This window comes from Mucilaginibacter sp. L196 (assembly GCF_009765905.1).
Lineage (GTDB): Bacteria > Bacteroidota > Bacteroidia > Sphingobacteriales > Sphingobacteriaceae > Mucilaginibacter.
On sequence record NZ_LMUO01000015.1, the window covers coordinates 549,238 to 606,908 of the forward strand.

Sequence of the window (57,671 nt, forward strand, 5' to 3'; positions counted from 1 at the left end):
ATCATCCCTCTATATTATATGAATTTATTTTTTGCTGTTCATTTGTCGTTGTTGCCAAAAATAGATCATGAGCGATTAATGTCACTCATGGGTACGCCAAATCCTACGGCTAAGGATATATTAGTGATAACAGGATTATTATTAAAGACTAAAATAGGTAAAAATGAAAAAGGGGGCAAATGCCCCCTTTTAATATAATTTTCGGAATTACTCACGTCAGTTTCTACAAACCGGGTCGTCGCCTGCCATTGTGCTTTCACCATTTTGATATGATCTCAGCTTCACAATATTTCCTGTTCCTCACAGGATAATGTTTCATTCCCCGATGTCAAAGACCGTTGAATCCCGCAAATAATTCTTGCTGGATTGACAATACGAAGGTTCGGAAGAATCATATTTTTAGTGGGTTTTAATGAGGTTTGAAACCTTAAATAAATATATAAACACCTGAGTGTTAAGTGATATAAATAACATAGAATAGAGTTTTAACAGTAAAGGTTTCAGAGCCTGATTTTTAATAAGTGAATTGAATAAGTACCGGCTTCCAGGATGAATGATATAGGTACTCATATTAAGCGTTGTGAACGGCAGAATTCAGGAAAATTGTTAGGGATCATACGGATTACAGCGCTTTGCTAAGCGTATCGGAAATCTGAATAGGAATGGCAGTACAGAAATGATGAAACTGATTGATTGACAACGGCATCGGTCTTTAAAACTGGTAATTTATCTTACTTCAAATCCAGTTTCACATTTTCCCTCCGACATCACAAAAAAGCTTTCGAAATGAGGCTTGCCTGGTAACCGCGCTAATTTCTTTAACAGGATCTGGCTGTATTCATCTATATCGCGGATGATCACCCGCATTAAAAAATCATAGGCTCCCGACATATGGTAACATTCTTGTACTTCTTCCAGCTTTATAGCTTCAGTCATAAAGTTAGTGAGGCACTCTTCCGTATGCTCGATCAGTTTAGCCTGTACATAACCGATCAAGCCATAACCAACCTTTTTAGCATCCAGAATGGCCGTGAATCGTTTGATATAACCATCCTCGTACATATGTTGAATTCGTAACTGAACGGGGGTTTCGGACAAGCCGATTTCCGCGCCTATTTTTTTACAGGATATGCGGCAATCCTTTTGAAGCATGTTTAAAATGCCGATATCAAATTTGTCCAGTTTCTTTTTCATGCCAAATCGTTTATATATTCATTTCCCGGAGTTAAAACCATCATTTTTTCAGCTTCGAGTACCATGGCATTGGAGCCAATAAAAATAGGGGTACGCTGATGTAATTCAGTTACCTCTAGGCCAAGAATAGGTGTTGTACCATTGGTGGCCCGCCCCCCGGCTTGTTCAGCAATAAAAGATAAAGGGTTGCATTCGTAAACCAAACGCAACTTGCCTTTTGGTGCAGCTGCCGTACTGGGATAAATAAATATACCCCCTTTAATAAGGTTGCGATGAAAATCAGCCACCATAGAACCGATATACCGCGAGGTATAAGGTCGATTAGTTAACTTATCTTCCACCTGGCAGTGTTTGATATACTTTTTTACCCCAATAGGGAAGTGGACATAATTACCCTCGTTTATAGAATAGATCACGCCGTTCTCGGGCATTTTCATATTCGGATGCGAAAGGCAAAACTCACCGATGGACGGATCAAGCGTAAACCCGTTCACACCGCAACCGGTTGTATAAACCAGCATGGTTGATGAGCCATAAATTACATAACCTGCAGCTACCTGTTCTGTGCCCTTTTGTAAAACATCACTTAACGATGCTTTGCCATTGGTTGATTTTCTGCGATAAATTGAAAATATGGTACCCACCGGTACATTCACATCAATATTGGAAGATCCATCCAGTGGATCAATAGCCACAATATATTTGGCGCTTTTTGATACCGGTGAATCGATATGAATAACATCCTCATTTTCTTCAGAAGCTACAATACAACATTCGCCGCCACTGCGTAAAGCGGAAATGAATTGGTCATTGGCATACACATCAAGCTTTTGTTGATTTTCTCCCTGTATGTTGGTATTGCCTGCACTGCCTAAAATGTCCATAAGCCCGGCCTTATTCACCTCCCGGTTAACAATTTTTGTAGCTATACCAATGTCCCGCAAAAGCCTTGATAACTCACCTTTTGCATAAGGAAATTCAGCTTGTTTTTCAATGATAAATTGACCCAGGGTAATAAAATTATTCATAGGCTTAGTGTAAAAAATACAGTTTGTATTTGTGTAATAATTGGTGGTCGAAGGTAAATACAAACAGATGAATAAAGCAAATACATCTTTATTTTCGGTGTTTTTTAACATTATAAACAAACTTAGATAGTGTACTGAAATCGATAAAAAACCTATATAGCACCTTTCAAAACTCTTAAAATAGGTGTATTGACTAAAAACTTATATAATATTAGGTAATACGCCTAAATAATGATTGCTCTATAGGTAATACGCCTTGAATACTGAAACTTTGAAATCTCATAACCAATTATTCAACTAATGTCAGCAACTCTCAAACATAACTTTGGTGCGGGCCCTTGTATCCTGCCTCAACCTGTTTTACAACGCGCTGCCGAAGCCGTTAAACGATGGGATTCGGTAGGTTTATCAATTCTGGAGATTTCTCACCGCTCTGTCGAATTTGAAAGTGTGATCCAAGGGACTGAAATCCTGATCCGTGAACTACTAAGTGTACCAGATGATTATAGTATACTGTTTTTACAGGGCGGTGCCAGCATGCAATTTTGTATGGTGCCAATGAATTTTTTGCAGGGTAAAAAAAATGAAGCCGCTTACCTTGATGCCGGTTACTTCGGTATGAAGGCTATCAAAGAAGCGGAGCTTTTCGGTAAGGTTAACGTCGTTGGCTCCAGTAAGGACATAGCTTATGGGCGTCTCCCTGAGGATTATGTTATTCCGGAACGGGCCGCGTATTTTCACTATACCAGCAATAATACTATTGAAGGAACACAAATGTGGGCTGAATTAAAATCCCCTGTTCCGGTGATTTGTGATATGTCATCGGACATTTTCAGCCGCGAGATTGATATCAGACAATTTGATCTGATATATGCAGGTGCGCAAAAAAACACCGGCCCGGCTGGTCTAACCATCGTGATTGCAAAAAATAAGTTTCTGGATAGCGTGAAACACGCCATTCCGTCTATGCTTGACTACCGTATCTATAGGGATAACGGGTCAATGTACAATACACCGCCAGTATTCGCTATCTATACAGCGATGCTTAACCTGCAATGGTTGAAAGGCAAAGGTGGAGTGAAATTCATCGCGAAGGAAAACCTGGCTAAAGCACAATTATTATATGACGAAATAGATCGCAACCCACTGTTTAAGGGTGCGGCTGCAAAGGAACATCGGTCACTAATGAATGTGACGTTCCGCATGGAAAACCCGGCATACGAGGCGGATTTCTTAGACTATGCGGCGAAATCAGGCATGGTTGGTATTAAAGGGTACCGCACAGTGGGCGGTTTTCGTGCATCACTCTATAATGCACTGCCTTTTGAAAGTGTGAAAGCTTTAGTACAATGTATGCAGGCCTATACGGAAACAATTCTACCGCATGGGTCATTTCAAACAACCTACTAAATCTGGAAATGGCGACTATTAAACCTTTCCAGGCTATACATCCCAATCCATTCTATGCGGATCAGCTGGTCTTTACGAAGCCGCAAGCCGAATCGGTATCTGGCAGTTCCACGCAATCCGAGGGTTTACCAGCACTGAAAATCCTGCTTGAAACAGGCGCGCGCCAAAGACCTGAAACACTACAAGGCCAGGCATTAGCATACCTTGACATCAATCATACACTTACACAATTACTGGAAAGTGAGCGGTTATGGCTTGATGTAATCCCCGGTATTTATGTTTATCAAGTGGCGCACCCATTCTATAAACAGGTTGGGATATGGGCACTGACCGACTTGGATGAGCCCATTAAAACTCATGAGCTGACCTTTGATGACAGCGTACGTCGCATTAAGAATTATCGGGAAAATACCGGACTCGAAGGTAGTCCAATCTTGTTGACCTATTCACCGGATCGCGTGATCGATAATATTATCGCAGAAATCAAAAAGGGTTTTCCGGATATTCGTTACGAAAGCGCTGCCGGTATACATGAACTTTGGAAAGTAGAAAATCCTAAAATATTGGAGCAATTGATTTCTGCATTTGCAGGAGTAGAAGCGGTTTACCTTGCAGATGGACACCACCGGAAACATTCAGCGCAATTGCTTTTGCAGGAGCAGTCAAAAAGTAAAAAGCTGCTTTTTGATACTATTTCCGCATTATATATGTCGACAGCAGAACTAAAAATTCGAGAATATAACCGGGTGGTAGTACCTGATAATCCTGTAAATATATCCTGGTTCTTCAATCGGTTACTACCGCATTTCTATATACAGGAATCACTTAATAATAAACCAATACAGCCGTCTGAAGAACGAAATATGGGAATGTATATAAAAGGAAGCTGGTATCATTTAAAAGCGAAGCCCAACACCTACACCTATTGTGCAAAGAGAGATGTATTGGATGTTTCCATTTTACAGGAGTATATCTTATCGCCATTATTTCAAATAACCGATCCTGCGAATGATCAGCGTTTAAAGCACACTGGTGGCGAAAAGGCTATGGCGGAAATGGAGGCACTGTTTCTTGCCAACCCTAATGCTATAGGTTTTACACTTTGCCCGATGACTGTTACCCAATTGTGCACAGCTGCTGATGCCGGCTTCAATTTGCCGCCAAAATCGACCTGGATAGATCCTAAAATACCTTATGGCTTATTACTCTACAAACATCAATAACAACAATGAAGAAACAAATTATCCTTGTAATCGGCGCTGCAGGACAAATTGGCACTGAACTTACTGCAACCCTTAGGCAGGAATATGGTCGCGAAAATGTTATTGCTGCCGACAAAAAGATTCAATCCGATTTTGGCGGGATCGAACTGGACGTACTCGACACCATGAAATTAAGACAGGTGATCCTGGACCTTGAAGTGACACAGATCTATTTGTTAGCCGCGATGTTATCTGCAACAGGTGAACAACATCCAGGAACTGCATGGAAACTGAATGTACAAAGCCTGCTATCTATATTAGAAATTGCTAAAGAGTTTGAGCTGGATAGGGTTTTCTGGCCTAGTAGCATTGCGGTATTCGGGCCCGGTTCGCCAAAATATAATTGCCCGCAGCAAACACGGATAGAACCCAATACAGTTTATGGTATTAGCAAACGCGCCGGCGAACATTGGTGCCAGTATTATTTTGAAAAGTTCGGAGTAGATGTTAGAAGCCTACGCTTCCCTGGCCTAATTTCCTACAGTACTCCTCCAGGTGGCGGGACTACGGATTATGCCATCGAAATTTTTCACCATGCGCTGGAAAATCAATCATATAACTGCTTCCTTACCGAAGATAATTGTCTGCCTATGATGTACATGCCCGACGCGATTCGTGCCATCATGGAACTTATGAATGCACCAAAGGAAAAAATTGGCATCAGAACTTCCTACAATATCGCCGGGATGAGCTTTGCCCCCTGCGATATTGCAGCGGCGATAAGGGTGCATATTCCAGAATTTAAAGTTATTTATGAACCGGACTTTCGAAATAGTATAGCAAATAGTTGGCCCGCTAGCATCAAGGACGATCAGGCGCGAAAAGACTGGAATTGGAAGCCGGAATATGGTTTGAAAGCAATGACTAAGGATATGTTGCAGCAATTAAGCAATAATAAAAGGATTTCAATATCAAAAGAAGTAATACCATATCCTGATTTCCATATCAATACATATAATCAGCTTTAATAGCATATGCGGAGTTTACAAATAACACAATCTATTACCAACCGGGAAACGCAGGTACTGGAAAGTTACTTTAAAGAAGTTGGCAAACTTGAACTCATTACCGCGGAGGAGGAAGTATTACTTGCCCAAAAAATTAAACAGGGTGACCAAGATGCTTTGGAAAGGCTTACCAAAACTAACCTCCGTTTCGTGGTGTCAGTAGCCAAGAAATACCAGCACTTGGGCTTACCTTTGAGTGATTTGATCAGTGAAGGAAATTTAGGATTGGTTAAAGCAGCTAAACGTTTTGATGAAACCAGAGGCTTTAAGTTTGTTTCCTTTGCAGTGTGGTGGATTAGGCAAAGTATTTTATTGGCCATTGCAGAACATACCCGCATGGTACGGCTGCCGTTGAACCAAATTAATTTACTGACCAAAATGAATAGGTTTTCAGGTGATCTTGAAAATCTACTTGAGCGGCAGCCTACGGATAAGGAACTAGCCGAAATGATGGGTATTCCAATGGAAAAGATAGGGGACGCACGCTATCATTCTGCACGCACCAGTAGTTATGATGCTCCTTACAATATAGATGACGAATATACGCTGATCAATAAATTAGCAGATCCAGACTCAACTATTGATCACATCTTGATAGAGCAGTCTGAATACCAAAATATTAGCGGTTTGCTTGATGCTTTATCATCGCGTGAACGGAAGGTTATCGAGTTGAGTTTTGGGCTTAGCAGTGATTGGCCGTTACCAATTGCTGACATTGCAAACCAAATGGGATTAACCAGCGAAAGGATAAGACAAATCAAAGTAGACGCAATAACAAAATTAAAGGCCAGGGCGGCCAAAATGGAATTGCGGTATTCATATTAAGAACAATCACTTTTGTTATTCACATTTTTAAGATGAATGAAAAAATTAAAGTCGCGGTGTTGAATGACTACCAGCAGGTAGCGCTTTCCATAGCAGATTGGTCAGTTTTAAATGAGAAGGCACTGGTCACGGTTTTTCATGACCATCAAAATAATGAAGCGGAAATTATTGAACGGTTTTTTCCATTCAGTATAATTTGCGTCATGCGGGAACGAACGCCACTTAGTCGGAATATTCTTGAAAAATTAACTAACTTAAAACTAATCGTTTCCACAGGCAAGCGTAATGCTTCCATTGATATCGAAGCAGCAGAAGAGCTTGGTATCAAAATTATACCGACAGGCTATATTGAAAGCGGGGCACCGGAATTGACCTGGGCGCTTATTATGGCAATCGCCCGGAAAATACCTATGGAAAATAAGAATTTGCGTTCCGGCGGTTGGCAAACTACAGTTGGGACGGACCTGAAAGGAAAAACAATTGGTATCATTGGCCTGGGCAGGATTGGAACAACGATAGCTAAATATGCAAGGGCCTTTGATATGAAGGTTATTGCCTGGAGTCAGAACTTAACGGAGGAAAGAGCAGAAGAAGCAGGAGTTAAATTAGTTCAAAAAGAAATCTTATTCAAAGAGGCGGACTTTATTACCGTTCACTTGGTTTTAAGTGAACGTTCAAAAGGTATTGTCACTGCAAATGAACTGCGGTTAATGAAACCTTCCGCCTTTTTTATTAATACATCCCGTGGGCCATTAGTAGAGGAGAAAGCATTATTAGAAATATTACAGCAAAAAAAAATAGCGGGCGCCGCTTTGGATGTATTTGATATAGAACCATTGCCCGTTGACAACCCTTTCAGGAAAATGGATAATGTATTGGCTACTCCCCATATCGGTTATGTGACGGAGGAAACGTATAGCGTATTTTACAAGGACACTGTAAAGGCAATAGGGGAATGGTTAAAATAGACTCATTGAATAGGGAGTATTCGCTTTTTTATGAAAATGGATAGGCTAGATTCTTGACATAAATTTAATGGATTTAGCGTTCCTGAAAATAGAATAATAATTATTGAACAGCTGTTATGGAAGTTCGATTTTATAGCTGAAGCGACATTAATGTTTTCTGATATAGTTATTAAAAAATATTGCGTAAAATTGGGCAAAATATTTAAATTTAAACAATGTAACTTCTTTGTGATAGCTTATAAGGAACGTACGGATATCCAATTAACTGATTTATTAAGATCAGGGGATCATGTTGCGTTTACTGAAATTTACAACCGCTATTGGAATAAGCTTACCGCGATTGCCTATAATCATACCAAAGATAAATCGGCCGCAAAAGAAATTGTACAGGAACTTTTTGTTGGACTTTGGAACAGGAAGGATATTTTGGATATAAAGACGTTAAATGGTTACTTAGCAACAGCTGTAAAGTTTGCCGTTTATAAAAAGATTGAGAGGGAAAGGAGGCGGAGGGAAATTGAAAATCAAGAATTCTCAAAAAGCGATTTTATGGAAATTGATCAGGAAATCGAAACGAGATTCCTACAGGAGTACATTAATGGTCAAGTGGAACAATTACCTGAAAAGTGCCGCATGGTTTTTAATTACAGCCGGGTTAAAGGCATGAGCAATCCAGAGATCGCAGAAGAAATGAATATTTCTGTAAGAACCGTAGAAGGGCATTTGAACAAAGGATTAAAAGCCATTAGAAATGGCCTCAAGGACTCTGGTATGCTAACTTTGATAGTCAGCAGTTCATTGTATGAATTGCTCAAATAGTATTCCAAAGTCGGTTCTGTTTTTCTTTTATCAATACCATTTTTTTGAGGGCTCACATCTACAGCATTAAGGTCACATGTTTCGAATCGTGCTGCTGAGGCATTGACCATAAAATATTTTTGTTTTGGTTTTTAAACAGGTCTTGTTTTAGGTATACACTTCGAATACAGAATCATTGCAGCCAGTAAAATAGATATTGCTATTACATACAACATTGGATATTCTGGAGTCATTGACCACTTCATTCCCGAATATCAGAAATGTCATTCCGAAATACTTTGATTATGCTAATTCTCTTATGTGCAGCATCAATTTCGTGATATATCACGCACAACTGGATGAACTTGGAGTGCGAAATTACATGTCCAAGCCTCCCGGAATCCACTTTTAGCTGAACTTCCCTCAATATAAAACGACATATTAAAAATATATTTGAAATAAAACATCGATATACAGCCATTCTCAAATACTTAAAACAATTCATTAGCTTTAATTTTTTTTCGTTAACTTTATGAGAATGATTTCCCCGTCATGAATGTTTATCAGCAATATACCGATAAAGAATTGACCGCCTTTCTCAAGTCCGGTGATCAGTTGGCTTATACTGAAATTTATGACCGTTACATATTTGTGTTACTTAGCCACATTTATAATAAGACCCGTAATCGTGAAGAAGCCAAAGACATCATTCATGAAGTATTTACCAAGCTTTGGGCCAACCGGGAACAATTGCAAATTACCATTAGCCTTGCTGGGTATCTTTATACTTCCGCTCGTAATATCGTGCTCAATCATGTCACACATAAAGAAGTAGAAAGCAAGTACTTTGCCTCTGTTTTAAAATTTGCAGATCAGCCACAAACTATTACCGACCACCGAATTCGCGAAAATCAATTAATTGCTATTATTGAAAAGGAGATAGCGCAATTACCGGTAAAAATGCGTGAAGTATTTGAGCTTAGCCGTAAGCAGCATCTCAGTCACAAAGAAATAGCCGAGCGACTGGATATTTCGGAGCAAACTGTCAGCAAGCATGTTACGAATGCTTTAAAAATTCTGCGCATTAAACTCGGTATTTTTGCTTACCTGTTATGGATCATCTATCCTAAGTAAAAAAAATCATTTTTATTTACCTGTTCCAATTGAGCTTATTGTCTTACTAATATTAAGGAAACAATTTCTTAATCTATATGCAGGAACAAGAACTAAAAGAGTTATTAAAAAGAATACGGAACGGAACGGCTACTGACGAAGAAAAAGCGTTGCTTGATAACTGGTACCTTCAATACAGGGGAGAAGAAAGTACAGATTATTTATTGGATGAACGTATAAAAGATGCCAATGCGATCTGGGCTGAATTACAACCAGTAGTAAGCATTTCTCAACAAAAGAAACTTTGGCCTCGTATCGCCGCCGCCGCCGCTATTCTTGCATTCCTTTCTTTTGGCCTCTATCAATATCTCCACAAAAATAAAATACCTAAAACCGAATACGCAAATGATATTGCACCGGGTACTGGCAAGCCTTACCTTACCTTAGCCAACGGACAAAAAATAGTTTTAGGCAATAGCAACGCCATTGTCGCTAAACAAGGTGGTGTAACGATACAACAGGACACAACAGGCAAGGTTAGCTATACGGCCAACAATTCAAGAATCGCTGATGCGCCGTACAATACCTTAACCAATCCACGCGGCGGTAAACTGGTGAGCCTGGTACTCCCGGATGGTACATTAGCGAAACTGGAAGCCGCATCTTCTATTACCTATCAAACTGTATTTACAGGCAGAACCCGAAATGTTACGATTACTGGAAAAGTATATTTTGCAGTCAATTATAATAAACACCATCCTTTCTATGCCACAACCAAAGGGCAGGTGACCGAGGATCTTGGCACTCATTTCATTGTTGAGGCTTTTGATGATGAACCAACGATAAAAACAACGCTGATAGAGGGTAGTGTGTCGGTGAGCAAAGACGGCCACAAAGTTTTATTAAAACCAGGCCAGCAAACTTTAGCTGCGACCACCTTAAAGGCACAGCAAGCTGATCTTGACCATGAAACGGCCTGGATCAACGGCGACCTTGACTTTAACAACCAGGATCTGCACAGCATCATGCGGGAATTAGCCCGTGTTTATAATATTGATGTCAGTTATAAAGGAGAGGTCGAAAATATGGTGCTCAACGGTATAATTTCCAGATCGCACAATATATCTGCGGTACTTGAAATGTTTGAAGCCACAAATAATGTTCACTTCGAAATTAACGAAAGGAGGGTTATGGTGATAGCAGGACAGCGATAAAAATAAAAAGGTATCCATAAAGAAGCCGGAAGTGCTCTAACACCGCCGGCCGATGCCTGGGTCCCTTAGATAAAAAACTAATAGCAAACTAATGATTTAACTACTTAACCCAAACATTAACAAATGTATGAATTTTTACCCATTAACTAAGCGGGCGCTTCAATCCCGTAGGCGGCCGCTGCATCAGCTTTTCAGGATCATGAAATTAACCGCGCTCATAATAACTATAGCCATTTTGCACGTCAGCGCAAATGTTGTGGCCCAAAAAGTTACCTTGAATGAGCGGCAGGTTTCTCTTGATAAGGTTTTTAAAGACATCCGTACACAAACCGGGTATGATTTTTTGATCGGTAACGGACTGATAGAAAAAGCCGGGCTTGTGACAATCGATGTAAAAAATGCCGATTTAAAAGATGTTTTGAACATCATCCTACAGGCACCTCTGACCTATGAGATGGTGAACAAAACGGTAGTGGTGAAAAATCAAGAAGCATCTTTCTTTGACAATCTCAAAGACAAGGCTGCCAAACTCCTTACCCTCCCCGCTAACATTACCGGCAGGGTTATCGACAGCCTTGGCCAACCATTAGTTGGTGCTTCAGTAAGCTTGAAGGAAACGAAGTACAACACTTTAACTGATAGTAAAGGAGATTTTACCTTTTCATCAGTGCCACAAGGCAAATACACGGTGATAGTTAACTACATAGGCTACGCCAGGTTCGAGAAGAACATAGAAGTTGAAGGTCGCGATTTGAGGATAGTATTGGTTGCTCATACATCAATATCTTCGCTTGACCAGGTACAGATTATCGGTTACGGTACGGAATCTAAGCGTTTTAGTGTTGGCTCTGTGGCTACTGTTACCGCCGAAGATATAGGAAAGCAGCCGGTAACCAATCCCTTATTATCATTGGAAGGGCAAGCTCCCGGGTTGGCTGTTACTGCTATGAATGGTGTCCCAGGTTCAACAGTATTAGTGCAAGTAAGAGGACAAAACACATTGGGTACTACTTCACTTGGGCAAAAGCCTTATGACCAGCCTTTATTTATTGTAGATGGTGTGCCTTTTGCCACGGGCAATGCAAACATTAGTCAATTATCCAATCTTGCCCTTGCACAAACCTATAGCGGCGGGATCAACCAGGAAACGGGCCTTAGCCCTTTTAACGGCATCAACCCCAACGATATAGAAAGTATCACTATCCTCAAGGATGCAGATGCGACCTCTATTTATGGTTCAGAGGGTGCTAATGGTGTTATTTTGATAACCACAAAGAAAGGAAAACCCGGGAAAACAACTTTTGACCTCAATCTCAATACACAGTTCAATTCGGCTGCCCAGCCAGTACAATTGTTGAACACGCAACAATATCTACAATTGAGAAAGGATGCTTTTGCTGTAGACGGGATCACACCTTCCAGCAATCCTAATGATCCGGGTTATGCCCCTGATCTAACAATTTTCGATCAAAATAAATACACGAATTGGGAGAAAATCATTGCAGGAAATACGACCAATAATACGGATGTGCATGCCAGCGTATCCGGCGGAACTGCTAATAATACTTTCCTTGTTTCTACAGGGTATACGCGTTCCGACTATAATTATCCGGGTGATTTTGCAGACCAGAGATATACCTTACATAGCGCGTTACACAGTACCTCAGCAGATAAACGCTTCTCCATTGACCTGGTTACTGACTATGGATACGATCAAAATAATTCTGCAGGCTTTGGAGGTAGCCAGGATGTGGTGTTACCCCCCAATTTGCCCGATTTAATAGATCCAGCCGGCAATTTGATTTGGAACTACAAGGGAGTGCCTTTAAATGTCCAGAATTTTTACAGCTCTTTAAAACAACCTGCCTATTTGCAGAACTTTAATTTCAACAGTTCCTTAAATCTTTCCTATCAAATATTGCAGGGCTTAACAATTGGTGCTAACCTGGGTTATAGCCGTAATACCACAAGTGAGAATTCCGAAGATCCCGCATCCTCACAAGACCCGTCGTATGCGCAGGCTAATGCGTCCTTTGCCAATAACGCCGCTCAAACTATTAATATTGAACCGCAGATAAATTATAACAAATCTATTGGAAAAGGAACGCTAAGCGCTTTGCTCGGTGGTACCTATAAAAAGAATACGACCGATGCCAGTCAAACCCTGGCATATGGTTATTCAAATGATGCTTTCCTCGGATCAATTGATGGCGCTACGAGTACATATCCTTACGATGCTGCAAACATCGTTAAATACAGTGCCGCCTTTGCGCGCCTTAAATATATTTATGATCAAAAATATATTATTGAATTTACAGGCAGAAGGGATGGTTCCAGTAATTTTGGCCCCGGCCGCCAGTTCGGCAATTTTGGTTCTGTAGGAGCGGGCTGGATATTTTCTGAAGAAAAAATATTCAAAGAAGCCCTTCCTTTCTTTAGTTACGGCAAGCTGTCCGGAAGTTATGGAACAACAGGAGGGGATGCTTCCCAGGCTTACTCCTATCAGGCATTATATCAAAATTTGTCTTATGTTCCTGCTTACCAGAATATTAAGCAAAGCTATCCTTATAACCTTTACAATCCTGATTTTAGCTGGGCAACAAAAAAATCATTGAATCTGGCATTAGACTTGGGTTTTTTTAATAATCGATTGCTGTTAAATGCTACCTATTACAGGGACCGGGAAGGCGACCAATTGGTAAGTTATCCGCTGCCCGCACAAGCAGGTTTCCCGAGTGTATTTGGAAATCTGAATGCCACTATTCAAAACCAGGGTTGGGAATTTACAGCAAGTTCAACCAACATAAAAACCAAGGATTTCACCTGGACAACTAATTTTAATTTAACATTCAACCGAAATAAATTACTTTCTTTCCCTAACCTGGCATCATCTCCTTATGCCACGCAGTACATCATAGGCCAGCCTACTTCTATTGTATTTGGTTACAGGTATAAGGATGTAAACCCTACCACCGGACTGTTTGAGTTTTACGATAAAAATGGGAATGTTACTTCTAATCCCACCTATGGAACAGCTGCGACTGGTGGCGATGAAGTTCCAATTGCCAATAGGGAAGTTAACTACATGGGTGGATTTGGGAATAATTTCACCTATAAACATTTCAACCTTTATATTTTCTGCCAGTTTTCCAGCGGAGATGCTCCTAATTATCTTTCCGAAGTTTATGGTGTTAATTATCCAGGCGCAATGCAAAATCAACCTGAAGCAATACTGAATAATTATTGGAAAGCCCCGGGCGATCATGCCACGCTTCAACGATTGGCGAGCAGTTACAATAGTTCAGTTACCTCTGCAGGGGATTTCGCGCAATCAAGCGGAGCCTACGGCAATGATACTTACCTGCGTGTTAAAACAGCCGCTTTATCTTATGCCTTGCCGGATGCTTTTCTCAAAAAAGTTCATGTTAAAGGTGGCAGCATTTATGTGAATGCCCAAAATCTGTTGACTATCACAAATTATAAGGTAGGCGACCCGGAACAGCCTGGTAGTTACACTTCTTTTCCTTTGCAGCGGATTGTAGCATTTGGTTTAAATCTCAAATTCTAAACAATTATTATCATGAAAATATTCTCTTTTAATAAAAATAAAATACTGGTAGGTTTGTTGTTGCTTGCCCTTAGTGCGCTTGTTTCCTGTAAAAAACTAATTGAAATACCTCCCAATCCACCAACGCAAATTACGAGGGCCCAGCAATTTGCAGATAGTGCGTCAACACTCTCTGCCGTTGTTGGGGTATATACTTATAATCAAGGACAAGGTTTTGCTTACAGCGATGCCAACCTTACCATATCTACAGGGCTTTCTGCTGATGAGATATCTAGTACCGAAAGTTATGGCGATGAATCGGAATTCTACAGTTATACCCTAACTCCCCAAAATAGCGAGATAACTTTTTTATGGCAATACCCCTATCAAAGCCTGTACCAGGTAAATGATGTACTGGATGGTATAACCAATAACAAAAACTTATCAGCTTCATTCATCAAACAAATTACAGGAGAAATGAAGGTTACCCGGGCATTATATTATTTTAACCTGGTCAATTTATTTGGTGGAGTGCCTTTGGTTACTTCAACCGATTATGCTGTAAATGCTCAGCTACCCAAGGCTTCTGTTGACGCTGTTTATACCCAGATTTTAGCAGATCTCAGCGATGCCGTTAAAAAATTACCGGCAAGTTATCCGGTAGAATCATCCGGGCATGTAAGGCCCAATTTATATACGGCGCTGGCATTATTGTCTAAAGTTCATTTATACCAAGGACAGTGGCAGGCTGCCTATAACGAAGCTGATTCAATTATTAAATCAGGTATGTATAGCGTGACGAACACCCCTTTAAATGGCGTATTTCTTGATGGAAGTAATGAAGCCATTTGGCAATTGCCTGCTATAAGTTCGGATAACCAAACAGCAGAAGCAAGAATTTTTGTACCTAATAGCGGATCAACACCTAACTTTTTAGTAACACCTTTTTTGTTAAGTCAATTTGAAGCGGGAGACCAACGCCTTCAAAACTGGATAGGTACAGCTGTTATAAATAACCAGAATCTTTATTACCCTTTCAAATATAAGAATGTACTGGCAAGTGCAACCCCTGTGGAAGATTATATGGTTTTTAGGTTAGGTGAAATGTACCTGATCCGTGCTGAAGCTGCTGCGGAACTTAATAATTTGAGTGGAGCTTTGGCGGATGTTAATATCATACGTGCCAGGGCCGGCTTAGCAGCCAGCACCGCTGATGTAACATCGCCAACTGCTGTATTAGCCGCTGTTATGCATGAAAGGCAAACAGAACTGTGCTTTGAATGGGGCAATCGTTGGTTCGATTTAAAAAGGACAAAGGCAGCGGGTACTGTACTAACTGCTGAAAAAACCGGTTGGCAGAGTTATGATGCCTTATATCCATTACCACAAGCGCAGATACAATTAAACAGCCATCTTATACAAAACCCGGACTATCATTAAGCAATAAATTTCAGATTGCAAACACTTCAAATCACTATCCGGGGTATGATTTATGCCTCGGATAGCGGTTTCTATTTCAAAAAATCTAAATATGGAAAATTCAATTTTGAGTATAAAAAATTTATCGCACCGATACAGTAGTAACTGGGCCATCCGCGACATTGACCTGGAAATAAACAGGACCGGGATCTTAGGCCTACTGGGTTCCAATGGGGCAGGTAAATCCACCACTATGAACATCATGTGTGGGGTTTTAAACCAGACGGAGGGCAGTGTACTGATCAATGGGATAGATATTCGTGAAAACCCCGAGTTGGCTAAAAGACAAATCGGCTTCCTCCCCCAGAATCCACCATTATACCTGGACCTAACGGTAGATGAATATCTGATTTATACGGCGGAATTACGGAAAATAGAGACTAAGGCTATTAAACCAGCTTTGGAAGAGGCCAAAGACCGTTGCGGCATATCCCACTTCAGCAATCGCCTGATCAAGAATTTGTCAGGCGGTTACCGCCAGCGGGTAGGGATCGCGCAATCTATTATCCATAAACCAAAGCTAGTGGTAATGGATGAACCAACCAATGGCTTAGACCCCAACCAGATTACCGAGGTAAGAACGCTGATCAAAGAAATTGCTGTAGAACACGCGGTTATTTTTTCCTCCCATGTTTTATCAGAAGTGCAAATGCTTTGCAAAGAGATCAAAATGATAGCCGATGGAAGAATTGTTTTTTCCGATACCATGGATGCCTTTAATAATTATGTAGAGCCACATAGCGTACTAATGCAAATGGAAAATCCGCCGGGAGCAGCGGAGCTATTGAAGATTGCCGGCGTGGATAAAGTAGACTTCGTAACAGAAAGGCAAGCTCGCGTTTACTTTACAGGTGACCGGGAAATTACGGAACGACTTATAGGAGCAAGCGTGCATAATGGCTGGCGCTTAAGTGAGATCAGCCTTGACAAAACCGCTCTTGATGAGATCTTCAAACAACTATCCACAAAATCAACGCAATCCTAATTATCTCCATAATGAAATTAATTTTTAAAATAGCAAAAGCAGAGCTTCGCAACTTATTTTACTCGCCCATAGCCTGGTTTTTAACCATAGCCTTTATAGTAGAATGCGCGTTTAGTTATACCAAATTAATAAACCAATATGCCAGTCAACAGGAAATGGGGGGTATGGGTTTGCAATACATGAGGCAATTAACCTATAGTGTCTTCACAAGCCAATTTGGATTATTTGGTGGTATCATGCAGAATTTGTATCTGTACATCCCTTTGTTAACCATGGGTCTCATCAGCCGTGAAATCAATGGTGGCACCATCAGCCTGCTCTATTCCTCCCCGGTAAAAATACGGGAAATTGTTTTTGGTAAATATCTGGCTATGATGGTTTACAGTTTCATCCTGTTATTTGTGATCGGCATTTTTATGATGGCCGGTATTTTTGACATCAAATCAGCCGATTACGGGATGCTTTTGGCGGCAGCTCTTGGTTTTTACCTGCTACTGTGCGCTTATTCGGCCATCGGGCTTTTTATGTCAAGTTTAACCAGTTACCAGATAGTAGCCGCGGTAAGCACCTTTGTAATGATTGGGATCCTGAGTTATATCGGTACATTATGGCAGGGAATAAATTTCGTGCGGGACCTAACTTATTTTTTATCCCTTTCAGGCCGTACCCATCATATGCTGGGAGGGTTGATCACTACTAAAGATGTGATCTATTTTATCGTTATTGTATACATCTTCCTTGGATTAACCATCTACAAATTACAATCCGGGCGCGAAACAAAGCCATGGTACGTTAGTGCAGGGCGTTACATTGCTATTGTTGTTTTCGCGCTGATTATTGGTTATATCAGTTCACGCCCAAGCCTGATTGGCTACTGGGACACTACGACAAATCAAGACAATACGCTTACTCCTAATGCGCAGCAGATCATTAAGGAACTGGGCAAGGATAAGTTAGAGATCACCGTCTACAATAATTTTTTGGATAATTATTCTTGGTTTGGATTGCCAGAACAGCGTAACGAATATTTGGAGAGGTGGGAACCTTATTTACGGTTTAAAACGGATATTGATTTCCATTATGTAAGTTATTATGACACGCCTTTAGCCTTAGGTTACGACCTGTTCGGTTCTTACAAAGGCAAAACAATGAAGCAGATTGCAGAACAAAGAGCTAAAGGATCGGATTTGAAGCTTTCTGCGTTTGAAACACCCGAACAGATCCATAAAGAGATTGACCTAAAGCCGGAAATGAACAGGTTTGTGATGAAACTAACCTATAAAGGGAGGTCTACCTTTCTTCGGGTTTTTAATGACCAGATGACCTGGCCTAGTGAAACCGAAGTCTCGGCAGCCTTTAAAAGGTTGTTACAAGCGAACATGCCAGTAATTGGGTTTGTAACCGGCGACGGGGAACGCAAAACCAGTAAAAAAGGCGACAGGGAATATAAAACAGTAACTACTGACAAAACTTCCCGATACGCACTTATTAACCAGGGTTTTAACGTAGATACACTTTCGCTATCCACTCAGGAGATCCCGGATAATATTAAAGCTTTAGTAATTGCAGACCCACAGAGCGAGTTGAGCGCGGTAGCTATTCAAAAGATACAAGCCTATATTGCTAAAGGAGGTAACTTATTGATTGCTGGAGAGTCTGGCAGGCAGCAAATGCTAAACCCGTTACTGAAAACGTTAGGGGTACAGCTGATGAATGGCATGCTTGAACAAGAAAGTGAAGATTACGCGCCTACATTGGTGCTACCACATTTAACAAAAGCTGCCATCGGTTTTTCTAAATCATTGGACAGACCTTCGGTGGATACTTTGCCGGTTTCGATGAACGGCGTGGCAGGATTATCCTATCACGATACCAGCGGATTTCATGCTCAACCATTGCTTGTAACCAAAGCAGGTGCTGTTACTAATACCATGAAGCGTAACCCTGACCTGGATATTGTAAATAATAAAGAGGATGCTAACGCTGGGCAAGCCGGGGGAATAACAGTTTCGTCTGGTGGTTACGCCAGGGCTGTACATGTTATGTCAGTAGGTGGTGAAAAGCTACAGAAGTTTGGTGCAAAAAGTTTAGTAAAGCCATCTGCCTTAACTCCTAAGAACACAAATACTTCGAAAGATACCTTTATTACTGCATTAGCCTTAACAAGGCAAATTGGAGGTAAACAGCAACGCATTATTATCAGCGGCGATGCCGACTTGCTGAGCAATTCAGAGTTAGGAAGATATGAACCCCAGGTAGCCAACTTTTATTTCAGCACAGCTTTATTCAGCTGGCTGGATTATGGTGAGTTTCCTGTAAATACTTCGCGTCCGGATGCTAAAGATAACCGGGTAACGGTAAGTACAGACCATGTAGCTTTTTTAAAGATTATATATATCTATATATTACCCGGTCTGATCCTGATCTTCTCCGCAGTCTTTTTAATCCGTCGTAAAAGGAAATAAGTATGTTATTTACGACAGACAAGCAAACGCAGGAAGATTTGAATATCTACGGTAAACAGGGAGCGGATTCTATCCTTTCCCTGTTCAACCGTACGGCTACGCTCAACGGCTGTAAGCTACTGGAAGAGCTGTTCCGCTACCCGTTATCGGATGCGGAAGCGATCAATGCGCGCATTGAGAAAATCAGATACCTGAAAACGGTAAAAGCCGTGTTCCCATTCAGTTCGGAGCTGTTCGATCAGGCCGAGCAATATTTGGCGAATACGGACGAAAGGACGAAGTTGCTGGCAGAAAAACCATCGCTGGAAAAAATGCTGACTAGCCTGGTCGCATCAAACGCGGACTATAAGCAGATTGTTAACGGGATAAGCGCATTGATAGAGATCATTCAGCAGTTGAATAGCCTGTTAAACAATACCCTATTATTAGCAGGCAGCCCCTTAAAAAGAGACGAGGAAACGACAGAGATATACAAGCTCTTAAACACGGAACCTATTAGTTTGCTACTAAAGGAAAACCCGAAGAATAAGCTACATTATGAGAAGTTATCTGCTTTTGATTTAATGTTAAGGTTTCGCTACCGGGAAACGGTACAGCAATTACTGAGGTATATTTACCAATTGGATGTATACATAACCGTAGCCAAAGTAGCCACCGAACATAGCTATATCTTCCCAAAGGCCTTGTCCAAAGAAGAGCATGTAATTAAGATAAAAGGATTTTACCACCCACAGTTAAAGAACGCGGTACCCAATACTATTCACATCAGCCCTAACAGCAACGTGGTTTTTTTAACTGGGGCTAATATGGCAGGTAAATCCACATTTATGAAATCACTTGGTATAGCGATGTACCTGGCACATATGGGGTTCCCGGTAGCAGCTATGGAGATGGAGTTTTCGGTATTGGACGGGATTTATACGACTATCAATCTGCCGGATAACCTGGGAATAGGCGCCAGTCACTTTTATGCAGAAGTACTGCGGATAAAAAAGGTCGCTAAAGAGTTAAGCACAGGCAGTAACATCTTTGTAATATTTGATGAACTGTTCCGGGGCACCAATGTAAAGGATGCCTATGAAGCTACGATAGCTATCACCTCGGCATTTGCCATAAAGCGTAACAGTGTATTTGTGATCTCCACGCACATTATTGAAGCAGGGGACATACTTAAGGAACGCTGCGCCAATATCAGCTTTAAATACCTGCCTACCCGGATGAAAGACACCATTCCTGAATACACCTACACGCTTGAGACCGGCATCACCGACGACCGGCATGGGATGATCATCATTAACAACGAAGGCATACTGGAATTGTTAAAAAAAGGAAAGGAAATCAACCAATGAGTTTTATAGCTGATAAACAAACACTGGAAGACCTGAATCTCCTGGGCAAGTATAAACAGCACTCCATCTTTAGCCTGTTTAACAAAGTAAAAACAGATGGAGGGGAACAGCTGCTCCAAACGATGTTTCAAACCCCGCTTGTGGATTCCGAAGGCATCAATAAGCGAAGCGAGATCTTTAAATACTTTCAAGATAAGCAAAGCACCTTTCCGTTCAACAATGAACAGTTCAGTGCAATGGAAAACTACCTTAGCGGTAGCAGCGGGAAAAATTACGTGGTGATATTCCTCACCCTTGCAAAGAAAAAACTATTGGCCACCATAGTGAGGGATGAAGAATATCCTAAAATTCAAAGCAGCTTACAGCAAACAATAGCCGTACTAAATCATTGCAAAACATTTATCAGCCAACTTGAAGAAGGTGAAAAAGAAAAACAGCACCAACAAGATCATCCTTTTTACGATGAGCTGTTAACAGTAAAAAATATACTTAATGACCCCAAGCTGGAATGGCTTACAGCAGAAAAAACAAGTGCCATTCAATATGACTTGCAAAAGACCGCCCAATACGATCACCTGCTAAGGCATGCGATGCGCGAAGCCTTACAAACAGTAATGGAAACCTTTTACCAACTGGATGTATATATAGCGGTAGCCAACCTTGCACAACAAAGAGGCTTCAGCTATGCGCAGGCTTTGCCCCAAAAAGCCAATTACTTAAATGCTACAGACCTAAAACACCCCAACATCGATAAAGCGGTAGCCAACCCGGTATCCTTTCACCAGGACAGCAATATGATCTTTTTAACTGGGGCAAACATGGCGGGCAAGTCAACTTTTATGAAAGCCTTTGGCATCAACATATACCTGGCCCATATGGGTTTCCCGGTTGCTGCAAGCCATATGGAGTTTTCAGTAAAAGAGGGTATTTATTCCTCTATCAATGTGCCGGATAACCTGGATATGGGTTACAGTCATTTTTACGCGGAAGTATTAAGAGTAAAAAAGGTAGCTGAAGAAGTAAGCAAGGGAAAGGACCTGGTGATCATCTTCGACGAACTGTTCAAGGGCACCAATGTAAAGGATGCCTATGACGCTACACTGGCGGTAACGGCCGCATTCAGCGAATACCGAAATTGTTTGTTCATCATTTCCACACATATCATAGAAGCAGGAGAAGTGTTAAAACAACAAACCAACATCCAATCACTTTATCTGCCTACCATTATGAACGGTACCATCCCTACTTACACTTATAAGCTTCAGCCTGGCATCTCTAGCGATCGCCATGGGATGATGATTATAGAAAACGAAGGAATACTGGAAATTATTAGATCAGCAGCCAATTAGCTATTAAAACAACGATCCTATCAACATAACATAATTAAACCAAGTAAAAAATATATGAAAAGAATGATTCTATTGGCTTTGGGTTTAGTACCGACAGCGGTATGGGCACAAAGCAGCAATTTTACCTTGAAAGCTAAAATTGGTTCTGTTGCAGCACCTGCAAAAGCTCACCTATACTATGTAACATCTGGTAAAGAAATTAATGACACCGTAACCGTTGAAAATGGTGTTTTCCAGTTCAAAGGACTAATAACAGATCCGGTGAGGGCTGAATTGGTGTTGGATCATGAAAACGTGGGAATGGCGAAGCTAGGTTTGAATATAGATAGGTTAGTGCTATATATTGAAAAAGGCGAAATAAATCTGACATCCATAGACTCTGTGAAAACTGCGGTAATTTCAGACTCAAAGCTGAATGACGAAAACAAGAACTATGAAGCGTTAATTGCTTCATCGGAAAAAGCAATGGATAATTTAAATGTCGAATACAGGGCGGCACCTGTAAATCAGCAAGAAGATCAGTCATTTAAGGATGGTCTGCAGGCCAGATATGACAAGGCACGTGCGGAGGAAAAAATCATCCAAATGCAATACATCAAAGAAAATCCTGATTCCTACATTAGTCTTCTGGCGACAAAGGATATAGCTGGCCGCGATATCGACGTTCCAACGATTGAGCCACTTTATAAAAGCTTGTCAACTAACATCCGTAACAGTGTTGCTGGGTTAGCTTTCGCAAAATCTTTAGAAATTGCTAAGGCTACTTCAATAGGTGCCCAGGCTCCGCTGTTTATTCAAAAGGATATTAATGATAAACCTGTTTCGCTGGCAAGTTTCCGCGGCTCATACGTATTAATAGATTTTTGGGCTTCCTGGTGCGGCCCCTGCCGCGGCGAAAACCCAAATGTGGTAAAGGCCTACAATCAGTATAAAGATAAAAACTTCACCATTCTGGGCGTGTCCTTAGACCGCCCGGGTAAGAAAGACGACTGGCTGGCCGCTATCAAAGCTGATGGTTTGGTGTGGACACAAGTATCAGACCTTAAATTCTGGGATAATGATGTTGCTAAATTATATGGCATCAAATCTATCCCCCAAAATTACCTGCTTGACCCAACCGGGAAGATCATAGGCAAAAACCTGCGTGGCGATGAATTAAATAAAAAGTTAGCTGCGCTGTTCAATTAACAAAAATAACATGAAAATTAAACTTCTTTTTATTTATAGCCTTGTTGCCGGTGCTGTCAGTACCAGCCAGGCTCAAACTATTTTACCATTAGACCCGGCGGTCCGCACGGGCAAACTGGCTAACGGCTTCACTTATTATATCAGGCACAATGAAGAGCCAAAGAATAGGGTCATGATGTACCTGGTGAATAAAGCTGGCTCTGTATTGGAAGACGAAGACCAGCGGGGCCTGGCACACTTTATGGAGCACATGAGCTTTAACGGTACCAAACACTTTCCGCATAATGAGCTGGTGAATTACCTGCAAAAAGCAGGAGTACGCTTCGGAGCGGATATCAACGCCTATACCAGCTTTGATGAAACGGTATACGAGCTGCCTATCCCGTCAGACAAGCCCGAGCTGTTAAAGGGGGGCCTTGAGATAATGCGCGACTGGGCGCATGAGGCATTGCTCGATTCCGGAGAGATTGACAAGGAACGCGGCGTAGTGCTGGAAGAAAAACGCCTGGGCAAAGGGGCAGGCGAAAGGATGCAAAGGCAATACTGGCCGGTGATCCTGAACAACTCGCGTTATACGGTACGAATCCCTATTGGGCTGGATACTGTACTCGATAACTTTAAAAGACCTACCATCGCTCGGTTTTACAATGACTGGTATCGTCCGGACCTGCAAGCTATAATTGTAGTAGGCGATATTAATGTCGATCAGATAGAAGCAGCCATAAAACAACAGTTTGCCGATCTGAAAAACCCGGTACATGAAAGAGTACGTACCAAATACACCGTACCGCTAACCGGCAAAAACCAGTTTATAGCGGTAACCGATAAAGAAATGACCACAACGGAAGCTGAAATTCTGATCAAGCATAAGGCACCCGAATTAAAAATAGCTGCGGATTACCGCATTGCATTGGTACACGGCCTTTTTGACCAGATGTTGAGCGGGCGCTATGCAGAATTATTAAGAAAATCTGATCCGCCGTTTGTATCAGGCAGTGCAGGGATATCCGGTTTTATGGGTGGTCTGGATGCTTATGATGTCAGCGTACGGGCCAAACCAGGCGAACTAGAAAAAGGTTTAAAAGCCGTTTGGCGTGAAACAGAAAGGTTGAAACGATTCGGCTTTACTTCAACAGAACTGGAAAGAGCTAAAACGGCTTATATGAATGGAATGGAAAGCGCCATTAAAGAAAAAAGCAAAACCAATTCCAGTAGCTATGTAAAGGAATACCAGGCCTATTTCCTGACTAATACAGCGGCACCAGGGATTGAAATGGAATATCAGTTAACAAAAGAAGATCTGCCTAACATCACTTTAAAAGATGTCAACAATCTTGCAGCAAACTATATCATCAATACCAACCGTGATATATTGATCCTGGCACCTCAAAAAGATAGAGGCAGCCTGCCGGATGAAGCGACAGTAAACAGCTGGATTAAAGCGGTAGAAGCGGAAGCACTTACCCCTTATAAAGATGATGTAAGTTCCAAACCATTGTTAAGCGCGATGCCTGCTGCCGGTAAAATTAAAAGCGAAGAGCTGAACAAGGAACTTAATATTACTACGATAACTTTAAGTAACGGGGTAAAGGTATTATTGAAACCTACCGACTTTAAAAACGACCAGATTATTTTTAGCTCATTTGCAGCCGGCGGCACTTCATTATATAGTGATGCAGATTATCAATCGGCAACCAATGCGGCGGGTATTGTTTCCGCAGGCGGTGTTGGTAATTATAACACAGGCGAATTAAGCAAATATCTGGAGGACAAACAACTAAGCGTGAGACCTTACATCGCCGAACAGTTCCAGGGTGTTAATGGCGGTTCAACGCCAAAAGACCTGGAAACAGCAATGCAAATGATCTATGCCTACTTTACCGAACCCAGGGAAGATACCGCAATATTTAAGGGCATGATAGCGCGGTCCAAGGCTGGTATGGCTAACAGGGCAAGTGACCCTAGTAGTGTATTCAGCGATACGGTAAGCGCTGTTTTAGGAAGCTACAATGTCCGCAGGACCGGGCCGACCCTGCAAAAATTAGATCAGATTAACCCCGACAGGGCCTATCAGATATATAAAGAACGCTTTGCAGATGCAAGCAACTTTACCTTCACCTTTGTTGGCAGTATAGATATGAATACTATCAAGCCTTTACTTGAAAAATACCTGGGAGCACTGCCGGTGACTGGCATCCACGAAGAAGCAAAAGACCTCAACATTCATCCGCCAACCGGTAAAATTGAAAAAACAGTTTACAAAGGTAGTGAGCCTAAGGCTACCGTTTACCTGGTATATGCAGGCCAATACGATTATAGCCCGGAGAATAATACGAAGATGGACGCGATGAAAGAAGTACTGGAGATACGCCTCCTACAACGTTTACGCGAGGATGAAAGCGGGGTATATAGCCCGGGCGTACAGGAAAACACCTCGCTACAGCCGCAGCAGCGTTACAGCTTCCTGATCCACTTCGGCTGCGCGCCGCAGAATGTAGAAAGGCTGATAGCCTCCACGCTGGATGAGATCAGCAAGTTAAAAACCGACGGCCCTCTGCCGGAAAATATTGGTAAATGGCGTGCTGAAGATAAAACAAGCTTTGAACCGCAATTAAAAACCAATGGTTTTTGGCTAGGCTACCTGAACGGACAATTACAAAACGGGCAGGACCTGAATGAGGTGAAAAATTATAACAGTTTATTGGACGCTGTCAAGCCCGACGATATTAAAATAATGGCTGGTAAATATTTGAGTGGAAATAATTACATCAGGCTGGTTTTGATGCCGGCGATTAATTAAAGCAAACGTCATTTAAAGCAAACAAGCTTTTCATTTTGGAAAGCGGACCTTAAATACTCTTCGTTCTTTATATCAGTTAGTAGTTTGACTTGATACCAACTACATGTTAATTAAATACAAGTGCCCCGCTTAAGAGACGAGGGCACTTGTAATTTCAGTTATTTCTGCATTACGAATCAATTTGAATGAATTTATATTCATCGTCGAAATTTAGGTCGCAAAAGTTTAAATCATTTAGATTACTTGAGTGCGAAGCCAGCCTGTTGCAAGCTTTTAAAATTCGTTTAAATAAAAGTTTCTAACTATAGGAAATGGCCAAGTGTGACACTAGATGAGGTAGATGTTGGGCATAATAAACGTTATTTATATTAAATTAAGTTTTTCTTAACATAGAGCAGGTGTAAGGCATAGCCCTACGGTACTTCATTATATATTTCCAAATTAGGTGTTATGCAAGTAGAAAAATTACAAGACCTGGTTAAAAAATATCTGAATAATACAGCTTCCATAAAGGAACGCAAATTATTATCGGACTGGTACAATAATCAAAATAACGAGAATACTGAGTGGATAGCGGAAACCGATGATGAAGAAGATCTGCTAAAAGCAGAAATGCTCAATTATATTCAACAACACACCGGATCCAAAACTGGAAAAGTCCACAGATTGTGGCCACGCGTTGCCGCCGCAGCATCCATCATCTTATTTATTTCGCTAGGTGCTTATTTCGTTGTGCATAAAAATCATTCCATTCAGTCAACTTCCGAAAACAAAATAGTTGATGTAGGCCCCGGAAGTAACAAAGCAACGCTGAAAACGCAAGGCAAGGAAATTATATTGGACAATGCTAAAAATGGGACCATTATTAATCATGGTAACGTTTCGGTTAACAAAAAATCTGGTGGCGAGATCAGTTATGCTGCCATTGCTGAGGCCGAAAATTATAAGGTGGTTTATGATACCATAACAGTTCCTCGCGGTGGAACTTTTAATGTGACGTTATCTGACGGTACCAAAATGTGGTTAAACGCTGCTACAACCGTTCGTTATCCTGAAAAATTTTCCGGCACTGAACGTAAGGTGGAACTCCTGACAGGTGAAGCATATTTTGAAGTGATTCATAATGCTAAAATGCCTTTTCGTGTTTTATGCAATGATCAACTCGTCGAAGACATTGGCACTCATTTCAATATTAAAGCGTACAAGGATGAGCTGGTTGTGAAGACAACCTTGGTAGAAGGTCGTATTAAAGTTTCCGCTGACGGGATTAATAAAGTCATTAATCCGGGTCAACAAACGATTTTAACTAATAACCAGATCAATATTGTTCCTGTAGATGTTGAGGAAGAAACAGCGTGGAAGAACGGGGATTTTCAGTTTGATAATGAGGATGTCAGATCAGTAATGAAAGAGCTTGCCAGATGGTATGTCGTTGATATTAAATATGAAGGAAACTTTCATAATGTTCACTATAGTGGTCTGATTCCACGAAGCAGCAATATTTCGGCAGTGTTGCGTATGCTTAAGGAAACCGGGAATACCAACTTTAAGCTGGATGGAAAAACAGTAATCGTTACTAAATAAGAAAACCCCCTAATAACTATTGAAAGAAAGGAGACGCTTAAAGGAAAGAAAATTACCAATCCCCAAAATAGCCCGCTAAAATAAAAAACCGCAGGGATGCTAGTAACATCCTACGGTTTAGTTCCGGTTTACCGAAACAATTTGGGCACTACCTAACTAAATTTTGCGATTCGAATTAAAGTCACACCCAAACAATTCAAAGGTATGAAACAATTTATGCAATCTAAAAAGATTGTCAATGGGAGATACTGTCACCAGTCTGCATCGTTAACCGATCAGGAACACTCCAAATTCTTTGCTTTAAATAGGCAATTAAGAAAAGGGATATTGATTATGAAAATTACCGGAGTTCTCTTACTGGTAGCCTGTATGCATGTCAGTGCTAATGTATTTTCACAAAATATAACTTTAACTGAAAAAAATGTTTCACTTGAAACAGTCTTGAAAGTTATACAAAAGCAAACAGGTTATGCTTTATTGTATAGCAATGAGGTTATTGGAAAATCTAATCCGGTTACTGTTGATTTCAAATCAGCACCGTTAAAAAGCGCACTCGACCAAATATTTGAAAATCAGCCATTAACTTATCGCCTTGATGAAAAAACCATACTAATAAAGGAAAAAGAACCTTCAATAATCGATAAGATTAAAGGAATAATAAAGACTGTGCATGTTATTCGCGGCATTATTCTTACGAAGGATGGTCAGCCATTAGGTGGTGCCACCGTGCAAGTTAAGGATTCCAAGACAGCATCGACTTCAAATGAGCGGGGCGGATTCTCGATTTCTATTGATGGCGACGATGCTATCCTTGTGATATCTTATGTAGGCTATATTACCAGGGAAATACCTGTTACATCAGCTTCTGATGGATTGACAATCAGACTAGTAGTTAATGAATCGCAACTTGATGCCGTTCAGATAATTGCTTATGGTACTACTACTGCAAGATTGAATACCGGTTCTGTGAGTACCATAACGGCGGCAGACATCAGCAAACAACCCGTGTTAAATCCGTTGCAGGCTTTGGAAGGAAGAATGTCCGGTGTTTATATTACACAAAACAGCGGCATATCCGGTTCAAATTATAATATACAGATTGAAGGGCAAAACAGCTTACGCAATACGGCGACTAACAATGGCAACCTTCCACTTTATGTTATTGATGGTGTGCCTTACAATTCAGCTACATTAAGCACCCAAGGTTTAGCTCCTTATTCCGGGACACCAGCGTATCCAACAAATGGAGCCAGCCCATTGAACAGCATCAATCCACAGGATATTGAATCAATAACTATATTGAAGGATGCTGACGCAACCTCTATTTACGGTAGCCGGGGTGCCAATGGAGTGGTTTTAATAACTACCAAAAAAGGTAAAGCCGGAGAGATGCAGGTAGATGCCAATGTTTATGCCGGGGCAGGTGATATTTCCGAAAGAATGGACCTGCTAAATCTAGGTCAATACCTAGAAATGCGTAACGAAGCATTAAAAAATGATAATATTGCCAAGCCGGGCATCAAGGATTATGATATTAATGGCGCGTGGGATCAAACCCGTTCTACAGACTGGCAAAAGGAGTTGCTTGGCGGAACAGCCAAAATGACGGACGCTCAGCTGACCCTTAGTGGTGGAAATAGTCTCACTCAATACAGGATTGGTGCTGGTTATCATCGGGAAACCTCAGTTTTTGAGGGAGATAATTCAACGCAACGTGGAACTTTTAGTATTAATATTACTAATAGATCAGCCAATAATAAATTTAAAAGTAACATAGGTATTAATTATGCTTATAATTTATCTGATTTGATAGGAACGGATTTAACGTCTGCTGCATTAACGCTGGCACCAGACGCTCCTGCACTATATACATCTTCGGGTGGCCTTAACTGGCAGAATAATACCTTCCAAAACCCGCTGGCTTCAACACAAACACCTTATACAAGTAAAACCTATAATTTAATCGCCAATGGCAATTTAAGCTACGAGTTTGCTAAGAATCTAATCTTATCAACCAATTTAGGCTATACTAATACCATATTAAATGAGCTGAAAGAAATTTATACCACAAGTGTTAATCCCCAACAGGCCCTTACACAACCATTAAAAAGCTTGTTTGGTAATAATTCAAATATCTCATGGATTATTGAACCTCAGCTGAACTGGGATAAAATGTTCGGTAAAAATCACGTTCATCTATTACTTGGCGGAACGCTGCAGGATCAGGTAACCGATATGTTAGCCACAAATGCTTTTGGTTTTATTAGTAAAGATCAAATGGAGAATCCCGGGGCGGCACCATCCAACGATGTTACCGTTACCCGTAACTATGCTGATTATAAATACGCCGCAATATTTGGTCGTATTACCTATGATTGGAATAAAAAATACCTCTTGGATTTAACCGCGCGACGTGATGGATCGAGCAGGTTTGGCCCAGACAAACAGTTTGCCAACTTTGGTGCTGTTGGTGGTGCCTGGATCTTCTCAAGCGAGGATTTTGCTAAACAAGATTTGCCCTTTTTAAGCTTTGGTAAATTGCGTGCAAGTTACGGGATTACTGGCAGCGACCAGATAGGTAATTACCAGTACCTGAATGACTATGGTATCGTAGGTCAATATCAAGGGGTTCGTGGCTTGTTACCTCTCCAGTTATATAATCCGGACTTTCAATGGGAAGTGAACAAAAAGATAGAGGCTGCTATAGAATTAGGCTTTCTGAAAGACCGTTTACTGGCAACCATTTCTTACTACCGTAATCGTTCGTCAGATCAGTTAATAGGTTATCCACTGGCCCCAACCACTGGATTTGGATCCATTGAATACAATCTGCCTGCCACCGTACAGAATACCGGTACAGGAATTGAATTAACTAGTGTTAACATTAAGAATAAAGACTTTAAATGGTCAAGTAATTTTAATATTACGATTCCTCAAAATAAACTTATATCCTTCCCGGACCTGGCCGGATCGTCCTATGCCGATCAGTATGTTGTGGGGCAGCCATTGTCTATTCAAAAATCTTATACGGTTACCGGAGTTGACCCCAAAACAGGTTTATATGTAGTTCAGGATGTGAATAAGGATGGGCAGTACGATAATAATGATTACTCAAGTATTAAAAATATAGGGCAACAATTTTATGGTGGACTGGGTAACTCTTTAAGTTATAAAAATTTTCAGTTTGATTTCTTTTTCCAGTTTGTAAAGCAGAACGGGAAAAATGTTCTGAATGCCTTTGGTCAACCCGGTGCTCTCGGAAACCAACCGGTGCAAGTATTACAGAGATGGCAAAACCCGGGTGATATTACTAATATCCAACGCTATGGCACGATAGGAGGACCGGCTTATTTGCCTTCTGTTTATTATGACTTCTCTAATGAGAACGTAACTGATGCTTCTTTCATTCGGCTTAAAAATGTAGCATTTTCATACCGGTTACCGTCACCGTTTTTGCAAAAACTGAATGTTAAAAACTGCAGAATCTACGTGCAGGGGCAGAATGTGTTAACCTTTACCAAATATCTAGGCCTCGACCCGGAAACCCAGGGAACCTCGCTTCCGCCATTACGCTATATAACAGCTGGTTTACAAATTACCCTATAAAATTAAAAGTCATGAAAATTAAAAAACAATTTAAGAAATACCCTTTATTTTTCATATCAGTAGTTATGCTGCTTGTAGCACCGTCATGCAAGAAAACAGTGGAAGTTGGTAATCCTGTAACGCAAGTGAGTTCAGCTGATGTATTTGCCAGCGATCCGGCTATCACTGCTGCAATTTCGGGTATTTATTCGGATATGCTCAACAGTTATGCCGGCGGTGGTTACTATAGTGTAAGCGCGGTGGTAAGTTATAGTGCTGATGAATTGCTGAGCAGTGATTATTCATTTTATGATGATAATATATTGCCTAATGACTACGAGCTTCCTTATTTGTGGGGCTCTCCGTATACAGATATTTATGCAGCAAATAATTTGCTGGAGGGCTTAGCCAAACCGAACGGGATAAGTGCAGCTATGAATAAACAAATTACCGGTGAAGCCAAATTTATCAGGGCATTCGATTATTTCTACCTGGTGAATCTTTTTGGTGATGTGCCGCTAGTAACTGGCACTGCATGGCAACAAAATACAAATGCCACAAGAACACCTTCGGTGCAGGTATATCAGCAAATTGTGGCTGACCTGAAGGATGCCCAGGCATCGCTGCCAGCCGATTATTCTGCCTCAAAAGGTGAAAGAGTAAGGCCAAATAAATGGGCCGCTACGGCATTACTAGCGAGAGTATATTTATACATGGAAGATTGGCCCGATGCTGAAATTCAGGCGAGTGCAGTTATTGCCAATAGCAGCCTGTACAGTTTAGTAAGTTTAAACCAGGTTTTTTTAAAAAATAGCAATGAAGCGATATGGCAGCTGAGCTCTGATAACAGCAATGCGCAGGATGCCGAAGTTTTTTCGCCTGAACCCGATCCTTCATTTAGCTCCCCATTACAACAATCCACCGTTGATAAGTTCAGTGCTGATGACCAGCGCTTAACTTATTGGATAACTCCGCTAGATGATGGCACTGGCACTGGTAATTTGCTCTACTTCCCTACAAAATATAAGAACGATCAGACATCTCCCATTACAGAATACTCCATGGTGATGCGCCTTGCAGAACAATATTTGGTAAGAGCTGAAGCAAGGGCGGAGCAAAATAAAATTACCGGAACAAACAGCGCAGCCACGGATGTAAATGCTATTAGGACAAGGGCAGGTATTGCAGGCACCACTGCAACAACGCAAGGTACTATGCTGCTGGCTATTGAAGATGAAAGGTTACGCGAATTATTTACGGAGTGGGGTCATCGATGGCTCGACCTGAAGCGTACGGGCCGTGCATTAACGGTTTTGGGTGCCCTAAAACCTAATCTGAATCAAGATAGGCTGCTATTTCCTATTCCACAAAATCAAATCACAAATGATCCCGCTATGGCGCACCAGCAAAATCCGGGTTACTAAAAATGCATAAGTATTATTATTAAAATAAATTAAAGTGAAAAAGATTATTGTAACCGGTATTGTAAGCAGTATGATAATGACTCCCTTTGTGCTTTTTGCACAGCAGGGTACATTTATCCTAAAAGGAAAACTAGAAAATGTTGATCCCCAGGCAAAAGTTTATCTCTTAAAGAGTACTGCTGCCGACGGTGTTATTGACTCATCTGTTGTAAAGAATGGTAGTTTTGAATTTAAAGGGAATCTACCAACCACACCCTCTATTATGTTAGTGGCAACGAAAGACACGTCATTATTTATTCGAAAAAGAGGAAGACGGTTTGCGATGCCGGATTGGAAGAGGTTTTACCTGGATGCTGGAACCACTGAAGTAACCGGCCCGAATTTGGTAGGTGCTACCATAAGCGGTTCAAGCGAAAAACTAAATAATGACGATGTTGAACTGCAAAAAGCTTTAGAACCTGCCTTTGATGGATTAGCGGATGCGAGTAATACAGACGCGTCTGAAGAAACGCAAAAAACAGAGGCTTTCCAAAAAATGGCGAATGAAAAAATGGCTTTGGCCGATGCACGTCTGTACAAGGCCGTGTCAAAGTTTGTGAAGGAACATCCAGAAAGTATGGTCAGCTTGGATGCAATGAATAATTACATGTTACGGGACCCTTCTTTGCCCGAATTGGTGGAAACTTTTCAATCACTTGCGGCTAACGTTAAAGGTTCGCCAATGGGAGTAGCATTTGCCAAGGGATTGAAGACCTCTGAAAATACCGCGATTGGTTTCCTGGCACCTGATTTTACACAAAATGATGTTAATGGTAAACCAGTAACTCTTAGCTCTTTTCATGGTAAATATGTATTGCTTGATTTTTGGGCCTCATGGTGTTCTCCATGCCGTGCCGAAAACCCGAACGTGGTAAAAGCCTTTGAGAAATATAAAGACAAAAACTTTATCATTATCAGCATTTCACTCGACCAGGTAAAAGACGCCTGGGTACAGGCCATCAAAAAAGACGGTATGCCCTGGATTCATGTATCTGACCTAAAAGCCTTTAATAATGATGTAGCGTTAAAATATAGTGTGCATTCCATCCCAACCAATTTTTTGATAGATCCGCAGGGTAAAATAATCGCCAAGAGTCTTCGTGGGGTTGAATTGGAAGAAGCATTAGCTAAAATTTTATAAATCAATACATCCAGGTACATTATGCAAATTTTAAAATTATTGCCCTTAATAGGCATATCGGCAGGACTGTTAACCCATAACCCTAATACCGGGTTAAATCACAACGTAAACTATAAAACACCCGCCGTGGCTACTACCGCGGATATACAACAAACTGGTACCGGCAGTTTCACGCTTAAAGGACAATTGCCCGCAAAGTTTGATTCGCCCTTGTTTATCCATATTTACTATATAAATAGCGAAGGCCGTTACACAAATGATTCATGTGTTTTTAATAAAGGAGCTTTTGAATTTAAAGGAAGCGTATCAAATCCCGAAACGGCTACACTGGTGATACAAGGCCCTGGTTATAGCCCGCGTGATGAAAGACGGCAACTATGGCTGGAAGCGGGAATAGATATAACCTTAAAAAGTGATGATCATTTAAAAACCAGTATTGTAAGTAATTCCCAATTAAACGTTGACCAGGAGCAATTGAACGCCATTTTGCAGCCTTATGCCGACCAAAGTAAGGCGATTATGACGGCCTACCGCAAAGCGCTTAAAACTCCTGGCGAAAAAGCGGCAAAGAAAAAGTATAATGATGACGATAGAAAGGCATCCGATGGGAGGGACGCGGCTATCAGGAAATTTATACGTGATAACCCAAATTCATATTTAAGTCTGGAGGAGTTGAATGCTATGACAGGCGATACCAAAGTGAGCCATGCCGACTTTAAATCGATGTATGATAGCTTATCAGCGAGTGTAAAGAATACCGAGGACGGTAAGACTATAGGCTTATTTGTTGCAAACCGTGATGTGGTGGTAGTTGGTTCTATGGCCCCGGCCTTTATCCAAAATGATGTAAATGGTAAGCCAGTTAGTCTTAGTTCATTTCGTGGAAAATATGTTTTCGTTGATTTTTGGGCTTCCTGGTGCGTACCCTGCCGCGAAGAAAACCCCGATGTAGTAAAAGCTTACAATAAGTTTAAAAGTGACAATTTTACCATGTTAGGTGTTTCTCTTGATAATAAAAGCTCAAAAGCGGCTTGGCTGAAAGCTATTAAAACAGATAAACTTAGCTGGACACAAGTATGCGATTTAAAAGGTTGGAACAATGACGCCGCAGGCTTGTATGCCGTTCGTGCTGTACCTGCTAATTTTCTGATTGATCCACATGGAAAAATTGTTGCGACGGACATTGAGGGAGCCGCGCTTGAAACCACATTAAATAAATTATTAAAACAAACAAAATAATGAAATTATCTTCTTTTATAATTATACCTGCCATAATGATAGGTTCGCTTGCGTTTGGTGCAACTAAACTAAACGCCTTAAAGGCGCACCTTGCCCCTGGTAAAGGGCAAACACAACACGGTTTATCCAACCAGCAAAATCGGTTTTCTGGAAATTATATAATAAAAGGAACCGTTGATGAAAAATACGATACTCCGCTAAAAGTATATCTCATTGATAATAAAAGTATCAGGGATTCCTGCGTACTCAATAAAGGCAGCTTTGTACTCAAAGGAAAACTGGATGAGCCTTTTAGGGGGCATATAATTTTGCAGCATGATGGCACTGAAAGTGTAAGAAAACGTGGCAAAAAGGACAACATGGAATTGTGGGTAGAAGCAGGAGAAACAACGGTTAAAGGCCAAGACAGGATATCCAAAGCTGTTGTAAGCGGTTCGCAATTAAATGACGATGTCGTAAGCTACGATAAAGCTCTTGAGCCTGTAACTGCCAAGGAACAGTTAGTGCAGGATACCATGGTAAAAAATTATGACAAGGACCCGCTCGAAGCAAATAAACACTACGATGAGGGTATGAGGAAACTTTTGCCGGAAAGGACTAAGCTTATAATGCAATTTATTAATGGGCATAGTGACTCCTTTTTCTGTCTGGATGTTATATCATCTTATTTAGATAATAGTCCGGATATAGCGGTAGTTGAACGTATGTTTTCATCCTTGTCTGCCGATTTAAAAGATACGCCTACAGGGAAAGCAACTTCCATCATTATCGCTAACAAGAAAACTGTCGCAATAGGTGCACAAGCGCCGGTATTTACACAAAATGATACGTTGGGGAAACCGGTTAACCTGGCTGATTTTCACGGTAAATACATATTGATTGATTTTTGGGCCTCGTGGTGCGTGCCCTGCAGGGCCGAAAACCCGGATGTATTGAAGGCTTACAATAAATATAAAAATAAAAACTTTACCATATTAGGCGTTTCGCTTGATGATGAAAGAACCAAAGCAGCATGGATAAAGGCCATTGAAAAAGATCAGCTACCCTGGACACAGGTATCTGATTTAAAAGGATGGGACGATGGCGCGGCAAAAATATACGGTGTGCGTGCCATCCCTGCTAATTTTTTGATTGACCCCAGCGGTAAAATAATTGCCGAAAACCTGCATGGCGAGGCATTGGAGGCGGCACTTGAAAAATATATACCTTAATACTGATAAAAAAAATGAAAAGAATTTTTGAATTATGTGGTGTTATTATACTGCTTTTTATGGTGAATAACGCGATTGCACAGCAAACTATAGGTACACGGGTGAAGATTGATAAAACAGGCCTTCCGAAGCCAGAGGCTGGTAATATTGCTCCTGATTTTTTGCAGCATGATGTGAACGGCAAGCCAGTACATCTATCGGATTTTAAAGGCAAGTATGTGCTTCTTGATTTTTGGGGGTCGATGTGCGCACCTTGCCGTGCGAGTCACCCTCATTTGATACAGGTTTACAATAAGTACAAAGACAAAAATTTTACTATCCTGAGCGTTTCGACATATGATGTGCCCCAATTTAAAGACCGCTGGTTAAAGGCTATCGCAACAGATAAACTAGTATGGACCCAGGTAAGTGATCCCAGGAACACAAGTATGGACGGAGAAGTAGGCGGAAAGGGATTTAATGCCGCCGCCGCAAAATACGGTGTCACAGGGCTTCCCCGTAATTTTTTGATCAATCCGGCTGGAATAGTAATAGCTACTGATCTGCATGGTGCTGCGCTAGATGAAGCAATGGAAAAATATATTCACAACTAAAAATTTTATAAAAAATTAAAATGAAAAAAATGAAAAAAATATTATCGGTATGTTGTTTACTGATGGGGATATCAGCCGTTAGCCACGCGCAAAAGATGTTCGTTCCAGAAGACAGGGCTAAACAGTTACAAACCTTGTTGAAATTATCTGATCCTCAAACAATTAAAATAACAGGATACTATAAAACTTTAATTGTTCAGATGGACAGTGTTATTTCAGTGGGTGGAGATAGTAATGCTCTTAATCCATTTATGAGCGCTACAAAAGGTAGAATTGAAGCTGTTTTAACTCCTGGGCAAAAAAAAGGATATGAAAACTTTTTGCAACAACAGGAAATAATGAATAAAAAGTTGCAAGAAGATAATTCTCAAAATAAGGAAAATTGAGATGTGGAAACGGATCAAGCAAAACAAAAATTAATCAAATCTGGAATTAAAAATTCCTAATGACACGGCTAGGTAAGAAGCATATTACGCTTCTTACTTTGGAGATATAATACTCGACGTGACGAGCATAATATTTAAAAACAATAACTGATATGATATTTGCGAAAAGAAAACAATCAGTGTGTTTATCACCAGAACTGGATGAACGGTTTAAACACCTTTGGCATTTGGTTGGAAATACACCTATGCTGGAACTGCATTATAAATATAATGAGCGGCCTGGTAAGATATATGTGAAATGTGAACATTATAATCTGACAGGAAGTGTAAAGGATAGGATGGCTTTATATATCATGTATCAGGCTTATAAAAACTGTATGATTAAACCAAGCGATACTATCATAGAGGCTACAAGCGGAAATACAGGTATTGCCTTTGCCGCAATCGGAAAAGCGTTAAATCACCAAGTGAAAATTATTATCCCTAACTGGTTAAGTAAAGAGCGTATTGACATTATTGAGAGTATGGGTGCTGAAGTTATCCTAATAGGTAAAGAACAAGGTGGTTTTTTGGGGAGCATAGAATTGTCAAAGAATATGGCAGCGGCCGGAAATGTGTTTCTTCCCAAGCAATTTGAGAACCGCTACAATGCGGAGGCTCATGAACGTACGACAGGGAAGGAGATATGGCGGCAACTTGCGACAAACGGCATGATACCGGATGCTTTTGTTGCAGGTGTGGGCACCGGTGGCACTGTAATGGGGGTAGGTAGCTATTTGAAAATGATGAACCCCAAGGTCAAGATACATCCATTGGAACCTGCCGAATCGCCCACGTTAACAACAGGCTATAAAATAGGCAGCCATCGTATACAGGGAATCTCAGATGAGTTTATTCCGGCAATAGTAAAACTGGACGAGTTAGATCGTGTAATCCAGGCAAGTGACGGGGATGCTATAATTATGGCACAAAAACTTGCGAAAGAATTAGGTTTAGCTGTAGGTATATCTTCGGGTGCCAATGTTATAGGTGCTGTAGAATTAGCCAATGAATTGGGGCCGGATGCGGTTGTTGTTACTGTTCTTAGCGATAGTAATAAAAAATATCTAAGTACTGATCTAATGAAAGAAGAGCCAGCTAAACCCTGGTATTTTTCGTCCTGTATTAAATTTACCGGATATCACCCAATATGCCGTTTACCAGAACATATTATGCAATAACAAGTAGGTCATCGATTAAGTAATAATATAAACTAAGATTAATAAAAGGAGAAAAAATGAGAAAATTAATTATATCGGCAGTAATACTGATACTGTTCACTATTACCACAAAGGCTCAGATACTGACACCTGTACGCTGGAGCTACGCAGCAAAGAAGATCAGCAAAGACGAAGCAATGATTTTTATCAAAGCTACTATTGATGATGGGTGGCATGTATACTCACAATTTGTAAAAGATGGCGGCCCTGTAAAAACTACAATTACTTTTCCTGCCTCGACATCTTATAGTTTAATAGGTAGTACAGTTGAACCTAAGCCGGTAACCAGGTATGAAAAGGTGTTCTCCATGGACGTAAGCTTTTTTGAGCATGAAGTCGTTTTCCAGCAAAAGATCAAACTAAAGACAGGACAAGCTAATGTAACAGGCACGCTTGAATACATGACCTGCAATGATAAACAGTGTCTTCCACCAGAGGATTTACAATTTAGTGTACCTGTAAAGTAAATCAATTTCTACAAAAATGATACGGATTTGGAGGTTATCCGGGCTATGCCTTTGCCTGATATTTTCTAGTCTACTGATTTCCTGCGCTGTAAAACGGGGAGTTAAAACAACTAACCAGACTGCAAAACGGGATGGTATAATAGATTGCTGGCAAATAGAGGTTATAGTAAGGCCTGTTTATAATACTTCCTGGATGTCTGATTGTGCAGAGCTGTTTTTTGTACAACCATATAATATCAGTCAGATCTATACTGATGATAGACAGGTTTTATCCATAACATTCCGCGCAAACGATTATGAGCAAATGCAATGGATAAGAGAAGAGTTACTATCTCACGGTACGATTGAACAGATGAATATTATAAAAGAATCAAATTAATGAAACGTATAATTAACTATGAATTATTATAAAAACAAATGGCTGCCCCTGGCGCTTCTGATATTCGGTTTATTATTTACCTGTAACCTGGCTAAAGGACAGGATACAGTTTCTACAGCAGGTGTCCAATTTACGTCATCAGGACCTGACACAGCCACAAAAACAATAAGAAAACCACTTCCTGTAAAGATAGATAAGCCCTTTGAGGCTCCCAAGGAAAACCGCTCGCTTTGGGCCATATTCATAGCCGGTTTATTAGGAGGCTTCGCGGCTTTGCTAATGCCCTGCATCTTTCCGATGCTGCCTCTTACCGTGAGTTTTTTCACTAAGGGGGGCAAAAAAGAAAGCGCAATAAGCAAGGCATTGTTATACGGTTTTTTCATCATTGCTATTTATGTAATACTTGGCCTGTCAGTAACGGTCATCTTTGGCGCCAACGCATTGAACAGCCTTTCCACTAATGGTGTATTTAACTTTTTCTTTTTTTTACTACTAGTGGCCTTTGCGGCATCGTTCTTTGGAGCATTTGAGATTACGCTGCCCAGTTCATGGGTAAATAAAATGGATTCGAACTCGGATAAAGGTGGCCTTGCCGGGCTGTTCTTTATGGCGGCTACGCTGGCGCTCGTGTCATTCAGTTGTACCGGGCCTATTATCGGCACACTACTGGTACAAGCGGCTACCACAGGAGCCTTACTGGGTCCCGCAATCGGAATGTTGGGTTTTGCCTTAGCTTTGTCGTTGCCTTTTGCATTATTTGCCATGTTCCCCAGCCTGATGCAGTCGCTGCCCAAATCGGGTGGATGGCTTAACAGTGTGAAAATAGTTTTAGGTTTCCTGGAATTAGCTTTTTCATTGAAATTCTTAAGCAATGTCGACCTAGCTTACCATTGGCGATGGTTTGACAGGGAAATATTCCTGGTTCTTTGGATAGTTATTTTTGCGCTAATGGGAATATACCTGTTAGGTAAACTTACGTTTTCTCATGACAGTCAGTTGTCATTTATCTCTGTGCCAAGATTATTCCTGGCCATTATTGTTTTATCATTCACCATATATATGATACCTGGCTTATGGGGCGCCCCTTTGAAGTCCATAGCAGCATTTCTTCCACCACAGGATACTCAAGACTTTGACTTATATACACCGACATTAAATGAAGGTAACACAGGAATTAAAGGCGTCAAATATGCGGAAATCTTTCATGCTCCGCTAAACCTTCCGGCCTTTTTTGATTATAAAGAAGGGATGGCTTATGCTAAATCAATTCATAAACCCGTCTTGATTGACTTTACAGGTCATGCCTGTGTGAATTGTAGGAAAATGGAAGCCACGATATGGCCGGACCCAAAAGTATTGTCTTTGATCAGGGACAAATACATCTTGATCCAATTATATGTGGATGACAAAACGGATCTGCCTGCTAGTGAACAATACACTTCGAAGTTCAGCGGAAAGAAGATAACTAACATAGGAGACCAGAACAGCGATATACAGGCGGGCAGCTTTAATAGTAATAGCCAACCCGATTATGTATTGCTTAGTGCTGAAGGAAAGCTACTGGTACCTACACAAGGAGCTATGTATGATGTGGCGGCTTATGCAGCTTATTTACAAAGTGGCCTGGATGCATTTAGTCCAAAAGCAGGTGGCTAAAAGAATGACGCGAACACTTTTGGGCGCAATCCTGGTAATTGCCGCCTTTGCGAAGCTGGCTATGGATAACCGAGGTGAAAAGAAATAAGGCTTAATACTCAGAGAGATTATGCGGATGCGTAGAATTTTAGTCTATGTGGCTTTAGTGCAGGCTTTGCCGCACTAATTTAAGTAACGAATTTAAAATTGAGTCGATCAATGTTAGTTATAAAAATACGGGACTGTTTTAAGAACAGGACTGTTTAATATTTTATAAAAAAGAATGACAAATCTAAAACAATTATTCGGAGTCATTGCCGGAACCATGCTATTTACAGGTGTAATGGCGCAAGAAAAACCGTTGCCGCTTGACCCGGCCGTACGTACAGGTAAACTGCCAAACGGCTTCACTTATTATATACGACACAATGAAGAACCAAAGAATAGGGTGGTCATGTATATAGTCAACAACGTTGGCTCGGTACAGGAAGATGAAGACCAGCGGGGCTTAGCGCATTTTGTTGAGCACATGAACTTTAACGGGACTACCCATTTTCCTCACAATGAACTGGTAAACTATTTACAGAAGGCAGGCGTGAGATTTGGTGCGGACATTAACGCCTACACGAACTATGATGAAACGGTTTATCAATTGCCATTGCCCAGTGATAAACCGGATATTCTTAAGGAAGGCATCCTGATTATGCATGATTGGGCGCAAAATGCCACACTCGATCCAGGGGAGATTGACAAGGAACGGGGCGTTGTATTAGAAGAAAAGCGTTTAGGGAAAGGTGCTCAGGAAAGAATGCAAAGGGTTTTCTTACCGATAATTCTGAATAATTCTCGCTATGCCGTACGTGTCCCCATTGGACTGGATACGGTGCTTGATAATTTTAAAAGACCAATTATAGCCCGTTTTTATAAAGATTGGTACAGACCTGATTTGCAGGCGCTCATTATTGTAGGTGACATTAATGTTGACAGTCTGGAGAAAGTTGTTAAGCGAACATTTATTGATTTGAAGAACCCTATTCATGAACGGACACGGACGAAATATAACGTACCCTTAGATGGAAAGAACAAGTTTATAGCCGTAACGGATAAAGAAATGACTTCGACACTTGCGGAAGTAATCATCAAGCATAAAATGCCGCCTCTGAAAACTGAATCAGACTACCGGAGATCCATTGTACAGGACTTATTCAATCAAATGCTGGAAGGTCGCTATAATGAGTTATCGAATCAGGCAGATCCGCCATTTTTGAATGGTAACGCCGGCATCTATAGATTCATGGGTGGGCTGGATAGTTATTCCGTCAACGTAAACGCCAAACCGCAAGAGTTAGAAAGAGGCTTTAAAGCGGTATGGCGTGAAACGGAAAGGGTAAAACGCTTTGGCTTTACGTCGACCGAATTGGAGCGGGCAAAAACTGCTTACCTAGGTGAGCTTGATGAGCGGTTGCAAGAAAAGGATAAGACAAATTCTGAAAATTATGTCCGGGAATACCAGGCTTATTTCCTGACAAATATCGCCGCACCCGGGATTGTCGCCGAAGCCGCGCTCATTAGGAAAGATATGCCTGAAGTTACTTTAACGGATGTAAACACGTTAGCCGCGGCATATATCGTACCTAGCAACAGGGACATACTAATTGAAGCGCCGGAGAAGGATAAAAGCAATCTACCGGATGAAGCCACCGTAAATACATGGCTCCTTTCAGTGCAACAGGAGGACATACAGCCTTACAAAGACAATGTCACTAGTCTTACATTGCTAAACAGTTTACCTGTATCGGGGACCATAATTGCAGAAACAAAAAACAAAACTATAAACGTCACAACGCTTACATTAAGTAATGGCGTTAAGGTCATTTTAAAACCAACCGATTTTAAAAATGATGACATTCGGTTTAGCGCCTTCGCTCCAGGCGGAACTTCATTATATACAGATGCGGATTATCAGAGCGCTGCCAATGCAGCAGGGATTATTTCAGCAAGTGGCGTTGGTAACTATACCCCTGACCAATTGGATAAATATCTCGAAGGAAAACGATTGGGCGTAAAACCCTATATAAACGAACATTTTGAAGGAATAAATGGAGGTTCCACAACAAAAGACCTGGAAATAGCAATGCAAATGATCTATGCTTATTTTACCGAACCGCGAAAAGATAACGCAATATTTAAAGGGATCATTGATCGCAATAAAGCCTCATTGATAAATAGGGCAAATGATCCTAAAAGCGTTTTCAATGATACGATTAGCGCTGTCTTAGGAAATTATAATATACGAAGGACTGCCCCGACGGCAGAAAAACTCGACCAAATCAATTTGGATAAAGTCTACATAATCTATAAAGAGCGCTTTTCGGATGCCTCCAACTTAACTTTCACCTTTGTGGGCAGTATCGATACCAACACGATTAGACCCTTGTTGGAAAAATACCTTGGTTCTTTGCCATCAACTAATAGCCACGCAGAAACAAAAGACCTGAACATCAATATCCCGACTGGCAGAATTGAAAAAATAGTGTACAAAGGCAGTGAACCGAAATCAACAGTCCTCCTAGTTTATTCCGGAAAATTTGATTACAACCTGGAAAACAAAGTGAAGCTGGATGCATTAAAAGAAGCGCTGGAAATCCGCTTATTGCAAAGACTACGTGAAGATGAAAGCGGTGTTTACAGCCCTGGGGTTTATGTACAGACCACTAAAATTCCGCAAGAACGATACTCCTTTATCATCCAGTTTGGCTGCGCGCCACAAAATGTCGATAAACTAATTGCATCCGCATTAGATGAGATCACCAAACTTAAAACAGATGGACCATTGCCGGAGAATGTAGATAAATGGCGTGCCGAAACAAAGGCCACAATGGAAACTCAATTGAAATCCAACAATTTTTGGTTCAACTATCTAAACGAGAAATTACAAAATAAAGATGATTTGAACGAAATAAATGGATATAGCGCTCTATTGGACCAGGTGTCACCTGCTGGGTTAAAGGATATGGCAAATAAATATCTAAGTGGTGATAATTATATCCGCTTGGTATCAATGCCGGAAAAAAGTAAATAAATATTGCTGTGGCAATTGAATGTCTAAAGGCGATTGTTTTAATGATTAATAACGCTTTAGTTCTCTGTTCTTTATATATGTTTTTTTATAGTTAGAAAAAGACAATAGTTAATTAAATGAAAGCACAACTCCTTGAGAAAGAGTGTGCTTTCATATTGCACTTAGTAATGCAAAATATAAGAATGCATATTTCAGAGAGTTTTTAGCGGGCTTGACGGCAAATATTAAATAGTTACTACTGCACCTTCATTTATAACAGTAAAAATGAAATTTTAAAAAGCAATATTTAGTTGCATGGCGCTACGGCATAACAGGAAAAGTCAATTGTGCTTGTTTGAGGTTGTTTTAAAATATTGAACAGTAATTATACTAGATGTCGCTAAATTTTAAAACAGAGGTGATTGATGAAAGACAAAGAACAAACTAAACGGAAATTAATTCAGGCCGTAGGAGAAATTATAAAAAGCAAGGGTTATATCGGTTTAGGGGTTAACAAAATTGCCAAAAAAGCTGGTGTTGATAAGACGTTGATCTATCGTTATTTCGGAGGGGTTAACTATTTGATTGAAGCATATGTAATAGAGAAGGATTATTGGATGACTTTATCTGAAGAAGTGAAGGAGATGATTGAGAAAAATAAAGGTTTAAGCAGCCAGGTTTTAATTACGGAGATATTGCAAAATCAGTTTAAATTCTTTTTTTCAGAGCAGGAGATGCAAGATTTGATAATATTGGAAATTTCTACCGAAAGTTCTTTGATGCAAAGTATCCACAATGTCAGGGAAGGCATGGGGCGACAATTGCTTGAGCTTACGGATAATCAATTTAACAACACTAATGTGAATTTTCGGGCCATTTCAGCCTTACTGGTTGGAGGGATTTATTATTCAGTCTTACATACGCGGTTTAACGGTGATATGATTTGTGATATCAATATCAATTCCATAGAGGGTAGAAATGAGATAATTAGAGCAATCCAACAGATTGTTAGTTGGGCATATCAAGAAGCTGAGAACAATAGTGCAACTATTACTTAGACAATAATTAATATGTTAATATACAGTTCATATACTGATAGTGAATTGGTCGACTTATTAAAGTCGGAGGGATATGCTGCATTTACTGAAATTTATGAACGTTATTTTGGATTGCTGTATGTTCATGCGAAAAAGAAAGTAAGGGATCAGGAAGAAGCCCGTGATATGGTACAGGAGATATTCATATCACTATGGAATCGTAGGGAATTTATGGAACCTGAAAAGGGTATCTCGTCTTATCTGTATACTGCACTTAGAAATAAGATCATTGATTGGTTCGCTCATCAGGACGTAAATTCTCGCTATGTTAATTCGTTTCAAGTTTTTGCTAATACAGGTAATTGCGTTACTGATTATCTTGTTAGAGAAAATCAGTTCGCGGCGCTGATTGAGAAAGAGGTACATTCTCTTCCGCCCCGTATGCGTGAAATATTTGAATTAAGCCGGAAGGTGCATTTAAGTCATCGCGAGATTGCAGAACAACTAAATATTTCTGAACTAACCGTAAAAACCCAAATTAAATATGCGCTTAGAACATTGCGGGTGCGTTTAGGCATATTAATTTATTTCTACTTTTTAATGAAAATGAAATAGTATTTATTAATTTCATATATAGTAAATATTATTTTTTTCTTATACCCCCACTGCCCAAGTTGACCGTATTATCTTTTATTAATACGAATACTCAGCATCATGGATAATCAGCAGGCTAAACAATTATTAACTAAGTATATAAATGGTGGTTGTACATCTGACGAAAAATGTTTGGTTGAAAGTTGGTATTTGAAAACACACAATAGTGGTTCGGTATCACATAAGGAAATTGAAGAGTCTATGAAAATAGTCCAAATGGCATTACCTCAAAGACTAACGCCTGTTCATAAGCTGTGGCCCAGAATCGTCGGTGCCGCATCAATATTTCTTTTTCTGTCTATTGGCGGTTATTTCCTGGCCCATAAACGATCACCTCGACAAATTACCCAGAATAAAATAAATGATATCGGTACTGTAGGTAATAAAGCAATCTTAAAATTAGCCAATGGACAGCAGTTGCTTGTTACTGATGCAAAAAAAGGTTTGCTGGTTCAACAGGTCAATACCCGAATAATTGAGACAAAAGATGGCCGACTGACTTATAACAATACAACAGGCAATGTAAATGGTAATATGCTATATGATACCTTGATTGTGCCCCGTGGTGAACAACATCAGGTGAAGTTTGCTGACGGGAGTATTGCCTATCTCGATGCTGATACTAAACTCCGCATCCCCGAAAACTTTAATGGGAGTGACCGTACCGTGGAATTAATCAGCGGTCAGGCCCTATTCCATGTTGTACATAACTCAGTGATTCCATTTAGGGTAAAGGTAAAAGGACAAATCACTCAAGATATTGGCACTGAGTTTAATATTAATGCCTACACGGATGAACCGGGCATAAAAACAACGCTAATTGAAGGTAGCGTTGAAGTTTTGGTTCATGCCCAAACAACCTTTCTGAAACCTGGACAGCAAATTATAACTCAAAATGGCAATAAATCAATTAAAGTTAAGAATGTTGATCTGGAGGAGGTTATGTCCTGGAAAAATGGTTTTTTCGATTTTAATAATGAAGATCTTGAAAGTATTATGCGGAAGGTTTCCCGCTGCTATAATGTAGATATAATATATACTGACAATAGTCTGAAATCACAATTATTCAGCGGTATGCTATCACGATTTAAGAATGTTTCGCAATTGCTGAAAAAGTTGGAACTAACCGGGGCGGTACATTTTAAAGTGCAGGGTCAAAAGATAATTGTCAGTAAATAAGGGATAAACTAAGTAAACAAACCCATTAATTTAAATTAGAACCCATTACATTATAGGAGAAAAAAAGAGAAAAGACTTTGAAAAACCGAAAAGGTTAAGCATGAAAAAGAAAAGGACCCCGAGTTGCGATCGAAGCCCTTATGCTGTTGGTTAACCGAAAACTATTGTGTGAACAAATATTTCAGAAATTTAAACAGACAAACAAATGTATAAAATTTATACTAATTTTTTGTGTTGGCTTCAATGCCGCATTCCTAAAATCGCGCTAATCATGAAACTCATCACCGTTTTATTGTTTGCAATCATTATGCAAGTAAGTGCGACAGGATTTGCCCAAAAAGTCACTTTAAAAGGTGACAATATATCTTTAATGCAATTATTCAAAGAGATCAGGAAACAAACCGGTTATGGTGTTCTTTACCAGAGTGATAAAGTAAATACTACAATTGTTATCAAGGCTGATTTTAAAAATGCGCCACTAGATCAGGTACTAAATGAAAGTTTAAAAGGACAGGCTTTGACGTATACTATTGATGAAAAAATAATAGTCATTAAGGAAAAGGAAATTCTCCTTCAAGGTAAGCCTGCGCTAACTCCTGTAGTTAAGGACACGACATTTAGCATTAAAGGCCATGTTGTTGATGAAAACGGAAAACCCCTTTATGGAGCGTCAGTAATGATAAAGGGAACGAAAATCGGCCATGTCACAAATATGGACGGGTCATTTTATATTTCTAATGTCCATCAAGGTATGTCAATTCAAATTTCTTTTATTGGCTATTTAACAAAAGTTGTAAAGGCTGTTCCAGATTTAGAAAATATTGTTCTTGAGGTGAGTAGTAATGAACTTGATGAAACCCATGTTATCGGATACGGCAGGGAATCCCGGCGTTTTAGTGTCGGATCGACGGCGAATGTAACAGCTGCCGATATAGAAAAACAGCCAGTTACGAATGTTCTACAGGCACTGGAAGGACAGGTTGCCGGTCTTACGGTAACTCCAACAAGTGGGGAACCAGGTGTAACAACTCAGGTACAGGTAAGAGGTCAAAATAGTATTGGTGTTGATGTGTTTGGTAGTAAATTTTATGATCAGCCACTAATTATCATAGATGGAGTGCCAATTGCCTCGCAAAATTTAAACGTCAATACGATCCAGCCCTTCTTTACCACATTCGGTGCAAATGCCTATACCGGCTTTAGCGCCATGAACAACATAAACCCTGATGATATAGAAAGTATAAGTGTACTTAAAGATGCTGATGCAACGTCGATATATGGCACTCAAGGCGCCAACGGCGTTATACTAGTTACTACAAAAAAAGGAAAGGCAGGAAAAACCACGATGAATGTTTCTGTAAATACCGGCTATAACACAGATGCACGGCCTGTGCAATTCCTTAATACACCGCAGTATCTGCAATACCGTAATGATGCCTTTAAAAGTGATGGGCTTACACCTAGCAATAATGCTAATTTGCAGACCTACGCTCCAGACCTAACCGTTTTTGATCAAAATAAGTACACCAATTGGTTCAATACTTTTTTCGGAAAAACATCGAATCAAACTGATGCACATGTCAGTTTATCAGGTGGGTCAGTAAATAATACGTTTTTAATATCAGGAGGCTATACCGGTTCCGACTATAATTATCCTGGGAATTTCGCTGACAAACGATTAACCTATCATAGTTCATACCATCATCAGTCACAGGATAACCGGCTAACTATTGATTTTGGAACGGATTATTCATATGATCATAATAATCATTTTAACAATAGCAACGCTTTACCAGCCTTAAATCCCCCAAATTTACCGGACTTGCTGGATGCGGCTGGTAACCTAGTTTGGAGTTATAAAGGAGCTGACCTTACCTTTTATCAAGCCTACGCTTATTTGAAACAACCTGTAGACTTACAGAACTATAACCTGAAAAATAGCTTAAATATCTCCTATAAATTGGCACCCGGCTTAAGCATGAGCGCAAATATGGGATATAGCCGGGTTGATGTAAATGAATCTGAAGAGTTTCCATCCAATTCACAAACCCCGGATTACCCATCATATCCGGGTAGTAGTTTTGTAAATAGCACCTACCAAACTATTAATATAGAGCCGCAACTGGATTATAGCCACACAATAGGAAAAGGTGAATTTTCCGCCCTTTTAGGCAGTACCTATAAAAAAAATGTCCAATCGTCGAATTCACAAGATGGTTATGGGTATACAAGTGATGCTCAATTGGGTTCTATAGATGGGGCATCAACTGTATATGATAACGATAACAGCTCAATCTACAAGTACAGTGCAGTTTTTGGGCGGGTTAAATATATTTACGATCAGGAATATATTATCAGCTTAACCGGGCGTAGAGATGGTTCCAGCAATTTTGGGCCGGGGAGGCAATTTGGAAATTTTGGTTCAGCAGGTTTAGGATGGATATTTTCAGAAGAGAAGAGTTTTAAAGATGCTCTGCCATTTGTTAGTTATGCCAAAATTTCAGGTAATTACGGAACCAGTGGTTCTGATGGAATTGCCCCTTACCAGTTTCAGTCGTTTTACGCGGCTGTTACTTATCCTATTGCTCCTCCCTTTCAGGGTGTCAAGCCAATATCGCCACAAAATCTTAACAATCCCGACTACAGCTGGGCCACAAAAAAATCCCTGGATTTGGGACTTGACCTCGGTTTCTTGAAAGACCAGCTGTTAATGAATATTACTTATTACCGAAATCGGGAGGGCAACCAGCTACTTAATTATCCGCTTGCCAGCCAAGCAGGTTTTACATCCGTACTTGAAAATTTAGATGCGACTGTTCAAAACACCGGTTGGGAATTTACCATTAATTCAAAAAATATTGCAACCAAAAATTTCAAATGGACAAGTAGTTTTAATATTTCGGCGAACCGCAATAAATTAGTTTCATTTCCGGGCCTCGCAAATTCCAGTTATGCGTCAGATTATGCCATAGGTAAATCGACCAGTACAGTTTTTGTTGTTAAATATAAAGATGTTAACCCAACTACAGGTCTGTTTGAATTTTATGGTGCAAACGGACAGGTTACATCCAATCCCGATTATTATGATAGTGCCGCGCAGGGCGGAGACAGGGTATCTACAGTAGACTTGCAACCAAAATTCTACGGTGGCTTAGGCAATAATTTTTCTTACAAGCGCTTAACCTTATCCGTTTTTTTCCAATTCTCCAAACAAACTGCGCCTAATTATTTATATACTCTTTATTCCCTTAATTTAATACAAAGCGGTTTGTTCAATGTTCCGACCCAGGTAATGAATAACTATTGGAGAAATCCTGGGGACCATACACAACTGCAACGATTAACAGCTACGTACTCCGATCCTGTTATTACAGCGGGTCAGGCATTTACCTACTCCTCGGGAGCCTATAGCGATGATACTTATCTTAGACTGAAGACCCTGTCTTTATCTTATGCCCTACCGGGTGTTTTTCTCAAGAAATTAAACCTTACTAATTTCAGGATCTATGCCAATGTCCAGAACCTGCTGACCTTTACTGATTACAAGGTTGGTGATCCCGAACTGCCGGGTGGCTATGCAAACTATTCTCTGCAGCGTACTTTGGTGTTCGGTTTATCTTTTAATCTTTAAATTTTATTAATATGAGAAATTTTTCACTGCATAAAATTAAATTATTAGGCGTTGTTATAATACTTATCTTAACCATCTCCTGCAAAAAACTGATTGAAATACCGCCTAGCCCGCCCCAAGATATTGCTGCGCAGGATGTGTTTGTAGATAGCACTAGCGTGATTGGCGCTATAGCGGGTGTATATAATAATTTTAATGAATCAACACAAGTATTAAGCGTAAACAACGGATTAATCACCGCTAGCACAGGGCTTTCAGGGGATGAACTATTAACCACAACAGGCGAACCTGCATTTTCCCAGCTTTCAAATAATGCGATATTGCCGAGTAACTCCAATATGGAAACGTTGTGGAGTAGTTCCTATTTAAGCTTATATCCAGTAAACGATTGCCTTACGCGTATAGCCAGTAGTACGGGAATAAGTGAATCACTGAAGCAACAGCTTACAGGTGAGCTTAAAACAGTGCGCGCTTTGTATTATTTTAACCTTGTTAATTTATTCGGCGGGGTTCCGATTGTTACATCTACAGTTTATAAAACAACGAGTTTACTTCCCCGGGCTTCAGTAGTCGATGTTTATAATCAAATAATTGACGATTTAACCGATGCCCGGAAGCGACTTAACGGAAATTACCCATCCGATGGACATATCCGTCCAAATATTTATGTTGCCTCTGCATTGCTTGCCAAGGTTTATTTGTATCAGAGTCAATGGCAAAATGCTGTTGACATGGCCAGTCAGGTAATAAATTCTGGCGATTATAGGCTAACAGACTCTCTCAATAGCGTATTTTTGGATAGAAGTTCCGAAGCCATCTGGCAATTACCTGCCGAAAATCCAAATCAAGGAGTTGTGGAAGCCGCAACATTTCTGCCCTCTGACGCTTTTACCATATCTCCCTTCCCTTTGACTGCAACTTTATTAAACTCTTTTGAACCAGGAGATCAACGGAAAATTAAATGGGTAGGAACGCAAATTTTATCTGACAATAACGGGAATAATGTCTCTTATTACTATCCTTTCAAATATAAGAACCGTAATCAGGCACAGCCGGCTGAAGATTATATGATTTTGAGGCTTGGGGAGCAATATTTGATCCGTGCAGAAGCGTTGGCTCATTTAAGCAACATAACCGAAGCTTTGCAAGACGTAAACATGGTACGCCATAGGGCGGGATTGCTGCCCTATGCTGGCGCTATGGACCAGGCTTCTGTTTTAGCTGCTATTATGCATGAAAGGCAAACTGAACTTTTTTGTGAATGGGGCAATCGGTGGTTTGACCTGCAAAGGACGGGAACTATTAATTCAGTGTTGAATGGAGAAAAAACAGGATGGAAAAGTACAACTGATCCTTTATATCCTATCCCTTTAACAGAAAAACAATCTAATCCTAATCTTACTCAGAACCCGGGTTATTGAGCGCCATGAATGATTTGCGCAGCAAATCAGTGCTGTTTGAATGATGGGAGTAGGTCTCCCGGTATCGGCTTACAGGAGCAGGTACCAAACCGCTGCTAAGCTGCTCTGGTAAAGAGCCGGGGTGGGGAGCGTTAGCAGAAAAGACAGTTTGAAGCTGTCAGGTATGTATAAAGAAGATGAATGCAAATGAACTGCCGATGAGGCGTCGAAAGGATTAAATGATGTCAAAAGTAAGGTACAGTAGCACTTTATTACCAGTTGGGAGGACGACCTGTTTACCGTCCCAATGGCATCCGGCGTATAGGCAGCATGAGCTTTATACAGGCATTCAGGCGGAACTTGGGAACCTATCGGGACGATGTGAAGAGAAAAGGTCAAGCGGAAGAACCCGCAAGTCCGAAAGTATCGATGCGTCCCACAGGGACAGAGCCATCCGTAGTACCAGCGAAGTTGCTGTAATGGCAATGGAGGGAAGGGGTGGCATTATCAGGTGCTATACAACAATAGAAACTGTTAAAGGGGCAACCTACAGGAGGTATAACGATGTATAGGCCAAAACCATATTGTATTTCGAGAAAATCGGTACAGGAAGCTTACTTGAAGATCAAAGCCAATAAAGGCGCAGCAGGTGTAGACCAGATGAGCATGGAAACTTTTGAAAAAGAGCCACAGAAACATTTGTACAAGCTATGGAACCAAATGAGTTCCGGTAGCTATATGCCCCCTGCAATCAAATTGGTGGAGATACCAAAGAAAGATGGCGGTAAAAGGCCATTGGGCATACCTACGATAACCGACCGTATCGGACAGGCGATGGTAACCAAAGAATTGGCGCAGGTGGTCGACAACCTGTTCCATGAAGACTCTTATGGTTATCGCCCGAAGAAATCAGCCTTACAGGCCGTAGCCAAAGCACGAGAAATGTGCATGAGGTATGAATGGGTACTGGACGTTGATATCAAAGGGTTCTTTGACAATATTCCACACAACCTGCTAATGAAAGCAGTAGCGAAGCATGTACAGGAACAATGGATGCTGTTATACATCGAAAGATGGCTGACAGCCCCACTGCAACTGGAGGATGGCACCATAGTAGCAAGGACGAAAGGCGTACCGCAAGGTTCCGTGATCGGCCCGATATTATCCAACCTCTACCTGCATTATGCGATGGATATGTGGCTGGTAGCCAATTATCCCGACTGCCCTTTCGAGCGGTATGCAGATGACGCAGTTATCCACTGCGACAAAGCATTCAACGTGGAAAAGTTAAAGATCGCGTTAGGCAAAAGGCTAAAAGCTTGCGGGCTGGAACTGCACGAGGAAAAGACAAAGATCATCCATTGCAGGGACAGCAACCGAACACGGAAGTACACCAAAGGTGTAAAGTTCGATTTCTTAGGCTACACGTTCAAGCCCCGACAGGCTCAGAACGGTGAACGGAAAGAAGACTTCACCAACTTTCTGCCGGCAGTAAGCACAAAAGCCAAAGCATCGATGAATTCAAAGCTAAATGCAATGCCCATTCTTCGGATACCGGGCATCGAGATCGAAGCTGTTGCTAAAGCGATGAACCCTGTCCTGCAAGGCTGGATAAACTATTACGGAAAATTCTATGCCAGTGAATTGAAAGGCTTCATGAGAAGAATCAACGCAAAGTTGGCCAACTGGGCAATACGGAAATACAAAGGGCTACGAACCAGCTTAACAAGTGGAATGAAATGGGTGAGCAGCCTTTGCAGGCGCAAACCTGACTTATTCGCTCACTGGACATTTGGTGCAAAGCCTAACATGGTTCAAAGGTATTGGGAGCCGTATGCGGTGAGAGCTGCACGTACGGTTCTGATAGAATCTCAGGCTGAAATGCTTGGGTTTACTTACTAAGCGGGATTTTAAGAACAAATACGAAAGGAATTGTAAATGGCATTATTAAGGAAAAGTATTCCCGATAATAATGCGGGGCAGCCTATATCTTAATAATTTCTAATTAGATCACGAGAAAATGCTTAGTTAGGTTTCAAATAAAAATAAATTAACAAACATGAAAAATAGAAAAATGATGCTTATGCTTATGCTCTGCCTTATTACAGGTACAGTGTTTAGCCAGAAAAATGGGTCTAAAATAACTATTGATATCAGACCCCTCAAAACGGACACTTTAATGATGATTGATGGTGATAAACCCAGGATGATCGTTACTGAACCTGGATCAAATGGTAAATATGTGTTTGATTTCAAACCAGGTGATCCGAGATTGATCAGTTTTTATAGTATTACGCAAAAAACAAAAGGAGGGTCATTGGTAGTTTACATTGAAAATGGAACTAACGTTGACATTAAAACAGATTTTGGTGAAAAGATAGTTTTTTCGGGTGTGGGCGCAAATGAAAACAGGGTGTTTTATAAAGATTATAAATTTATGGGCAACACATGGCGCTCAATTAAAATAACAGATAGTTCCACACCAAATCAGTTATATGCAGCATTTGATGCAATGTTTAAGACGTCGTATAATAATTTAAATGCAAATAAAAAAAACGTATCAGCTTTATTTTATAAAAACCATTATGATTTCATTCATTACCAGGAAATAGGGTATAAAATGGATGTCCCTTTTTGGTATATGAGAAATACACACAAAAAGCTTTCGGCATCGATACCTGATCATTACTGGGACTTGATAAAGCTTGTGAACCTAAATGATAAAGTGCTTAAAACTCAAGAATATAGCAGTGCCATGTATGCAAGTTTCCCGGGATTTTTAGAAAACGAGTATAAGTTCAAGAGTGGCAAACCCGATAGTACATTTGATCCATACGATGTCTTTATACATGTCTATCGCCGGATTGAAGAATTATGTCGTGGAGATTTGCGTAATAAACTGCTTGAAGTACAGCTTCAAGGCCAATTTGGCCCACATAGTGACCTAGCTAAATTAAAGCCATTAATGGACGATTATATACAAAAGTATGGTAGTCCGGAAAATGCTGAAAATGTAAAATCCTTACAGATCTCTTATAACGCAGCCGAAGCGTTAGCCCCCGGAAAAGAAGTAACCCCATTTGTGTTAAAGGATATAAACGGTAAAGACGTCACTCTAAAAGACTTTGCCGGCAAGGTGATTTATATGGATTTTTGGGCCAGTTGGTGCGGGCCGTGCAGGGCGCAAATGAAAACGGGTGCTCCTAAACTGCATAAAATATTTGAGGATAATAAAGACGTAGTTTTTTTATATATCAATTTGGATAAAACGACTGACCTTGAGCAAAAGGCAATTGCAGAAGATCATATAATGGGCATACATTTATTCGCAGGCAATTTTCAACAGGACAATCCGATAGTCAAAGCATTTGCTATCCAAGGCATACCCAGGTATGTGATTATAGGAAAAGATGGAAAAATATTTGATAGTGATGCACCAAGGCCTAGTGAGGACCAAGCACCAAAACGTATCGAAGATGCTTTAAATGCTAAATAATCTTTTTAGACAACCAGTTAGCCATTTAAATCCCTATAAAAAATAATAACCAATGAGGCGTTTCCTGGGATGAGAAACCGGGGACGCCTTATCCTTACCCTCTGCGCGATTTTTTTAAAATGATAGACTTAATATTTAAGGATACATCCGCTAAGCCAGATGTATCACAGACTGCTATAGTATTTTTATCAATAACAAACATCAATAGATATGGATTTCTTTTTTTCTGAAGAGCAATTAATGATTCAACAAGCAGCGCGGACATTTGCCATAAACGAATGTTTACCGGCTGTAATTGAAAGAGATGAAAAGCAAGCCTTTCCAACTGCACAAATTAAAAAATTAGCAGAGCTTGGTTTCATGGGTATGATGGTGGACCCTAAATATGGCGGAGCCGGAATGGATACGATCAGTTACATGCTGGCTATGGAAGAAATTAGCAAAGTTGATGCGAGTGTTAGCGTAATAATGAGTGTAAATAATAGTTTGGTTTGCTATGGTTTGGAAGAATTTGGGGACGAGTGGCAAAAGGAAAACTACCTGACCCAGCTTGCGAAAGGTATAAAAGATGATAAATTATATATAGGTGCATTTTTATTAAGTGAGCCTGAAGCTGGTAGTGATGCCAGTTCTCAAAAAACTATAGCGGAGGACATGGGCGAATATTATCTGCTTAATGGAGTAAAGAACTGGATAACAAGTGGAAATTCAGCAAGTGTATATATTTTGATGGCGCAGACTGACCCGTCCCAAGGATCGAAAGGAATCAATGCGTTTATAGTAGAAAGGGATTGGCCAGGAATTGACTTGGGACCTAAAGAAAATAAGATGGGGATAAGGGGTAGTGACACTCATAGCGTGCATTTTTCAAATGTAAGAGTCCCGAAAGAGAACCGAATTGGCAAGGATGGGTTTGGTTTTAAGTTTGCCATGAAAGTGTTGACTGCCGGAAGAATTGGAATTGCAGCCCAGGCATTAGGAATAGCTGGCGGGGCTTATGAACTTTCCTTAAAATATTCAATGCAACGCAAAACATTTGGTAAGGAAATTTCCCGTCACCAGGTAATCCAATTCAAACTCGCAGATATGGTCACCCGTATTGAATACGCCCGTTTATTGTGCCTAAAAGCTGCTTGGGAAAAGGATCGCAATTTGGAATTTAGCTTAAGCTCTTCAATGGCAAAAGTAGTCGCTTCCGAAACTGCAATGTGGACCACGACTGAAGCTGTACAAATTCATGGAGGTTATGGATTTGTAAAAGAATACCATGTAGAAAGGTTGATGCGGGATGCAAAAGTGACCCAAATTTATGAGGGAACCAGTGAAGTGCAACGTATGGTTATTGCAAGGGCCATTTTGAATTAGGAAGCATACTTTATTATGATGATTATTTAAAGAAGCTTTAAAGCTCTACAAAGAATAAATTTTATGATGTCACCAGTTTCAAAGATTAATGCTAATATTTTAGCTTCAAGTTTAACACTCCTGTATACAGTCTATTGAAAATCTAATCATTGAAAAGAGTAAACCTATTGAACGCAATTTTGATAATTCTGCTGGTCAGTTCGCTTTCGGCACATGCGCAGCTTAGAATCAAAGTTGTTTATGGGTCAATAGGAATTGATGATGGTTCACTTACTCCAAATGAAAAGAAATATGCTGTGTTAACTGATAGTCTTGACAGAAATTTAAAAATCCACAGTAATGATACAACCAGCCTATTTTTAAGAGCGTTACTTTATTTGCGGTATAATAGTCTTATTGCCAAGCCCTATTCGGCTGATAAAATTGCATTAGAAAATTTGGAGATCGCTAAAAAAATGGCGGAAAGGGCAATCAGTTTAAATATGAAAAATTTTAATCTAAAAATATTGCGCGCCCAGATTTATAAAGAGTTAATATACAGGTTTGCCGGTGATGAATCCTGGAAATACAATAGCAAACAAATCGCAGAAAGAAGAGAACTTTTTAACAGCTACAAAGAATTAGCAAATAAATGCTACGACGACCTAGCAGAAATGGATAAGCGCAATACTTACGATTACCAGCAATTAAAAGTAGGGTCAATCTATCCTTAATAGTATTAGTATTTAATTTTCGAAATATATCTACACCAAAATACTAAAGAATTATAAAGTAAATGATTAATGCGTTTCTGAAAAGCTTAAATCTTTGAATATACATTGGTATTTCCTTTTGTTTCATGCCTTTTAATTTGGATTAATTTTGGCATTCTTTTTAAGGCATTTGAAATCGAGGTACCTTTATAATTCCAACCATATTTTTCAAA

42 protein-coding genes (1 of these 42 running past the window's edge) are annotated in these 57,671 nt (G+C 40.4%); 39 read left to right on the plus strand and 3 right to left on the minus strand.

Annotation, left to right across the window (positions count from 1 at the left end):
* Nucleotides 1-198: hypothetical protein (locus GSQ74_RS13400; protein WP_216846737.1), on the plus strand; the 198-nt coding region annotated here is incomplete at its 5' end.
* A gap of 528 nt (nt 199-726) precedes the next feature.
* Here the strand turns inward: GSQ74_RS13400 and GSQ74_RS13405 are convergent.
* Together GSQ74_RS13405 and fbp are read right to left on the minus strand one after the other, a co-directional pair.
* Nucleotides 727-1,194, minus strand: coding sequence for an Lrp/AsnC family transcriptional regulator (locus GSQ74_RS13405; protein WP_158994079.1), 468 nt, complete (start codon nt 1,192-1,194; stop codon nt 727-729).
* Nucleotides 1,191-2,222 carry a class 1 fructose-bisphosphatase gene (gene fbp, locus GSQ74_RS13410; RefSeq protein ID WP_158994081.1) on the minus strand — a complete coding sequence of 344 codons (1,032 nt, stop codon included), beginning with the start codon at nt 2,220-2,222 and terminating at the stop codon, nt 1,191-1,193. The genes GSQ74_RS13405 and fbp overlap by 4 nt, the downstream gene beginning before the upstream one ends.
* Before the next feature lie 300 nt (nt 2,223-2,522).
* Here fbp and serC point away from each other — a divergent pair, with 300 nt between their 5' ends.
* The 38 genes from serC (at nt 2,523) to GSQ74_RS13600 (ending at nt 57,459) form a co-directional block, all read left to right on the plus strand.
* The gene (gene serC / locus GSQ74_RS13415) at nt 2,523-3,632 is read left to right on the plus strand and encodes a 3-phosphoserine/phosphohydroxythreonine transaminase (protein ID WP_158994083.1); all 1,110 of its coding nucleotides are present in this window, start codon (nt 2,523-2,525) and stop codon (nt 3,630-3,632) included.
* A gap of 8 nt (nt 3,633-3,640) precedes the next feature.
* Entirely contained in the window at nt 3,641-4,855 is a 1,215-nt protein-coding gene (locus GSQ74_RS13420; RefSeq protein WP_158994085.1) for a DUF1015 family protein, read from the plus strand.
* A 5-nt stretch (nt 4,856-4,860) separates the two neighbouring features.
* Complete coding sequence (locus GSQ74_RS13425; protein ID WP_158994087.1) at nt 4,861-5,862, plus strand: NAD-dependent epimerase/dehydratase family protein; 1,002 nt, start codon at nt 4,861-4,863, stop codon at nt 5,860-5,862.
* Nucleotides 5,863-5,868: 6 nt separating this feature from the next.
* A complete protein-coding gene (locus tag GSQ74_RS13430; RefSeq protein ID WP_158994089.1) occupies nt 5,869-6,726 on the plus strand; it encodes an RNA polymerase sigma factor RpoD/SigA in 858 nt (285 codons plus the stop codon).
* Between the two features lie 32 nt (nt 6,727-6,758).
* Nucleotides 6,759-7,694 (plus strand): D-2-hydroxyacid dehydrogenase family protein, encoded by a 936-nt coding sequence (locus GSQ74_RS13435; RefSeq protein WP_158994091.1) that lies wholly within the window; start codon nt 6,759-6,761, stop codon nt 7,692-7,694.
* A 150-nt stretch (nt 7,695-7,844) separates the two neighbouring features.
* Complete coding sequence (locus tag GSQ74_RS13440) at nt 7,845-8,513, plus strand: RNA polymerase sigma-70 factor (protein ID WP_158994092.1); 669 nt, start codon at nt 7,845-7,847, stop codon at nt 8,511-8,513.
* A 531-nt stretch (nt 8,514-9,044) separates the two neighbouring features.
* Nucleotides 9,045-9,626 (plus strand): RNA polymerase sigma factor, encoded by a 582-nt coding sequence (locus GSQ74_RS13445; RefSeq protein ID WP_158994094.1) that lies wholly within the window; start codon nt 9,045-9,047, stop codon nt 9,624-9,626.
* Between the two features lie 77 nt (nt 9,627-9,703).
* Complete coding sequence (locus tag GSQ74_RS13450) at nt 9,704-10,819, plus strand: FecR family protein (RefSeq protein ID WP_158994096.1); 1,116 nt, start codon at nt 9,704-9,706, stop codon at nt 10,817-10,819.
* Nucleotides 10,820-11,018: 199 nt separating this feature from the next.
* Complete coding sequence (locus GSQ74_RS13455; protein WP_254060881.1) at nt 11,019-14,387, plus strand: SusC/RagA family TonB-linked outer membrane protein; 3,369 nt, start codon at nt 11,019-11,021, stop codon at nt 14,385-14,387.
* A 12-nt stretch (nt 14,388-14,399) separates the two neighbouring features.
* Complete coding sequence (locus GSQ74_RS13460) at nt 14,400-15,806, plus strand: RagB/SusD family nutrient uptake outer membrane protein (RefSeq protein ID WP_158994100.1); 1,407 nt, start codon at nt 14,400-14,402, stop codon at nt 15,804-15,806.
* A 91-nt stretch (nt 15,807-15,897) separates the two neighbouring features.
* Nucleotides 15,898-16,830 (plus strand): ABC transporter ATP-binding protein, encoded by a 933-nt coding sequence (locus GSQ74_RS13465; RefSeq protein WP_158994102.1) that lies wholly within the window; start codon nt 15,898-15,900, stop codon nt 16,828-16,830.
* An 11-nt stretch (nt 16,831-16,841) separates the two neighbouring features.
* The gene (locus GSQ74_RS13470; RefSeq protein WP_158994104.1) at nt 16,842-19,295 is read left to right on the plus strand and encodes a Gldg family protein; all 2,454 of its coding nucleotides are present in this window, start codon (nt 16,842-16,844) and stop codon (nt 19,293-19,295) included.
* 2 nt (nt 19,296-19,297) lie between these two features.
* Nucleotides 19,298-20,644, plus strand: coding sequence for an adenylyl-sulfate kinase (locus tag GSQ74_RS13475; protein WP_158994106.1), 1,347 nt, complete (start codon nt 19,298-19,300; stop codon nt 20,642-20,644).
* Nucleotides 20,641-21,993, plus strand: coding sequence for a DNA mismatch repair protein (locus GSQ74_RS13480; RefSeq protein WP_158994108.1), 1,353 nt, complete (start codon nt 20,641-20,643; stop codon nt 21,991-21,993). Before GSQ74_RS13475 ends, GSQ74_RS13480 begins: the two co-directional genes overlap by 4 nt.
* A 54-nt stretch (nt 21,994-22,047) precedes the next feature.
* A complete protein-coding gene (locus GSQ74_RS13485) occupies nt 22,048-23,181 on the plus strand; it encodes a TlpA disulfide reductase family protein (RefSeq protein WP_158994110.1) in 1,134 nt (377 codons plus the stop codon).
* A gap of 10 nt (nt 23,182-23,191) precedes the next feature.
* Nucleotides 23,192-25,981, plus strand: coding sequence for a pitrilysin family protein (locus GSQ74_RS13490; protein WP_158994112.1), 2,790 nt, complete (start codon nt 23,192-23,194; stop codon nt 25,979-25,981).
* 450 nt (nt 25,982-26,431) lie between these two features.
* Nucleotides 26,432-27,565, plus strand: coding sequence for a FecR family protein (locus tag GSQ74_RS13495; protein WP_158994114.1), 1,134 nt, complete (start codon nt 26,432-26,434; stop codon nt 27,563-27,565).
* Nucleotides 27,566-27,769: 204 nt separating this feature from the next.
* Nucleotides 27,770-31,171, plus strand: a complete 3,402-nt coding sequence (locus GSQ74_RS13500) for a SusC/RagA family TonB-linked outer membrane protein (RefSeq protein WP_158994116.1) — start codon at nt 27,770-27,772, stop codon at nt 31,169-31,171.
* An 11-nt stretch (nt 31,172-31,182) separates the two neighbouring features.
* Complete coding sequence (locus GSQ74_RS13505) at nt 31,183-32,574, plus strand: RagB/SusD family nutrient uptake outer membrane protein (protein ID WP_158994118.1); 1,392 nt, start codon at nt 31,183-31,185, stop codon at nt 32,572-32,574.
* 34 nt (nt 32,575-32,608) lie between these two features.
* On the plus strand, nt 32,609-33,754 hold the full coding sequence (locus GSQ74_RS13510; RefSeq protein WP_158994120.1) for a TlpA disulfide reductase family protein: 1,146 nt from the start codon (nt 32,609-32,611) through the stop codon (nt 33,752-33,754).
* A gap of 21 nt (nt 33,755-33,775) precedes the next feature.
* Nucleotides 33,776-34,993, plus strand: coding sequence for a TlpA disulfide reductase family protein (locus GSQ74_RS13515; protein ID WP_158994122.1), 1,218 nt, complete (start codon nt 33,776-33,778; stop codon nt 34,991-34,993).
* Complete coding sequence (locus GSQ74_RS13520) at nt 34,993-36,204, plus strand: TlpA disulfide reductase family protein (protein WP_254060882.1); 1,212 nt, start codon at nt 34,993-34,995, stop codon at nt 36,202-36,204. The genes GSQ74_RS13515 and GSQ74_RS13520 overlap by 1 nt, the downstream gene beginning before the upstream one ends.
* Before the next feature lie 14 nt (nt 36,205-36,218).
* Nucleotides 36,219-36,797 carry a peroxiredoxin gene (locus GSQ74_RS13525; protein WP_158994124.1) on the plus strand — a complete coding sequence of 193 codons (579 nt, stop codon included), beginning with the start codon at nt 36,219-36,221 and terminating at the stop codon, nt 36,795-36,797.
* 29 nt (nt 36,798-36,826) lie between these two features.
* On the plus strand, nt 36,827-37,183 hold the full coding sequence (locus tag GSQ74_RS13530) for a hypothetical protein (protein WP_216846738.1): 357 nt from the start codon (nt 36,827-36,829) through the stop codon (nt 37,181-37,183).
* Between the two features lie 152 nt (nt 37,184-37,335).
* The gene (locus tag GSQ74_RS13535; RefSeq protein ID WP_158994128.1) at nt 37,336-38,403 is read left to right on the plus strand and encodes a PLP-dependent cysteine synthase family protein; all 1,068 of its coding nucleotides are present in this window, start codon (nt 37,336-37,338) and stop codon (nt 38,401-38,403) included.
* A 56-nt stretch (nt 38,404-38,459) separates the two neighbouring features.
* A complete protein-coding gene (locus tag GSQ74_RS13540; RefSeq protein WP_158994130.1) occupies nt 38,460-38,909 on the plus strand; it encodes a protein-disulfide reductase DsbD domain-containing protein in 450 nt (149 codons plus the stop codon).
* Between the two features lie 16 nt (nt 38,910-38,925).
* Nucleotides 38,926-39,288 carry a hypothetical protein gene (locus tag GSQ74_RS13545; RefSeq protein WP_158994132.1) on the plus strand — a complete coding sequence of 121 codons (363 nt, stop codon included), beginning with the start codon at nt 38,926-38,928 and terminating at the stop codon, nt 39,286-39,288.
* A gap of 18 nt (nt 39,289-39,306) precedes the next feature.
* Entirely contained in the window at nt 39,307-40,944 is a 1,638-nt protein-coding gene (locus GSQ74_RS13550; protein ID WP_158994134.1) for a protein-disulfide reductase DsbD, read from the plus strand.
* A gap of 262 nt (nt 40,945-41,206) precedes the next feature.
* Nucleotides 41,207-44,005 (plus strand): pitrilysin family protein, encoded by a 2,799-nt coding sequence (locus GSQ74_RS13555; RefSeq protein WP_158994136.1) that lies wholly within the window; start codon nt 41,207-41,209, stop codon nt 44,003-44,005.
* A 404-nt stretch (nt 44,006-44,409) separates the two neighbouring features.
* Nucleotides 44,410-45,042: a TetR/AcrR family transcriptional regulator gene (locus GSQ74_RS13560; protein WP_158994138.1), complete on the plus strand. Its 633-nt coding sequence runs from the start codon at nt 44,410-44,412 to the stop codon at nt 45,040-45,042.
* A gap of 12 nt (nt 45,043-45,054) precedes the next feature.
* On the plus strand, nt 45,055-45,636 hold the full coding sequence (locus tag GSQ74_RS13565) for an RNA polymerase sigma factor (protein ID WP_158994140.1): 582 nt from the start codon (nt 45,055-45,057) through the stop codon (nt 45,634-45,636).
* Between the two features lie 99 nt (nt 45,637-45,735).
* Complete coding sequence (locus GSQ74_RS13570; protein ID WP_158994142.1) at nt 45,736-46,854, plus strand: FecR family protein; 1,119 nt, start codon at nt 45,736-45,738, stop codon at nt 46,852-46,854.
* A 271-nt stretch (nt 46,855-47,125) separates the two neighbouring features.
* On the plus strand, nt 47,126-50,485 hold the full coding sequence (locus tag GSQ74_RS13575; protein WP_254060883.1) for a SusC/RagA family TonB-linked outer membrane protein: 3,360 nt from the start codon (nt 47,126-47,128) through the stop codon (nt 50,483-50,485).
* A gap of 11 nt (nt 50,486-50,496) precedes the next feature.
* Complete coding sequence (locus GSQ74_RS13580; RefSeq protein WP_158994146.1) at nt 50,497-51,906, plus strand: RagB/SusD family nutrient uptake outer membrane protein; 1,410 nt, start codon at nt 50,497-50,499, stop codon at nt 51,904-51,906.
* Between the two features lie 543 nt (nt 51,907-52,449).
* On the plus strand, nt 52,450-53,787 hold the full coding sequence (gene ltrA, locus GSQ74_RS13585; protein WP_158994149.1) for a group II intron reverse transcriptase/maturase: 1,338 nt from the start codon (nt 52,450-52,452) through the stop codon (nt 53,785-53,787).
* A gap of 157 nt (nt 53,788-53,944) precedes the next feature.
* On the plus strand, nt 53,945-55,381 hold the full coding sequence (locus GSQ74_RS13590; protein ID WP_158994151.1) for a TlpA disulfide reductase family protein: 1,437 nt from the start codon (nt 53,945-53,947) through the stop codon (nt 55,379-55,381).
* A gap of 210 nt (nt 55,382-55,591) precedes the next feature.
* On the plus strand, nt 55,592-56,746 hold the full coding sequence (locus tag GSQ74_RS13595; protein WP_158994153.1) for an acyl-CoA dehydrogenase family protein: 1,155 nt from the start codon (nt 55,592-55,594) through the stop codon (nt 56,744-56,746).
* A 149-nt stretch (nt 56,747-56,895) separates the two neighbouring features.
* On the plus strand, nt 56,896-57,459 hold the full coding sequence (locus GSQ74_RS13600; protein ID WP_216846739.1) for a hypothetical protein: 564 nt from the start codon (nt 56,896-56,898) through the stop codon (nt 57,457-57,459).
* A gap of 86 nt (nt 57,460-57,545) precedes the next feature.
* Here the strand turns inward: GSQ74_RS13600 and GSQ74_RS13605 are convergent, their stop codons facing one another.
* A protein-coding gene (locus tag GSQ74_RS13605; RefSeq protein WP_158994157.1) for a helix-turn-helix domain-containing protein crosses the window boundary here: on the minus strand, nt 57,546-57,671 show its 3' end. The gene runs 387 nt beyond the window's last position; 126 of the gene's 513 nt are visible here — the last part of the coding sequence; the start codon falls outside the window, past its right edge — the gene reads right to left on this strand; the stop codon is at nt 57,546-57,548.

What these genes read in the sequence shown, in the direction of transcription:
- GSQ74_RS13425 (WP_158994087.1), top strand. Translation starts at nt 4,861, where the DNA reads ATGAAGAAACAAATTATCCTTGTAATCGGCGCTGCAGGACAAATTGGC.
- GSQ74_RS13540 (WP_158994130.1), top strand. Translation starts at nt 38,460, where the DNA reads ATGAGAAAATTAATTATATCGGCAGTAATACTGATACTGTTCACTATT.
- GSQ74_RS13430 (WP_158994089.1), top strand. Translation starts at nt 5,869, where the DNA reads ATGCGGAGTTTACAAATAACACAATCTATTACCAACCGGGAAACGCAG.
- GSQ74_RS13435 (WP_158994091.1), top strand. Translation starts at nt 6,759, where the DNA reads ATGAATGAAAAAATTAAAGTCGCGGTGTTGAATGACTACCAGCAGGTA.
- serC (WP_158994083.1), top strand. Translation starts at nt 2,523, where the DNA reads ATGTCAGCAACTCTCAAACATAACTTTGGTGCGGGCCCTTGTATCCTG.
- GSQ74_RS13570 (WP_158994142.1), top strand. Translation starts at nt 45,736, where the DNA reads ATGGATAATCAGCAGGCTAAACAATTATTAACTAAGTATATAAATGGT.
- GSQ74_RS13505 (WP_158994118.1), top strand. Translation starts at nt 31,183, where the DNA reads ATGAAAATTAAAAAACAATTTAAGAAATACCCTTTATTTTTCATATCA.
- GSQ74_RS13545 (WP_158994132.1), top strand. Translation starts at nt 38,926, where the DNA reads ATGATACGGATTTGGAGGTTATCCGGGCTATGCCTTTGCCTGATATTT.
- GSQ74_RS13530 (WP_216846738.1), top strand. Translation starts at nt 36,827, where the DNA reads ATGAAAAAAATATTATCGGTATGTTGTTTACTGATGGGGATATCAGCC.
- GSQ74_RS13580 (WP_158994146.1), top strand. Translation starts at nt 50,497, where the DNA reads ATGAGAAATTTTTCACTGCATAAAATTAAATTATTAGGCGTTGTTATA.
- GSQ74_RS13495 (WP_158994114.1), top strand. Translation starts at nt 26,432, where the DNA reads ATGCAAGTAGAAAAATTACAAGACCTGGTTAAAAAATATCTGAATAAT.
- GSQ74_RS13515 (WP_158994122.1), top strand. Translation starts at nt 33,776, where the DNA reads ATGCAAATTTTAAAATTATTGCCCTTAATAGGCATATCGGCAGGACTG.
- GSQ74_RS13460 (WP_158994100.1), top strand. Translation starts at nt 14,400, where the DNA reads ATGAAAATATTCTCTTTTAATAAAAATAAAATACTGGTAGGTTTGTTG.
- GSQ74_RS13485 (WP_158994110.1), top strand. Translation starts at nt 22,048, where the DNA reads ATGAAAAGAATGATTCTATTGGCTTTGGGTTTAGTACCGACAGCGGTA.
- GSQ74_RS13470 (WP_158994104.1), top strand. Translation starts at nt 16,842, where the DNA reads ATGAAATTAATTTTTAAAATAGCAAAAGCAGAGCTTCGCAACTTATTT.
- GSQ74_RS13575 (WP_254060883.1), top strand. Translation starts at nt 47,126, where the DNA reads ATGAAACTCATCACCGTTTTATTGTTTGCAATCATTATGCAAGTAAGT.
- GSQ74_RS13440 (WP_158994092.1), top strand. Translation starts at nt 7,845, where the DNA reads ATGTTTTCTGATATAGTTATTAAAAAATATTGCGTAAAATTGGGCAAA.
- GSQ74_RS13405 (WP_158994079.1), bottom strand. Translation starts at nt 1,194, where the DNA reads ATGAAAAAGAAACTGGACAAATTTGATATCGGCATTTTAAACATGCTT.
- GSQ74_RS13490 (WP_158994112.1), top strand. Translation starts at nt 23,192, where the DNA reads ATGAAAATTAAACTTCTTTTTATTTATAGCCTTGTTGCCGGTGCTGTC.
- ltrA (WP_158994149.1), top strand. Translation starts at nt 52,450, where the DNA reads ATGTATAGGCCAAAACCATATTGTATTTCGAGAAAATCGGTACAGGAA.
- GSQ74_RS13475 (WP_158994106.1), top strand. Translation starts at nt 19,298, where the DNA reads ATGTTATTTACGACAGACAAGCAAACGCAGGAAGATTTGAATATCTAC.
- GSQ74_RS13590 (WP_158994151.1), top strand. Translation starts at nt 53,945, where the DNA reads ATGAAAAATAGAAAAATGATGCTTATGCTTATGCTCTGCCTTATTACA.
- GSQ74_RS13520 (WP_254060882.1), top strand. Translation starts at nt 34,993, where the DNA reads ATGAAATTATCTTCTTTTATAATTATACCTGCCATAATGATAGGTTCG.
- GSQ74_RS13550 (WP_158994134.1), top strand. Translation starts at nt 39,307, where the DNA reads ATGAATTATTATAAAAACAAATGGCTGCCCCTGGCGCTTCTGATATTC.
- GSQ74_RS13420 (WP_158994085.1), top strand. Translation starts at nt 3,641, where the DNA reads ATGGCGACTATTAAACCTTTCCAGGCTATACATCCCAATCCATTCTAT.
- GSQ74_RS13465 (WP_158994102.1), top strand. Translation starts at nt 15,898, where the DNA reads ATGGAAAATTCAATTTTGAGTATAAAAAATTTATCGCACCGATACAGT.
- GSQ74_RS13595 (WP_158994153.1), top strand. Translation starts at nt 55,592, where the DNA reads ATGGATTTCTTTTTTTCTGAAGAGCAATTAATGATTCAACAAGCAGCG.
- GSQ74_RS13500 (WP_158994116.1), top strand. Translation starts at nt 27,770, where the DNA reads ATGAAACAATTTATGCAATCTAAAAAGATTGTCAATGGGAGATACTGT.
- fbp (WP_158994081.1), bottom strand. Translation starts at nt 2,222, where the DNA reads ATGAATAATTTTATTACCCTGGGTCAATTTATCATTGAAAAACAAGCT.
- GSQ74_RS13445 (WP_158994094.1), top strand. Translation starts at nt 9,045, where the DNA reads ATGAATGTTTATCAGCAATATACCGATAAAGAATTGACCGCCTTTCTC.
- GSQ74_RS13560 (WP_158994138.1), top strand. Translation starts at nt 44,410, where the DNA reads ATGAAAGACAAAGAACAAACTAAACGGAAATTAATTCAGGCCGTAGGA.
- GSQ74_RS13565 (WP_158994140.1), top strand. Translation starts at nt 45,055, where the DNA reads ATGTTAATATACAGTTCATATACTGATAGTGAATTGGTCGACTTATTA.
- GSQ74_RS13455 (WP_254060881.1), top strand. Translation starts at nt 11,019, where the DNA reads ATGAAATTAACCGCGCTCATAATAACTATAGCCATTTTGCACGTCAGC.
- GSQ74_RS13555 (WP_158994136.1), top strand. Translation starts at nt 41,207, where the DNA reads ATGACAAATCTAAAACAATTATTCGGAGTCATTGCCGGAACCATGCTA.
- GSQ74_RS13480 (WP_158994108.1), top strand. Translation starts at nt 20,641, where the DNA reads ATGAGTTTTATAGCTGATAAACAAACACTGGAAGACCTGAATCTCCTG.
- GSQ74_RS13535 (WP_158994128.1), top strand. Translation starts at nt 37,336, where the DNA reads ATGATATTTGCGAAAAGAAAACAATCAGTGTGTTTATCACCAGAACTG.
- GSQ74_RS13525 (WP_158994124.1), top strand. Translation starts at nt 36,219, where the DNA reads ATGAAAAGAATTTTTGAATTATGTGGTGTTATTATACTGCTTTTTATG.
- GSQ74_RS13450 (WP_158994096.1), top strand. Translation starts at nt 9,704, where the DNA reads ATGCAGGAACAAGAACTAAAAGAGTTATTAAAAAGAATACGGAACGGA.